Raw genomic sequence first — 57,671 nt, forward strand, 5'->3', positions numbered from 1 at the left:
TTCGGCTGGCCCCGTCGCTGTCTGGTCAGGTGCCGGGTTCTTCGCTCGACTCTGGACATTGCTACACTGTGGAGATTACGGTCTGGATTGGACGACTCGACCAACTCAGGCTGGAGGGCCGGTGCGCCAACCCACGGTTCGGTACCACAATGCGATCATGGACAGCGCCCGATGGGAGGGGTTCCCCTTCCGCGACGGCGACATCGTGATCTCGACACCCGCCAAGTGCGGCACGACGTGGACCCAGACGATCTGCGCTCTGTTGATCTTTCAGACGCCGGAGCTGCCCCGCCCGCTGGACGACATCACCGTCTGGCCCGACATGAAGACGCGCAGCCAGGCCGACGTGTTCGCGTTCTACGAGGCACAGCAGCACCGGCGCGTCATCAAGACCCACACCCCGTTCGACGGTCTGCCGATCCACGACGGGGTCACCTACATCGCGGTCGGCCGGGACCCGCGTGACGTCGCCCTGTCCTGGGACGCCCACTTCCAGAACACCGACTACGACGTGGTCCTGAAGCTGCGCGACGAAGCGGTCGGCAACGACGACCTGACCGGTGAGCTCACCGACGACGCGCCACCGCAGCTGGAATCCGCCTACGACCGGTTCTGGGCCTGGATGGAACACCCCGACGTGCAGATCGGCCTGCCGTCGATGCTGCACCACATGTCGGGTTTCTGGGCGGAGCGTGACCGGTCCAACGTCCTGCTGCTGCACTACGACGAGCTGAAGGCCGACCTGGCGGGCCAGATGCGGGCGCTCGCCAAACAGCTCGACATCGAGGTGCCCGAACAGCGCTGGCCGGAGCTGGTGCAGGCGGCCACCTTCGATTCCATGCGCAACCGCGCCAAGGAGTTTGCCCCCGTCCTGGCGATGTGGCGGGACCCGAAGCAGTTCTTCAACCGGGGTGCCACCGGCCAGTGGCGCGACCTGCTCGACGACGACGACCTGCGGCGGTACGAGGAGCAGGTCGCCAAGCTCGCCGTACCGGAGCTGGTCGACTGGCTGCACCGCGGCCCGATCACCACCGCGACGACGGTGGGCCGCTGAGCGGCCCGGCACCTGGTGCCTCGGCCGGGCAGCTGGTCACGACGTCGCGTCGGCGGCGGCGAGGGCTGCCCGGCCGAGCGCGGTGAGCTGCGCGTCGGTCGGGGTGACGGTGCCGGCGATCGCCACGTCGACCGCCCAGCCGTGCGGGCCGGCCATGATGACGCCCTGGTAGACGTTGCGGTGCGCCTCGACACCGAGCCCGGGGAACTCGCCTGCGCCGTACTCGTCGAGCAGGTCGTTGTCGACGGCGTCGCGAAAGTCCGGCGTGGTCCCGAAGCGGATCGTGACGCTGCGGGTGCCGCTGTCGTTCTCCCAGGTGCAGGAGACGTTCACCGCGCTACCGAACGGCGGGTTGAACGCGCGGACCGCCACCGGGCCACCCAGCACGTCGACCACCGGAGCCTCGTCGACCGCGCCGCACAGGGTCTGCTCGTCCGGCAACTCTCCCGAGGAGGCGGCGCCAGCGGGCGGGGGCGGGCCGGAACCGGATGGCGTCGCCGCGTCACCGGCGGCCGGTGGGGTGGCCGCATCACCGGCAGCCGGTGGGGTGGCCGCGTCGCCGCTGTCGTCGGAGCCGCAACCGGCCAGCATCAGCAGCAGCGTCCCCACCACCACGCCGGCCCGGCGCCTCCCCATCAGCACGCCGGACCGCAATGTCCCTGACACCTGACTGCCTCCTGACCTGTCGACCCCGTTCACCGGGGCACCGCCACCGCGTCGGTGATGCCCAACGCGGCCACCGCGTCGATCGCCGGACCGAGCGGAGAGCGACCTCGCCTGGGCCCGTCGACATCGGCCGGCGGGTCGCACAGCCGGATCCGGTCCGCCTGTTCACCGGGGCCGAGCACGCCGGCGAGGTCGAACACGGTCGGGCCGTCGCCGGAGCCGGCCCACCGCCACCGGTCGGTGCCGGCGGCGGCCACCCACACCTGGTATCGGGCGTCGCCCGCGCCGATCTGCACCACACCGAGATCCGGCCCCGGGCCGTCGACCAGCGGCGTCGCAGACAGCCGCAGTTGCATCGGGAACTCGCACTCCGTGTCGCCTTCGCCGAGCTGCACGTTGCGGACGTCGCGCGGGCCGAGCGCGTCCGCCGGATCCTTGCCGACCACGCCGGCTTCGACAGCGGCTGCCCGGTCGATCCCGTCCGCCCAGCCACGCACCGGGTAGCGGCGGTCCCCGACCTCCAGCAGGTGGTCGTCGTCGGTACGCCCGACGATCCGTTGCGCCCCGGCCGCGCCGGCGGTGAACGCCGGCTCGCCGGTGGCGGCGACGTCCAGCACGCAGCCGGCGAGCAGCGCCGGATCGGCGACGCCGAGGTGGCGGCAGAGCGCCGTCGCCGCTGCCCGCTGGCGGGCCGGTAGCCCCGCGAGCGTCGTCGGTGCAGCGGGAAAGTCCCGGTCGGTGAAGTCGTCGGTGCCGGTCCCGTCCGGGTACGGCAGCACCGACGTCGCGTCGGTGAGCCGCCAACTGTCGGCGTACCCGCCGTAGATGTCGCCTGCGGACGGTGCCGCCGGGTCGACGACCTGCCCGACGGCGGTCCGCAGGTCGTTGCCGCGGTCGCCGTCGGCGTCGCCGAGCAGGCCCGTCACCGGCCGCCCGGCCGGCACCACGGTGACGTCGAGCAGCGCTGGGCGTACCACCACGAACACCCGGCCGCCGCCGGGCAGCCCGACCTGCACGGTGCGGCCGGAGCGGATCACCTGCTGGTCGCCGACGGTCCGACGGCCGGCCGGGTCGAGCAGGTCGCCGGCCGACGACGTTCCGGCCGGCGGCCCGGCGGCGACCGTGACGGTGACCGAGCCCGCGCCGCTCCCGGGGTGCTCGACCCGGACGACTCCGCCCGGTAGCTGGATCCCGACCGCGCCGGTCGTCGACAGCCGGTCGGAGTCCCGGTACGGCCGGTACCGCACCTGCACCTCGGCGTCGTCGTCGGCGAACCGGGCCAGAACGAACTCGCCGACGGCCTGGAAGTCGTAGTCAAGGCCGTCGAAGGTACGCAGGTGCGGATCGCCCCACGACTGGCCGACGCCGTCCTGCCCGTCGTAGCAGGCACCGGTCTGCGCGTCGCGCAGCTCGCACCCGCCGGCGGCTGCGTCGTCGCCGTCGCCGTCGGGTGTCGCCGGGTCGTCGCCGCCGAGCAGCAGGATCTCGATCCGGGCCAGGTCGAGCAGGTCGTCGGTGGATCGGGACAGCAGGCGTCCGGCGGCGCCGGCGTCAACCCCGGCACCGGTCTGGTCGCCGACCCAGGCAAGCACCTCCGGCAGCCAGGACGGCATCGAGTCGGAGAGCAGGTCGTTGAGCACAGCGCCAGCGACCACGGCGCCGCCGTACCGCTCCAAATCCTGGGCGAGCTGGGCTGCGTCGGCGATGTCGTCGGCGGTCGGCGGCTGACCGGCTCCGGTCACGGCCGCCGCCGCCTCCTCGGCGGTGACCACCACGTCGACCGCGTCACTACCGGGCTGGGCGTAGCCGACCGGCACGACCGCCGGCACAGGCGACGGCCCGACCGCCGGCCGGACCGCAGCGGCCGGTCCACCGGTGCAGTCGAGGACCAGCCGTACGGGTGGGTCCCAGCCGGCCGGGCCGGCACCGGTGCAGTCGGCCGTGCCGTCGATCAACGCGGCCTGGTACGCCTCGCCGGCCGCGTTGAGCGCCACCAGCCGACCGGGCGGGTCCACGGTGATCACGTCCAGCACGTCGACGGTGTCGTCGCCGTCGATGTCGAGCACGCTGCCGTAGCGCCCCGGCGACGCGACCAGCGCGCCGATCCGCCGCCCGGCCCGGTCGGTGAGCACCTTCGCGGTGCCGGCGTCGGCGTGGCTGTCGCCGTCGAGCTTGAGTACGTGCACCGCCGGCTGCGGCAGCGGCATACTGCCGGCGGAGCTCACCTGGTACGCGGTGGGCCGGGTCGCCGGCCCGGGAAGGGCCAGCCGCAGGGTGCCCGGCCAGGCGACTCCGTCGCCCCACGGGCCGGAGAAACTGTCCCAGGCGCGTACCCGGTAACCGCTGGCCGGTCCGGTCGGCGCGTCGGCCGGGGCGGGCTCGACCGTCGGAGCGGCGGGCTCGTTGGTCGGGCCGGGCTGGACGGTCACCCCGGCGGGCAGGAAGTCGCTCACCGGTCGGCTGCTGTAGCCGGCCACCTGCCCGGCGGCCGGATCGCCGGCCCGGTCGAGCTCGTCGTTCCGGTCGAACCAACCGCAGCCGGCGACGAGCAGGACGCCGACCAGCGCCGGGACGCCACTGACCGGAGCTGCCCATCGGCCGGCTCCCGGCCTGCGCCGACAGGGTGAGGTGACCGGTTCTGACACCCGCTCAGCGTCGTTGGGCCGATCATGGCCGGGCAATACGGCGTTTGACGTACCGTCGTACGGTCTACTGGTGACCACCGCCGCGACTCCGCCGGTGCCGGACGCGGAGATCCTGCTGGACCTGGTCGACCGGATGATCGGTGCCGCCGACCTGGACAGCTACGCGCGGATCGCCTGCGCCGGCATCCGCGAGCTGGTCCCGGCCCTGAGCGTGTCGTACAACGAACTCAATCCGCTCGCCGGCCGGGCGTTCGCGTTGATCGATCCGGATCCCGGTCCGGGCTGGTTCCGCCGCTACCAGCCGCCGTTCGAGCAGCACATGATGGACAACCCGTTGATCCGGCACGCGCTTGCCACCGGTGACACCCGGGTGCTCGGGTGGGGCGACGACGGTCTCGGCACCGTCCACGGCACCACCCTGGACCGAGAGTTCTACCTGCCGAACGGAATCCGCAGCCAGTTGGCCGTGGTGCTGCCGGCCCCACCGGGGGTGCTGGTCGCCATCGGCGTCAACCGCGGCGGCGAGGGCTTCGGCCCGACCGACCGTCGGGTGTTCGCGTTGCTGCGGCCGCATCTGGTCCACGCGTACCGGGCGGTGCAGTTGCGGGCCGATCAGGCAATGCTCGGCTCGACGTTGGGCGCGCACGGCTGGGCGGTGGTGCTGGTCGACGACGATGGGCGGGTCATCGCCAGTTCGCCGGGTACGGTGCAGGCCGCCGCCCGGTACGGACTGGACGTCGCCGACGGGACGCTGCTGCCGGCGGGACCGCTGGCCGGGGTCCGGGCGGTGCTCGCCGACTACGATCCGGCGACACCGGCGACCAGGTCCGCGCCGCATCCGGTCGCCGGGCCGGCCGGCACCCTGGAGGCGGTGGTGGTGCCGAGCGCGGTCGGCCCGCACGTGGTCCTGCTGCGGCCCTGCCCGGGTGGCCCGCAGCGATTGGCCGCGCTCGGTCTGACTCCCCGGCAGTGCCAGGTGGCCGCCGAGTTGGCCGCTGGAGCCACCGGCGAACAGATCGCCCGCCAGCTCGGCATCGCCCCGGCGACGGTGCGCAAGCACCTGGAAGCGGTGTTCGCCCGGCTGGGCGTCACGCACCGGGCGGCGGCCGTCGCCCGGATTCGGTCCCTCCTCGACGGCGGGCCGACCGGCTGAGTCGTCGGCGTTTCGCGGGACGCCGGGCCGCCGCATGTTACGGCTTGACGAACGACATGTTATCGCTCACAGTCTATATCCAAGGACGACGACGCCTGCGGCTCACCGGGCGAGCCCGCCTCGTCGGACCGTGAATCAGGCGTACCGCCAGGGCAAGCGGTGGCCCTGTTAACGCTGACATCTTCCGGCGGACGCCGGTGGATGCGACCCGGTGCGCCGCTTTCAGCTGAACCCAGTCAGCTCTGGCCCCTGAAGGAGGATCATGTTTGCTCTTGGCAGATCAGCATCGACCGCGTCGCCGGCCCGGCGGCGCGGTTGGCTGCCGCGCGTCGCCATGGCCAGCGCGACCGCGCTGGTGGTCGGCGGCGCCGCCGTCGCGGTGGCGCAGCCACCCGCAGCCGCGGCGACGGTCGACACCAGCGCGTGGTACGTGCTGCTCAACCGCAACAGCGGCAAAGCCCTCGACGTGTACAACCTCGCCACCAACGACGGCGCCCGGATCACCCAGTGGTCCCGCAACAACGGCAACCAGCAGCAGTGGCAGTTCGTCGACTCCGGCGGCGGCTACTACCGGCTGAAGTCCCGCCTGTCCGGCAAGGTCCTCGACGTCTACGAGTGGTCCACCGCCAACGGCGCGGCCATCGTCCAATGGAGCGACCACAACGGCAACAACCAGCAGTGGCGCCTCGCCGACTCCGACGGCGGTCACGTCCGGCTGATCAGCCGACACAGCAACAAGGCCCTCGAAGTCCAGGGCGCCTCGACCGCCGACGGCGGCAACATCGTCCAGTACGACGACTGGGGCGGCGCCAACCAGCAGTGGCAACTCGTCCGCGTCGACGGCGGCGGCAACCCGACCCCCAACCCCACGACACCGCCGCCGGGTGGCACCTGCAATCTGCCGTCGACGTACCGCTGGACCTCCACCGGCGCACTCGCCCAACCCCGCTCCGGCTGGGTGTCGTTGAAGGACTTCACCCACGCCCCCTACAACGGCCAACACCTCGTCTACGCCACCAACCACGACTACGGCACCAGCTGGGGCTCCATGAACTTCGGCCTCTTCTCCAACTGGAACCAGATGGGCTCCGCCAGCCAGAACGCCATGCCCTTCTCCGCCGTCGCACCCAGCCTGTTCTACTTCGCCCCCCGCAACATCTGGGTCCTCGCCTACCAGTGGGGCGGCCCCGCCTTCTCCTACCGCACCTCCACCAACCCCACCAACGTCAACAGCTGGTCCGCCCACCAAACCCTCTTCACCGGCAGCATCAGCAACTCCGGCACCGGACCCATCGACCAAGCACTCATCGGCGACGACCAGAACATGTACCTCTTCTTCGCCGGCGACAACGGCCGCATCTACCGCGCCAGCATGCCCATCGGCAACTTCCCCGGCAGCTTCGGCTCCAACTACACCACCATCATGACCGACACCACCAACAACCTCTTCGAAGGCGTCCAGGTCTACAAACTCCAAGGCCAACAGCGCTACCTCATGATCGTCGAAGCCATCGGCTCCCAGGGCCGCTACTTCCGCTCCTTCACCGCCACCAACCTCGGCGGCACCTGGACCCCGAACGCCACCAGCGAAAACAACCCCTTCGCAGGAAAAGCCAACAGCGGCGCCACCTGGACCAACGACATCAGCCACGGCGAACTCATCCGCACCAACGCCGACCAGACCATGACCATCGACCCCTGCAACCTCCAATTCCTCTACCAAGGCCGCTCCCCCAACTCCGGCGGCGACTACGGCCTCCTCCCCTACCGGCCGGGCGTCCTCACCCTGCAACGCTGACCGAACCCCACACCACACCATGACAAGGCGGGCCCGGCATTCACGCCGGGCCCGCCCGTCATGCCGCACGGTGAGGCGTGATCGGATGCGGCCCAGCTGACTCAGTATCGGCGTGTCGAGTCGATAGGGCGTAGTGGATCAACCCCGGACGACAGCCGTCCCCGGAATCAGCCGCCAGGGCAGCTACGGCCACCGCTGGTCGGGATGCACTGCGTGACTTGCGGCGCTGGCTCGTTGTCGGTCGGCGTCCAACCGATCAGCGGCGTCGTGGCCGCCTGCCCGGCTATCGCGACAGCACAGTAGATCAGCGCCGCCCCCACCAGAGCCCCGACGAAGTGGCGAATCCAGTACCGGTCGCGGATGAGCCAGGCGAGCAACATCCCCGCCGCCGGGAGAGCCAGGTTGAGCACCAGGGCCGTGGTCAGGATGGTGTCGGTGGTCGCGCCGAACGCCTGCGCCTGTGCGCGGGTGTCGAGGTAGGGCGACGACGTACGTCGGATCAACCCGACGATGAGCAGGAACGGCACGCCGTAGAGCCAACCGAGGAGCAACATGCCGAGTCCGATGCGCTTCACCGGGCACCCTGCCAGACCGCGACGACCACCGCCACGACAGCGACGCTGCCCAGCACCGACAGGGTGCCGACGACGATCGGCGAGGGAATCAGGCGGGCCAGCAGACCGGTGACCACCAGTGTGCAGACCAGCAGGCCGAGGAGGACCGGACTGCCGACGAGCAGCAGCAGACCGATCTCCTCCTGCGGTGTCAGGCAGCTGAACATCACCGAGCAGTCGGTGCGCGGCGCAGCCGGTATCCCTGACTGCCCGACGAGAACCGCAGTGATCACCGTGGCGTACCAGCCGAGCGCGACCAGCAGGCTGCGTCCGTACGGTGCCCGGCGCGGGGCGTCAACGACATCCATGTACGGCAATCTGCCACGAGCCTCACGGCGGGTACATCCGTCGCCGTACTCATTCGGCGGGTCGGCACCTCATGCCTGACCGCCACCGCCACCGCGACAATGACCCGATGAGCCTGGATGCCCGCACCGACGACGGCTGCCGGCTGTGGGTCGAGCAGTCCGGCACCGGACCGCCGCTGGTGCTCTGTCACGGCGGTCCGGGTCTGTGGGACTACTTCGACCCGCTCGCCCGGCTCCTCGACGAGCATGCCTGCACCATCCGGTGGGACCAGCGCGGCTGCGGACGATCGCAGCGGCGCGGGCCGTACCGAATCGCCCGCTTCGTCGCCGACCTCGACGCGGTACGCGACCAGCTGGCTGGGCCGCGCATGGCTCTGCTCGGCCACTCGTGGGGTGCCCACCTGGCGTTGCGGTACGCCGTCGAACATCCCGATCGGGTCAGCCAGCTGATCTACGTGTCCGGGACCGGCATCGACGCCGGGCGTGCCTGGCATCCGCACTACGAGCGGAATCTGCGGTTACGGCTCGGGGATCGTCTGGGCCGGTGGGAGACTCTGGGCGCCCGCTCCCGTACCCCCGCCGAGGAACGTGAGTGGGCGGTCCTGCAGTGGTCGGCCGACTTCGCCGACCAGGACACCGCGCTCAGTCACGCCGAACGCATGGCCGAACCGTGGTTGGGCATCAGCTACGACTGCAGCCGGGCCATCAACGCCGAGGTCAAGCGGGAACTCGCCAGGACCGAGATAGCCGTACGCTGCCGAGCGCTCGACCTGCCAGTGTTGATCATCGACGGCACCGAGGACATCCGCCCTCGCTGGGCCGTGGACTCGCTGCACCGGGCGTTGCCTAACAGTCAGCGCGTGATCCTGGCCGGGTCCGGCCACCTACCGTGGGTCGAGAACCCTGCCGACTTCCGCCGAGCGGTGACCACCTTCCTGATCCAGCCCAGCCGGTAGGCCCTGGATCATCACCACATCCGGCAGCGTCACGACTCCTTTCCCGCCAGCCTGGTGTTGATGCGGGTGGTGATCTGCTCCCGGGTGAGGTGGTGGCCGGCGCGGACCACGGCCGTCACGTCCGACAGGTTGGCGACGTCACGCAGCGGGTCCGCGCCCAGGAGCAGAAAGTCGGCGTCCATGCCGACCGCCACCCGACCGGCCCGCGACGTGCGGCCGAGGAACTCGGCGGGTGCCGTGGTGGCCGCCCGGAGGATGTCCAGCGCGGACAGGCCGGCGGCCGCCATCTCCTGGAACTCCAGCCGCATGGACTGCCCCGGGGTGGCGCCGGACGAGTCGGTGCCGGTCAAAATCCGTACGCCCGCGTCGTGGCAGATCTTCGTCAGCCGCAGGGTCGTCGCATAGGCGAGGCGGTAGGTCTCCTTCATCTGCGCCGGCAGCGCCGTGAACGTGCCGAGCACCTCGTGCCAGTCCTCGGACTCCTGCGGTGTCATGAGCCGGTGCGCGGGATCCTGCCGGTACTGCGGGTCGTCGGCCAGGAACTGGGTCCGCAGGCGCACCAGCGTGGGCACCTGCCAGGTGCTGCTGCCGACCCAGGTACCGGCGAGTTCGGTGGCCCGGTTCTCGTCGAACGTGTCGAGTGCCCGACGCAGCAGCGCGACCGTTTCGGGGTCGTCGAAAGCGGCGGGGTTAACGAGCCGTTTGCGCATCTGGCCCATGACGATCTTCTCAACGAACGGCAGGCCGAGGACCCAGTTTGGGACCGGCAGGCGGGTGTCGTCCCGGCCCAGTAGGGCGTCGCGATCGGTGGAGCAGGAGATCCAGACGGGCGTACCCGTACCGAAATGTTCCAGGCAGCTGAAGCCGGCGGCGGCGGCTTCCTCGGGGGTGACCTGCGCCGGCAGGTGACCGGCGGTGGGGAGCCCGACCGCGTGGGCCTCGTCAACCGCGGCCAGGAACACCTCCCGGTCGAACAGCACGGTCTTGATGAAGTCGGCGCCCTGGTCGCGCTGGCGCCGTACCTCCTCGCGGGCCTGCTCGGCCGATCCCGCCCGGAACGGCAGGAGCAGGTCGCCCGGCACGGCGAGCAGCGCGGGAGCGTACTCGGTGAGCGGCAGCCTGCCCTGCGCGCGGTAGCGCAGCAGCTGCGCGCTGCCCGCCATCTGCCGCATCCCGGTCACCCCTTCGGCGAGCATGGTCGCGAGATGCGCCTCGGGTCGGTCGACCTGCAGCACGTGGGTGTGCATGTTGACGTAGCCGGGGACGACGAAGCGGCCATCGCCATCCACGGTGGATGCTGCTGAATACGCCGGGAGATCGCGACCCACGGCGGTGATGCGCCCGCCCCGCACGACGACGGAGACGCCCTCCTGCCGGGAGCCGTCCAGCGGGTCGATCACCGTCACGTGGTCGATCCGCAGCGGCTCGGCGCGGGGAAGCGCGACCTTCGCCGGGTCGCCCTCGCCCCGCAGAAGCGGGATCCCCACGGCTGCGGCGACGGATCCCACGCCGACAGCCGCGCCGGCCGCCAAGACCCGGCGCCGGGGGATCTTGGGCTCACGCACCGCGCCTCCAATAGATTGATCGACCCATCATATTTGATGAAGCTATCAGATAGCGTCCCGGTAGCATCAGGGCGTGGTGGAGGTCGCGGACGGATCGGCGGGTCGCAACACGCGGCGCAGGAGCAGGACCCGCGCGGCCCTCGTCCGGGCGGCGCAGGAGATCCTGGCCGAGGGGGGCGGCGACGGCGTCAGCATCCAGGCCATCGCGGAACGCGCCGACGTCGGCTTCGGCTCCTTCTACAACCACTTCCAGAGCAAGCCGGAGCTCTTCGCGACGGCGTACGCCGAAGCGTTCCAGGCGTACGTGGCGTGGCGCGACGACCAGATCCCGGCCGGCACGGATCCGGTCGCCCGGTTCGTGATGAGCGTGCGGCTCACCGGACGGCTCGGGCTGCTGCACCCGGAACTTGCCAGGGTCCTCACCAGTCGGATCACGCAGGCTGCCCCCGGCGACCCCGGACCGGCCGGCCCTGGCCTGCGCACAGCCCTCCTCGACGCCCTCGCCGCGCTGAACCCCGGCCGCACCGACCCCGCCGATACCGAGGGCACGGTCATCGCCGCCGCCGGAGCCATCGACGCGATCCTGCGGGCGACGGCCCACCGACCGGCCCACGAGCACGCCCGCCTGGCCGACGGCCTTGCCCGCGACCTGTTACGCATGCTCGGCGCGGACGACGACCGCATCGCCGCCCTGCTCGCCGAGCCGTGCGAAGCACGTTGACACCCTCGTGTCCGCGCCGGCTGGAGCCTCAGACCGCCGTGGTGGAGATGATCTCGGCGGCGACCCAGTGGGCGACGTCGGGTGGGTAGGGAGTCGACAGGCCGAGGACGATGTGCCGGAAGCCGGCGTCGACCGCCGCGCTGATGGCGGCCCGGGTGGCGCCGGGCTGGTCGTAGGAGACCGGCAGGTGAATGGAGCGGGTGATGGCTGCCGGATCGCGGCCGATCTCGGCGCAGTAGCGGTCCAGCAGCGCGCTGCGGCTGGCCACGTCGGCGATGTCGCCACCGGGGATGTTCCACAGGTCGGCGTGTTCGGCGACCACCCGCAGCAGGGCCGCCGACCGTCCACCGATCAGGATCGGCGGGTACGGGCGTTGCACCGGCTTCGGGTTGCCGAAGGCTCCGACGAGCTGGTGATGGGTGCCGTGGAAGTCGAACGGTTCGGCCTCGGTCCACAACCGGCGGATGATGGTGCACGCCTCGGCGAGGCTGCCTACCGAGTCGGTGAAGTCGTGATAGGGCAGGCCGTGGGCGTCGTACTCGCGGCGGGCCAGCGGATGGCTGGGCCGCGAGCCGGCACCGATGCCGAAGTCGAGCCGGCCGCCGGAGACGACGTCGACGGTCGCGGCCATCTTGGCCAGCATCGCCGGTGGCCGGAAGCGGTTGCTGGTCACCAACAGGCCGAGACGCAGCCGCCGGGTCTGCGCGGCGAGCGCGGCGAGCAGCGTCCAGCCTTCGTACGTCGGCCCACCCGGGTCGCCGAAGATCGGCATGAGGTGGTCGTACAGCCAGGCGTGTTCGATCGCCGGGATCGTGTCCGCCTCGCGCCAGACCCGCAGTACGTCGTGATAGTCGACCTGGGACGGGGCGGTCATGATCCCGAAGCTGGGCCGGATCGTTTGCGGCATTGGATCCATCCAGTACGCGGGTCAGCGGCGGCGTAGCGCCGGGTCGAGCAGGGCAGGCGGAGTGTCGTGCTTCTCGTGTGGGGCGAGGTCGACGCCGGGGGCGACGATCGCGTCGACGGCGTCGAGCACGTCGGCGGTCAGTACGGTGTCCGCGGCGGCCAGCTGTGAACGCAGGTGGTCGATCGTGCGCGGGCCGATGATCGCGCTGGTCACCCCGGGGTGCGCGGTGACGAAGCCGAGCGCGAGTTGGATCATTGTCAGGCCGGCGGCGTCAGCGACGGTGGCCAGTTGCTCGACCGCGTCGAGCTTGGCCCGGTTGGTGGGGATGTCCAGGTCGTACCGCTGGGGCATCTTGCCGGACCGGCTGGTGCTGATCTCCCGGTCGGCGCGGATCGCGCCGGACAGCCAGCCGGAGGCGAGCGGGCTCCAGGCGAGCACCCCCATGCCGTACTGCTGGGTCACCGGTAGGACGTGGGCCTCGATGCCGCGTTGCAGGATCGAGTACGCGGGCTGCTCGGTCACGTACCGGCTGGTCCTGTTCTCCCGGGCGGCCCACTGGGCCTGGACGATCCGGTAGGCGGGGAAGGTTGACGAGCCGAAGTAGCGGATCTTGCCGGCCCGTTGCAGATCGGTCAGCGCGGACAGGGTCTCCTCGTCGCTGGTCGCCGGGTCCCAGCGGTGGATCTGGTAGAGGTCGACGTGGTCGACGCCGAGCCGGCGCAGGCTGTCGTCCAGGGCGGTGACCAGCCAGCGGCGGGAGCTGCCCTGGTGGTTGCGCTCGTCGCTCATCGGCATGTTGGCCTTGGTGGCGAGCACGATGTCGTCGCGGCGGCCGGCGACGGCCTTGCCGATCATCTCCTCCGACTGGCCCTGGCTGTACCAGTCGGCGGTGTCGATGAGGTTGATCCCGGCGTCGAGGGCGGCGTCGACGATGGCGGTGGCCTCGTCCTGGCTGGTGTCGCCGATCGCGCCGAAGTTCATCGCGCCGAGGGCGAGGGTGCTGGCCTGCACGCCGGTGCGGCCGAGGGTGCGGTACTGCATGGCTGTGCTTCTCCTTGAGCGGGGTCGCCTGGTCTGGCACGCTGACACCGAAGCGGAGCAGCGTTCCGCTAAGACGATACGGAACACTGTTCCGGTTAGCAAGTGAGCAACGGAGGGAACCGCAGATGCTCGACACCGGCGGCGACAGCAGCAGGTCGGAGGGACCGGAGGGAACGAAGGCGGGACCGGCCCGGCCGCGCCGGCAGCGGGCCGACGCCCGGCGCAACGAGCAGGCCCTGCTGGACGCGGCGGCGGCGGCGTTCGTCGCATCCGGCGTCGACGTCCCGGTACGCGACATCGCCACCCGGGCCGGCGTCGGTGTCGGCACGATCTACCGCCACTTCCCCACCCGGTCCGATCTGATCGTCGCGGTCTTCCGGCACCAGGTCGAAGCCTGCGCCGATGCCGGCCCGACCCTGCTGGCAGAGAGCGCCACCGCGCACGCCGCCCTGACCCGGTGGGTCGACCTGTTCGTCGACTTCCTGGTCACCAAGCACGGTCTCGCCGGGGCGCTACAGTCCGACGCCACCGCCTTCCAGACGCTGCACGACTACTTCCTCGGCCGACTGGTGCCGGTCTGCACCGAACTGCTCGACGCCGCCGTCGCCGCTGGCGAGATCCGTTCGGAAATCGACGCCTACCAACTAATGCGCGGCGTCGGAAACCTCTGCGTCGGCGCCGACACCGACCCCCGCTACGACGCCCGCCGCCTGGTCGGTCTGCTCGTCGCCGGCCTGCGCCGCAGCGACACCTGACGCCGTCAGCGCAGGCGTCAGGTCCAGCCGTCAACGCAGGCGGAAGACCGGTCCGCGCGGGGTGAAGGGTAGCCGGGCAGCGTCCGGGACGAGAAAGGCATGCTCCCGGCGGATACGCACCACGTCGCAGTACCCGTCGGTGATGACCAGGATCGGCGCGTCGGTGGGAAAGTCGGTGGCGGACTCCAGCAGCCGGATACCGGGCTGCAGTACCGTGCCGCCCCGGCCCCGCACCCGTACCCGGCCGGCGATCTGCTCCACCGGCAGATACCCGGCGTCGTACGGGTGGGCGTCGCAGAACACCACCCGGGCGGCCGGCACGTCTCGTGCGGTGGCGTACGAGGCGATGGCGCCGAGCGCCTTGCCGAGCAGTTCGTGATTCATCGAGCCGGAGGTGTCCAGCACCACACCGAATGTGCACCGGGACACCGACTCGTCCGGCCACCGCCAGCCCGGTCGTGGAATGCCCGGGGTGCTGGCCTGTCGCCGCGACGGGCGGGCGTAGGAGCGAACCCGTCGCGGCGACGGGACGTACTCGTCGAACCAGTGGGCCAGCCGGGCGTCCCACGGCAGCGGCGGCTGCTGCAGGACCTGGATCTCGGCGACCAGCCCGGCCGGCAGATGACCCCGGCCCTCCCGCTGGTGGTAGGCGTAGCCGTCGAGCAGCGCCCGCCGGTAGAAGTCGTCCAGGTCGACGCCCTGGCCAGGGCGGCCCGCATACGGCAACGGTTCGCCGAGTACGTCACCGAGCCCGGTGCCGCGCAGGGTGGCCAGCTTGCGCAGCCGGCGCAGGTCCTTGGCGATCTGGTCGTAGACCGCCTCGGCGGACAGGCCGGCCAACTGCGGGTCGTGCAGCAGTCCGTCCGGCGGCTCGCCCACGCCCATCTCGATCAACCAGCCGTTGATGACGTAGTCGGCGGCCACGTTCCACAGGTACGGGTCACGCCCGCCGACCCGGTCACCGTGCCGCAGCGCCGCGTGCAGCATCTCGTGGGCCAACACGAACCGCCATTGCGTGCTCGACAACTTCCGCAGCGGGTTGAGGTAGATCTCCCCGGCGGACGGCGACACCGCTGCGATCGTGATGTGCCAGCTGCGGGCCAGGTCGGCGTCGGCGACCAGGGTGAACCGCGACGCCAGCGCACCGAGCAGCGGGTACGACGAGAGAAACCAGCTCATCGCCAGTTGCCACGGCTGCCGGCGGACGGCCGGGTCGGTCAGTGAACGGCGTGCCCCGCCGGCCACGTCGACCGCGGCCATCGCGGCCGCGGACAGGCCGACCGCGAACTGGGCCGGCCAGTCCCAGCCGACCGCCATCATCCCGACCGGCGACGCGGCCAGGTCCGAAGCGTTGCCGCCGGTGCCACAGCCGACATACTCGGCCGGTACGCCGGCCTGCCGCCACTGCCGCAGCAGCACCTGCTCGTCGGTGTTGGGCAACTCGGCCGGCAGCAGCAGCGGCTCGGTGCCGAGCTTGACCGCCCGCTGGAACCGGGTGACCGCCAGACAGGCCACATTGGCGTACGCCGGATCAATGGCGTAGCGGTCGGCGCTGAGGTGGCCAAGGCCCAGGTGCAGCAGGCAGTGCGCCAACACCCACAACCACTGTTCCTCGTCGAGCCGGTGCGCCATGCTGGCCCGGATCTGGCCGCGCGCGTCGACCACGGCGATCGCCTTGGCCGCCGTCAGCTGGCCGTCGTCGACCAGCGCCGCCTGCGCGCCGGCGGTCTGCCACGGCCCGACCGGGAAGCTGCGCATGGGGGCGAACATCGGGTGGCTGGCCAGCCGCCGCCAAGCTGCCGCGAACGCGGCGGCGTTCGGGTCGACCTGCTCCTTCTTCTTCCTAGCCATCGTCGGTGTCAGGTGCGGGCGGCGACCAGCCGGGGCAGGTCCCGGCTCACCTCGACCAGGAACCAGGCGGGCAGCACCGGTGCGCCGTCGTCGGTGGCGATGACCAGCTGGGCGCATTCGAGGGAGATCTCCGCCAGCTCGACCAGCAGCGCCTTGGCCCGGTGGGCGAACTGGCGCATCGCTGGCGAAGCGTGTTCCTTGCTGGCCGGCAGCTCCTTGACCAGCCTGGCCCGGAACGCCTCCGCCAGGAAGTACAGCAGGTCGCGGTCGGCGGCGGCAGCCGGCCAGCCAACGTCGCCACGAACGACGGCGTCGAGCCCGTACCGGTGCCGCACGATTTTCACGTACCCGCAGAACCCGGCGGCGTGGGCCGGGCTCAGCGTGCCGGTGGCCAGCAGCCGCAGCGTCTGGTCGGCGATCTCGTCGCCGTAGGAGCGCAGCGCGTCGGAAAGCATGTGCCAACTGCGCGGAGTCGAAAACGTCTCCTCCACTTTGGGCGGATTCACCCACAGCTGGTCGGGGCGCTCCGACAGGTAGTCGACTACCCACTGGTGGATGCCGGCTCCCTGCGCCCAGGCCAGCCAGTCGTCGACGCTGGCCCGCAGGTGGACATGGACCAGCCGGTTGACCAGTGCGGAGGCCATCGGCCGAGCGAGCGCGTTGTCGGTGGCCCGGTTGCCCGCGCCGATCACGATCGACCCGGCCGGCAGCTCGTACGCACCGATGCGGCGGTCCAGGATCAGCGAGTAGAACGCCTTCTGCACCTCCGGGGTGGAGGCGTTCAGCTCGTCGAGGAACAGGCAGTACGGCTCGTCGCGGGCGATCGACTCGGGCGGGGCGAACCGGCTGCGGCCATCGCGCAGCTCCGGCACCCCGATCAGGTCCTCGGCGGCGAGCTGGGTGCCGACCAGGGTCACGCAGTCCAGGCCGAGCGAAGCGGCGAACTGGCGCACCAGCGAGCTCTTGCCGATGCCCGGGGCACCCCAGACGAACACCGGCCGGACCACCGCCACGTGCAGCAGCAGGTCCGGCAGTTCGGCTGGGGTCACGGTGGACGCGGAATGCACGCCGTCCATCCTGCCGGGCGGCGGTGCCGCTGTTCATCCCGATTTCGGGTCAGCCGGGCGAGTGGCTCAGCGACATGCGTTTCATCCTGGCTGGTTGGTCCGGAGACTACGGTCCAGCGCCGCCTGGCTACGAGGACGCGATACTCGTCGTCACGCGGAGGCCGCGTCGTCAGGACGGCGTGGACTCCCGACGGTACGCGCTCGGGGTGTAGCCGAGCACCGTCCGGAACTCGTTGGCCAGGTGGGCCTGGTCGGCGTACCCGAGTTGGACCGCCAGACCCGCCAGGTCGGTGGCCGGATCGGCCCGCAGCAGCTGCGCCGCCTCCTGCAACCGCCGTCGGCGGATCATCATCGAGGGCGGCAGGCCGACGTGGCGGCGGGCCAGCCGCTGCACCGTACGGGCCGACACGTGCAGCCGGGCGGCGACGTCCTCGACCCGCAGCACCGTGTGGTCGGTGTCGACGAGCTCCGCAAGAGTGTTGGCCAGCAGCGCCTCCGGACCGGGCGGCCCGACCGTGGCGCTCAGCCAGTCGGCGAACGCCGCCACCGCACCGGCGTGCCGCTGCGGCGCGTCAACGGCACCAGTCATCGCGTCGACCACCGGCGACCGCAGATCGGGCAGGTCCAGCCGGCGGGAGGCGTCCCGCAGCACCGCCGGCTCCGGGGTGAAGTGCGGCACCGCCGCCGGGCGCAGTAGCGCCCCGACCGCCCAGCCGGTGCCGGTCAGGTCCCGGTACGAGACCCGGGTCGTCGGACCGGCCAGCTCCACGCCGTCCGGGCCGACCACCAGGTTGCAGGCCGGGAACGACAGGATCTGCTGCCGGGAGGTACGGCCCGGCGCGATCCGCCACTCGGGGATCCAGAACCAGCGGACCAGCGACGCGACCTGCTCCGGCGGCGGCAGCCGGGCGAAGGTCGGCAGCCGGGACGGGTACAGGATGCCGCGCTGCGCCGGGTCCACGGCAGCCAGGCTACGGCCTGCGGCACCGACGGCCGGCGGCTGTCGCGAATCTTCAAGTCAGCACACCGGTACGCTGCCTAGGGTCGGGACATGTCCGACACTTTCCCGGCCGCCGACGGCCGATACACCACCAACGGTACGCCGCACGGCGTCACCAGCCTCACCCCGTTCCTGGCCATTCCGGATGCGCGCGGCGCCATCGCCTTCTACCGGGACGTGTTCGGCGCCCGGGTGGTGGACGTGACCGAGATGGGCGGCGCCGTCGTGCACGCGGTGCTCGACTTCGGCAACGGCCAACTGCAGCTCGGCGAGCCGTCCCCGGCGTACGGCCTGGTTGCCCCGCCGGCTGGCGACGAGGACTGCTACTCGATCGGCCTGTACTGCCCGGACGTCGACGCCACGCTCACCCGCGCGGTCGCGGCCGGCGCAACGGTGCGGGAGCCGGCGACGACCTTCGTCTCCGGTGACCGGTTCGCCAGCATCCGCGACCCGTACGGGGTGCGCTGGTCGATCATGACCCGGGTCGAGGACCTCTCCGAGTCCGAAAGCGCCCGCCGGGTCGCCGAATGGGCGGCCCAGCAGGGCTGACATCTGCCTGCGGAAGAGCTGAGGAGTGCCCCCCTCGCACCGACGGTCGCCGCCGCCCAGGGGTATTCGGGGGTAATGGGGCCTCGCGGCACCCAGTGCCATCCGGCGGGCGGGCGGGCGGCGGCGGCGGCGGCGGCGGCCAACTATCGCAGGTTGACACCCCACCAGGGCATAGTCGACACACCATAACGAGCGGGACCAGATCGCCTCAACCCGCACGAACAGCGATGACGTGACACCCCTTCAAAGAAGTCCTTCTATACCAAAAGCGCCCATCGATAGCTCCCCGCATTTTTCCTCCGCCGTCCGGACCATCGCCCTTTGTCCGTGTCGCGTCGATCATGACTTATGTATTGCTGAGATCAGATTGGTTCGTAAACCCGCAGGTAATGGCACCCTCGCTTACCTTCGACCCATAGTTTCGAAAGTTTGATCTTGAGCTTATGATCTTGCGAAAGTGGGCTAGAGCTCGCGCAATGTCGATCGAACGAGCCTGCGCAGCCACAACAGCATCGCCCCGGCCTGAGTGAGCTTGTGGCTCGTAGCACATTGCCAGCCGTAGATAAAGGGTTGCCATGCGTAAGGATTCTCAGGTACGTTGCTTCCTGTTCGAGGGAACCGTCTTGATCAGCGCACCGATGCCGTGATCGCACGCCGCGTCGCCGGCCAAGATGGTCGCTTAACCATTGATCGAGCCGACTCGCCTGCCGTCCTGCATGGCCGATGTCGCGAATCGCAATGAGGGGATATTTGTGACTCTCAAATCAGTGCTCGACACCACGCTTCGGGATGGCGAACAGGCACCAGGCAATGAGATGACCATCGAAGACAAGACGCGTCTCCTCGAGCTGATCGACGCCGCCGGCCCAGACTACATCGAGGTGGGATTTCCAGCCTCGTCGCCTGCGACCTTCGAATTCGTGCGCGAGATTTCGCGCAAATCGCGCAATGCAGCACTCACTGTGTTCGCTCGTGCGACACCTAAGGACATCGACACCGCACTCGACGCCGTCCGGGACGCCGATCGCTTCCAGCTCCAGCTGCTCATCACCGGGTCAGAAATCCACGCCGAGCATAAGCGCGGACAGACCTGGGAGCAAGCCCGGACAGAATTGGTAGAGGCATGTAACTACAGCCTGAAGGCAGGAGTGCGCGACCTTTCCATCGGGTTGGAGGATTCACTTCGGGCGTCGCCCGAGTACCTGCGTCCCATGATGCAGGCCGGACTGGATTCCGGCGCGAACCTGTTTGTCCTGGCCGACACCGTGGGATCCTGTGTGCCACAGGAAGTCGAGGCCAAGGTACGCGCGGCCCTGCACTGGGTCAACGGGGCGGCCGATGTGACGCTGCACTGCCACAACGACCTGGGACTGAGTCTCGCGAACGCCGTGGCCGGCATGCAGGCCGGTGCCGCCGGTGTGCAGGGCACGCTGGCCGGTATCGGCGAACGAACCGGCAACACTCCGCTGGAGGAACTTGCCGTCCTCACCCATTACCGCGGTGAGTCGCTAGGATTCCGAACGGCACTTAACCCCCGCAAGTGCGTCGAGGCGGCCAATGCCGTCCTCGAAGCAATCGGTGAACGACCCTGGAAGCACAAGCCGCTGCTCGGCGACCTGGCCTTCTCGACGGCTGCCGGCATACACGCCGCAGGGATGATGAACAATCCGATCTGCTATGAGTTTGTCGAGCCCGAACTGGTCGGTAGGGAACGTCGCATTCTCCTGGGCGGGGCCTCCGGTCGTGCCAACATCCGGCATTTCGCGGCGACCCTCGGTATGTCGATCCCAGAAGACGTGCTCGATCAGATGTACCAGCGATTTGTGTTGGACCCCAGCCCGGCCCGGTACAACTCGCTGGAGGCTTTTGAGGGACTCTACCGGGACGCGCTGGATGGGACCGCGCAGTGATCGATGACACGGCCGACTTAACGATCGGCCTGCACCTGCCGTTATTCGACTTCGGATTTGGCCATCCGACGCTCACGGGACAGGATCTGCACAACCTGCTGGAGGTCGCCGAGCGGCTGAATATTCAGGAGGTGGCGGCAAGCGACCACGTCGCCTTCCCCGTTCCCTGGCTGGACGGTCTAGCGGCACTCGCGTTCGTGGCCGCCCGCCTTCCGGGTCGGCGGCTGGTGACGGCAGCATGTCTCCCGACAGTCCGCGGTCCGGCGGTAACCGCCAAGGCATTGGCTGGGATCAGCCGTTTGGCGGGGGCCCCGGTGCGGGCCGGGGTGGCAGCGGGCTCCTCGCTGCGAGACCTCGATCTCGCAGGCGTGCCCGCAAGTGAGCGCTGGGCACGTTTCGATGACGCGTTAGGACTCCTGAGAGCGAGCCTGTGCGGTGATGAACCTACGGCCTATCACGGAAAACACTATCGGCTGGATGACCCGCTGACACCCGGCCCGGTGCCCGGAACGAAACTGTGGATTGCATCGTGGGGTTCCCCGGCCGGTGTCCGGCGCGCGGCGGAGCGTGGCGACGGACTTCTCTTCTCGGCGTACATGGCCGACTCGGATGCGATGGGTCGTGCGGTGCGGCTGGCCCGGCAGCTTCGAGCGGAACTTACCGACCCCGCACCGAACACCGACTTCGAATTTGCCGCATCGACGTGCTTCGTGCACGTCACCGAGGACGCTCCCGTCGCTGAGCTGTTGACGGGTACCATCCTCGCGGATTTCCTCAAGGTGTCGCCCGACGACCTGCGCCGACGCACACTGGTGGGCTCGCCCGCGCACTGCGCTGAGCGGCTCGCAGCGTTCGCTCGGGCCGGCGTGCAGCGACTGTACGTGCTCCCGGTCGGTGATCCGGATGAGCAGCTCACCCGCCTTCAGGAATCGGTCTTCCCGCTGGCTGCCGCGTACGGCTCGAAGGTGCGATGGTGAGCGGCACGTCGTGCGGAGCCCTGGCGGGACTTTTTGTTCTTGACCTGTCCGCAATCCTCGCCGGCCCCACCGTGGGCCGCATCTTCGCCGATCTGGGCGCCCGGGTGGTGAAGGTCGAGCGGCCCGGGCCTGGCGATCCGGTGCGATCCATGGGTCGGTCCGTCGGTGGCGGCGAAGGGGCCTGGTGGGCTTTTGTCGGGCGGAACAAGGAGACGGTCAGCCTGGATCTCGAAGATTCGGCCGAACGCGCGCACCTCATGCGGATGGTCTGCCGCGCCGACGTACTGGTCGAGAGCTTCCGGCCGGGGACGATGGCGCGGTGGGGCCTGGATTACGAAGCCCTCGCCGCGGTCAATCCCCGCCTGGTAGTCCTGCGCATCTCCGGCTTCGGTGCGGGCGGTCCGCGCGAGAATTGGTTGGGATTCGGCACGCTGGCAGAGGCGTTCAGCGGTTTCGCCGCGTTGAACGGCGACGCCGACGGGCCGCGCCTGCCGCCCACGGGGCTGGCCGACTCGATCGCCGGCCTGCAGGGCACCGTGGCGGTACTGGCGGCCCTGCACGAGCGGCAGCGCAGCGGGCGAGGACAGCTGGTCGAGGTCAACCTGTACGAGCCGCTACTCAGCGTCCTTGGTGGACATGTCGTGCGCGACGCCGCCCACGAGGAGGACCCGGGCGTGTCCGCCAGCAGCCATATCCGCGGGCTCTTCGCCACCGCGGACGGTGACTGGATCGCCTTGTCCGCCCACAGCGCCGCGACCGGCAGCGCGATTGCCGGACTGCTGGGGGTGGCAGGCTCCGAGGGACTCGATCGCGGCGCAGTTCACGATCCGGATGACGTGCATCGCCGACTGGTGGCGTGGATCGGCGGAAAATCGCGAGACGACGCGCTCACACATCTGCTGGCGGCCGGCATTCCAGCGGTCCCCGTACTGACTCCCGGGCAGCTCAGCCACGATCCACACGTCATCGCACGCGAGTCTTTACCAGCCGTCACACAGGGAAATGATGCCGTACGCATGCCCGGCATCGCCATGGACTTCTCCCGCAGCGAGCACACGATTCGTCATATCGGCAAACCGCAAGACGACGATCGGGAGCATGTCATGGCCGAGTTCGCCCCAGATCACAGTTCGGAGGTGCCGGGATGACATCGACGACGTATACGGACGCCCTCCTGGAATCGGCGGAACTTCACCGGGACGGATCGCGGATCCTCTTGGCGGTCGACCTCCACGTACTGCACGAAGTCTCCTCGCCCCAGGCATTCACCATGCTTGCCAACCGGGGACTGCAGGTGCGGGACCCGTCCCGTACGGTCGGCATCCCCGACCACGTCGTCTCCACCGCGCCCGGACGCATCGGCAGCGATGATCCGCGGGCCCAGCACATGCTCGACGTCTTCTCCGCGAACCTGGACACCGCAGGCATCGAGCAGGTGGCGCTGGACAGCAGTGATCACGGCATCGTGCACGTGTCGGTCAGTGAGTCGGGCCGCGTGTTGCCAGGGCAGGTCGTCGTCTGTGGCGACAGCCATACCACCACCCTCGGCGCGCTGGGCGCGCTCGCCTGGGGAATCGGTACGTCAGAGGTGGCACACGTGCTGGCCACCCAGGCCGCCTGGACGTCGGTGCAACCGGTCGTCGGTCTGCGGGTGACGGGCGTGCCAGGACCGGGCGCAGGAGCGAAGGACGTGGTACTGCGGGTGTGTGGCGAGCTGTCGCCGCGCTGGGGGGTTGGCCGACGGATCGAGTGGAGCGGGCCGTACATCGACGCGACCACGATGGCCGAGCGGTTCACCTTGTGCAACATGTCGGCCGAGTTGGGCGCCCGTTCGGCACTGATCCCGCCTGACGAGGTCACCTGGAGCTACCTGGCCGAACGGCTGTCGCCGCAACGCCTGGCTGCGGCGCGCCGCCGCAGTGCTGACCTCCTGCACCGTGCCGCGGAAGCGCCCCGCGAAGCTACTGTGGACATTGACAGCATCGCCCCGCAGGTGACCTGGGGCACGAACTTGTCACACGTGGCGGCCGTGGACGGACGAGTTCCGACCAGCGTTCAGGACAACCAGCGGTCTGCCTTCGAGGCGGCACTGGCGTACGCGAATCTCGTGCCGGGGCAGGAGCTACGGACGGTGCAGGTGCAGCATGCGTTCCTCGGATCCTGCACCAACGGCAGGATCGAGGATCTGCGGGCCGCCGCGATGGTCGTGGCCGGACACCGCGTGGCCCCAGGGGTACGGGCGGTGGTGGTGCCAGGTTCGCGGCGGGTCGCCGAGTTGGCAGAGCGCGAGGGCGTCCGGGCGGCACTGACCGACGCGGGCTTCCTGTGGCGTGAACCCGGCTGCTCCTCCTGCGTTGCCATCAACGGTGACACAGTTCCCCGCGGTGAGCGGTGCGTCTCCAGCTCCAACCGCAACTTCGAAGGCCGGCAGGGTGCGGGCGCGATCACCCACGTAGCCAGCCCCGCCACCGTGGCGGCCTCGGCCGTCACGGGACGACTGACGCATCCTGTCGAGGTGACCGGATGAACAACCTCCAAGGGCGCGCTCTTCCGCTGGGACGCGACTCCGTCGACACCGACGTGATCGCGCCACAGTCCGAACTGCTCGTCGTGGACAACGCCGGCCTGGCCGATGCCGCATTCCTGACCTGGCGCCGGCATCCGGACGGCACGCTCACGGATTCTGTGCTCAACGACACGCGGTACCAGGGTGCCCGGATTCTGCTCACCGGCGACTCCTTCGGGTGCGGCTCAAGCCGGGAGCATGCGGTCTGGGCGTTGCAGGGACTCGGGTACGAGGCCGTGCTGGCGGTGGGGTTCGGCGAGATCTTCGAGCGGAACGCGGCGCGTAACGGCCTCGCCCCGATCGTCGTGTCGAGAGAGTCGCTCGACCAACTCCTCGACGTGGTACGGAGCAGGCCCGACGAAGTGCTCACCATCGACTTCGCCGAGGAGACCGTGTCGGCGGCCGGGGTCCTCCACAAGGGCACGTTGTCCAAGGACGCACGCCGTTTCATCGTGGACGGCCACGATGAGATCTACGAAACCCTGGGCATCCTGGCTGCTTCGACGGGCGGGCCGTCGGCGGCCGACGACGGCGAGCCACCAGCGCCGGCCGGCCGGGCGGGTGCCGGGACGGCGCTCGCTGGCGACTGGCAGGCAACACCGTCGAAGGGCCTGGCCTCGTGGCACGAGCGGGCCGGGGTCCGGTCGACCGAGCGGCGACTGCTTGGTGAGCTCGACCGAGGGTTGACGCTGTTTCCGCGCAAGCTCATGCCCTACCTTGATCACCCGCTGGTCACTGGGCTCGGCCCCGAGCAGCAGAGGGTGCTGATCGCTCGCCGCCTCTACGACTACCTGTCCTTCGTGGTGCACCTCGAGGCAAAGGTCGTCAACCGGGGCACCCGCATCGTCGCCCTCGACGAGCTCGGGCTCGGCCTGCCATCGCATCTGCGCACCGACGGCTGGAAAATCTACTGCGACGAGGCATACCACGCCCTGTCTGGCATGGACCTGCTCCAGCAGGTGGAGCGCGCGAGTGGTATCACTGCCTTGCCGTATGACTTCACGCCGGTCATGGAAACGTTACGGGACGCCGGCCGTGAGGTCGGTGCGGTCATGCCAGGGCTCGACCATCTGCTCGAGGTCATCGTCTTCGAGACCGTGGTCACCGAGCTGCTGAAGGATATTCCGAATGACGAAACAGTGGTCCCGGTTATCCGACAGGTCGTCGCCGACCACGCCGCGGACGAGCGCGTGCACCACGCCTTCTACACGGTCTTCTATACCGAATTATGGGGCAAGTTGGACCGTATGCAGCGCGAGCTTGTCGCACGCAGCCTGCCGAATATCGTCACGGCCTGCCTGAGCCCGGACATCAGCGCTGTACGGCGCAGCTTGTCAGCCGCAGGACTGACCGACTCCGACGCGACGCAGGTCATTCAACAGACCTACCCGCAGGAGCGAGTTCGGGAGGACATCCGCCGGTCGGCCCGCAAGACCATTCGGATGTTCCAGGCACACGAGGTCTTCGATTTTCCAGGTGCCGCAGAGGCGTTCGAATCCGCCGGGCTGCTACTGCCCGACGACCGCTGAAAACACATATTTTTTGCAGCCGGCCCTTGCCACCCACCAGGGGTGGTTCATACAGGATTACAGAATGGAGAGCCATCGATGTGCGGCATCGCCGGAATGGTCGACTTCCGACAGCAGCGGCCCGATATCGAGGATGTTCTTGACCGGATGTGCTCCGCCCTGCATCGCCGCGGACCCGACGAACAGGGCAGCTGGGTCGGTTCCGGCGTCGGCATGGGTGTTCGCCGGCTGTCCGTCATCGACCTCGCCGGTGGTCGGCAGCCGATGGTGCACACGGCTGCCGACGGGAGCGCCGTCGCCCTGGCCTATACCGGCGAGGTCTTCAACTACGCCGCACTCAGGAACGAACTGACCGGGCACGGACACACGTTCGAAACCTCCAGCGACACCGAGGTTGTACTGCGTTCGTACCTGCAATGGGGAGCTGCCTGCGCTGAGCGGCTGGTGGGGATGTTCGCCTTTGCAGTATGGGACGGACGCACTGAGGAACTCGTCCTCATTCGGGATCGATTCGGGATCTACCCGCTCTATTACGCGGAGGTCGACGGCGGCGTTGTCTTCGGCTCGGAGCTCAAGGCGATCCTGGAGCACCCCGGAGTCGTGCCGGAAGTCGACATGGAGGGCTTCCGTGCGGTCATCACGTTCGTCAAGCGTCCCGAAAACGGCATCTTCAGGGGCGTCCACGAGATGGTGCCGGGCACGGTGCGCCGAATCGGCCGGAGAGGCTCCCGGCAGAGCACGTACTGGACTCTGACTGCGCGGGAGCACACCGACGACCTCGACACCACGGTGGCGACGGTGCGCGAGCTACTCGAGCAGAGTGTGCGAAGCCAGCTCGTATCGGATGTGCCGCTGGGCGTGTTCCTTTCGGGCGGTCTGGACTCCAGCGCGATCGCCGCCTTGTCGGCGAAGGTCATGCGTGAAAAGGACGCCGGTTCGTTGCGGACGTTCTCGGTGGACTACGCCGGTCACTCGGAGAACTTCACGCCCGACGAAGTCCGCGCCACTCCGGACCACCCGTTCGTGGCACGTATGGTGGAGCACCTGGGTGCCGACCACACGCGCGTGGTGGTGGGGACGGATGAGTTGATGGACCCGGCCACCCGCTCCGAGGTGCTCATCGCACGGGACTACCCGACGTCCCTCGGTGACCTCGACACCTCACTGCTCTTGCTGTGCCGGGAATTCCGGCGTTCCTGCAAGGTGTCGTTGACCGGTGACGCGGCAGATGAGCTGTTCGGCGGGTACGCCTGGTTCCTGGACCGGCACTACTACGACGCGGGAACGTTGCCGTGGCTGGAGTTCGCCCGCCGTATGGTCGGGCGTAACCAGCTGCGCAACACCGCGCTGTTGCGCGAGGACCTGGTCAAGGACCTGGACAGTGAGACGTTCGAGCGGGATCTGTATTCCGACATGGTCGCCCAGGTACCTGTCCTCGCGGGAGAGAGCGAGCAGGACCGCGCCGCCAGGGTGATGACCCACCTCAACTTGACAGGCTATCTACGGATCATCCTTGACCGCAAGGATCGCGTCGGAATGGCGGCCGCGCTGGAGGGGCGCGTGCCGTTCCTCGACCATCGTCTGGTGGACTACGTTTTCAATGTCCCTTGGGCGATGAAGTCCTTCGACGGCCGGGAGAAGAGTCTGCTTCGTGCGGCGGTACGTGACCTTCTGCCGCCGTCGGTGCTCTTCCGCCAGAAGGCCGGATACCCGCCTACCACCGATCCGCGGTACAACGACGTCCTGCGTCAGCGCGTATCCGAGATGCTCAGCGATAGCTCGGCACCCGTGCGCGAACTGCTCGATCTCGATGTCGTCCGGGCCTACCTCCAGGATCCGGACGGTCCGGCCGCAGCGGTCGTCAACCGTTTCAGCATGGAGATGGCCCTATACCTCAATGACTGGTTGGGGCGGTACCACATTCGACTCGCTTTCTGAGCGGCGTCTTCGCAAAGAGCAGCATTGACGGGAGTTTAGCATTGAGCAGCAACGCGGACTATGACGATGCACCAGTGGACGTGCTCGGCATCGGGTTCGGGCCGTCGAACCTCGCACTAGCCATCGCGCTTCAGGAGCAGGGCTTGCTTGGCTCCGCAGCCGGCGGAGGCGGCCGGCTGCGGTTTATGGAGCGGCAGAACCAGTTCGGCTGGCACCAGGGAATGCTGCTCGACGGGGCGCGGATGCAGATCTCGTTCCTCAAGGATCTCGCCACCATGCGAAGCCCGAGCAGCCCTTACACTTTCCTCCATTATTTGCAGGATCGAGGGCGACTCGTCGACTTCATCAACGGAAAGACGTTCTTCCCCAGCCGGATCGAGTTCCACGATTATCTCGAATGGGCGGCGGCGCGATTCTCGAGGGTTGTTGAATACGGCTCCGAGGTCATTGGCATCGAGCCGGTGTACACGGGGGACGTCGTCCAGGAGGTTGACGTCGTGGTGCAGCGGGCGGACGGCATCCGCCGGCACCGTGCCCGCAACATCGTTTTCGCCGCCGGCCTGCAGCCGTGGATACCGGAGGGCATTACGTTGTCGGACCGGATCTGGCACAGCTCCGAACTTCTGCACCGGCTCCGCGAGATCAATGTGGCAGGGATTCGTAAGGCCCTCGTCATCGGGGCCGGGCAGAGTGCCGCCGAGGTGACCAGCCATTTGCACCAGGTGTGCCCCAACGCGCAGGTCCACTCGGTCTTCGCCCGATTCGGTTACTCGGTCGCCGACGACAGCCCTTTTGCCAACCGGATCTTTGATCCCGAGGCGGTGGACGTGCATTTTCGTGCGGCGCCCGATATCCGCCAGATGTTGCGGCGGTACCACGACGGCACGAACTACTCCGTGGTTGATCTCGACCTCATTTCTGATTTGTTCGAGCGCAGTTACCAGGAGAAGGTAGTCCACGACCAGCGGTTGCACTTTCACAACCTATCGCGCGTCACGCGCTGCGTGCAGACACCGGCGGGCGCCGACGTCACTGTGCACGACCTGGTCGAAGGCCATGTCGAGTCGATGACTTGCGATCTCGTGGTCTTCGCCACCGGGTACCGGCCGGTGGACCCGCGTTGCTTCCTCGGCCCCCTGCTCGAGCACTGCCAGCTTGATGCCGGCGGTCGCGTCGCACTGGCCAGGGACTACCGGGTGCTCACTTCGCCACGGATACGTTCCAGGATCTTCGTGCAGGGTGCCACCGAGGACAGCCATGGGCTGTCCTCGGGGCTGCTGTCCAACGTGGCAGTTCGGGCGGGAGAGATCGCCGAGTCTCTCGCAGAGGCGCTGCGCGAGCAGGGCGAGCCCCTGACTGCCGCAGCGAGATGATCGACGACCGACACACTCCGCCACCTGTCCGCTCCGGACTGCCACCGGGAGTTCGTCGAGATCGTGACCGCGATCCCGCGCCGCACCCGTCGAATCACTTGGAGACCCGAATGTTCGTACCTGGCGTCTACCAGAACCACGACCCTGCGCAGCTGCGTGACGAGATGCGCCGCAATCCGCTGGCGGTTCTCGCCAGCAATGGCGAGCCCGCGCCGATGCTGACCCATCTGCCGGTCATCCCGCACCCCGACGAGGGTGGCGCCGCCGACGCGCCGCTGCCCGGCTCGGTACTGCTCGGACACATGAACCGGGCCAACCCGCACTGGGCCGGGCTGACCGCCGGGTCGCCCGCGACGCTGGTCTTCCTCGGCCCGCACGGCTATGTCACACCGGTCCTCTATAACGCCACCCCGGCCGCGCCGACCTGGAACTTCGTCACCATCCACGTACACGGCACGGTGCACCCCATCCCCGCCGGGGACGAAACGCTCGACGTGGTGCGCTGGACCGTGGAGGCATTCGAACGCTCGTTCGGCTCCGGCTGGGACCCACAACCGTCGCTGGGCTACTTCAGATCCATCGTCGGCGGCGTCGGCGCCTTCCGGTTCGAGATCACCGGCGTCGATGCCATGTACAAGCTGAGCCAGGAACAGAGTGCCGAGCGGCAGGACCGGGTCGCCGCGAGCTTTGCCGCCTCCGAGGGGGGCTGCACGCGTGAACTCGCCGAGCTGATGAGGGTGGTGCGCCACAATGCCGATCCGGCGGGCCTGACCCGATGAAGCGCAACATGCTCAGCGTCCCCGGCGCGGTCAGCCTGCTCGAGGAGATATGCGCCGGGCGGCTGCCCTGGCAGGCGATCCATCCGTTCCCCCGGCAGCGCGGCGACGACCGGGCCGTCGGCGACCGGGCCGTTGAGGACATCCAGCAGATCCTCGAACGCACCGTCGACCCGGAGGCCGTGGACACCAACCGGCAGCTGCCGCCGGACCTGCCCGCGGCGATGCACGCCGAGAACTGTCTGCACCTGTTGGCCGGCGCCGAACAGGGCGGCCGTGCTCTGTCGCCGTTCAACGCGTTCCGGGTGGTTGAGGCCGCTGCCCGCTGGTCCGTTCCTGCCGGCATGCTGCTCGGCATCCACAACGGCATCGGCGCCGCGGCGTACCTGCCGGTGCTGCCCGACGGCCCGCTACGCGAACACATTTCCCGCCGGATGGCGGCCGGCGCGGTCACCGCCATGGCCGACACCGAGCCGACCGGCGCCGCGAACCGCGCCCGGGGCACTACCGCCGTGCCGGTCCATGACGGCACCGGATATCTGCTCAACGGCGACAAGCTCTACATCGGCAACGGCCCCATCGCCGACCTCGTCGCGGTCACCGCAACCCTTCGCGGACAAGACGGTGACCGTACCCGGGTGTTTTTCGTGGACACCGACACGCCCGGCTTCTCGGTCAGCGCACGCCTGCGCTTCATGGGGTTCCGGGGCTTCCCCAACGGCGCGCTGTCACTGCGCGACGTCCACGTCCCGGCGCACCATCTGCTCGACGAACGCGAAGGCGAGTGGCTCACCGCGGAACGCGCCACGGTGCTGTCCCGCGGCCGGCTCTACATCGTGGCCGCGCCAGCGTTGGCGATCGCCCGCGCCTGCCTGGACCACTCTCGCGCGTACGCCCGCCGCCGCACCGTCGACGGGCGGGTACTCGCCGACTATCCCGAGATCCGCCGGATGACCGCAGAGTCACAGGCGGATACGTATGCGCTGGAGACCGTGGCGCGGTGGACGATGCTCGACGGGCGCGGCGACGGCCCGACCGTCAACCTCATGCCGGATCAGGTCGCCGCGAAGGACATCACGTCGTTGCTCTGCTGGCGGGTCGCGGAACGCACGATGACGCTGCTCGCCGGTGAGGGCTTCGAGACGGCCCGGGGCAAGGGCGACCGGGGTGCCCCCGCGATCCCACTGGAGCGGCTCTTCCGCGACGCCCGGGGCACCCGCATCGCCGGTGGAACCGAGGTGCTGTTGCAGATGCGTCTTGCCAGCAACCTCGTCTTCTCCTACTTCTACCCACCCCCGGACAACGCCGACGAGCTGACCGGCCCCGCGACCGTGCCGGCGGACCTGCCGGCGGGCGCACTGTCGGACCGCAACCGCGACCACCGCCGCGCCCTCGCGGCGGGTATCCACGAGTACGCACGGACCTGCCTGGCCACGGCCCGCCGGTTTCCCGACCGGGCCGAGCTGCTGACCCGTAGCCGTGCGCTGGTGCTGTTCGGCCAGCTCGCCGAGGAACTGGTCACGGTGTCGCTGGTGCTCGCCCGGGCCGCGACCGACGGCATGGATCCCGGCGAGCAGGACCTGGCCGACATCTATTGCACCGGCGCGCTCGGCCGCATCGCGGTCTGGCGGCAGGAACTGGCGGACGCTCTCGCCGACGACATGCCGGCGTACGGGCGGGCCGCCGGGCGACTGCTGGACGACATCGAGCCCAGCCACACCGGCACCGACGTGCTCGCCGGGGCGTCATGACCGGGCCGTCGCACCGTGCCCCGCTCTCCGCCGGGCAGAGCCGGTTGTTCTTCAGTGAGCTGCTGCGACCGGACAGCGGCGGATACGTCATCCAGCGGGCCGTCCGGCTCATCGGCGACCTCGACGTACCCGCCCTGCAGACCTCGATGCAGCTGCTCGTCGGCCGGCACGAGATCCTGCGCACCATCTACAGCGACGACGGGCCGTACCCCGAACAGATCGTCGGGCCCGCGTCACTCGGCAATGAGTTCGCTCTGGAGCTCACGGACCTGGGCGACCGGGCAGACGACAGCGCCGAGGCGGTGAACAGCTGGATCGCCGCCGCCCGGGGGCGCTCCTTCGACCTGCGGGCCGAGCCGCCGCTGCGGACCGGTCTCGCGCGCCTCGGCGCCGACGACCACGTCCTGCTGATCACCGTGCACCACATCGCGATGGACGGCTGGTCGATGTCCGTGCTGCTCGGTGAGCTGGCCACCGCCTATGCCGCGCTGATCCGCGGCGAGGAACCGGCCCTGCCGCCCGCGCGGGCGTACCGGGACTACGTGCACGCTGAGCAGGCCCGTGCCGACGAGATGGCCGAGCACGAGCGGTTCTGGCGCACCCAACTTGCCGGAGCCGGCGTGCCCGGCCCCGGTCTGCTCGAATACCCGGCCGAATGGCGGCGCACCGATGAGGCTCTCTGCGCAGCGTTCAACCTACCCGCCGAGCTGCCCGCACGAATCGCCGAGCTGAGCCGGCGGCAGCGCTGTACGCCGTTCATGACCGTGCTGGCGGTCTGGAGCGGACTGCTGACCACGGACAGCGGAGCCGCCGAGATCACCGTCGCGACCGCCTCGTCCGGGCGGTGGCGACCAGAGGACCACGGGCTGGTCGGATTCCTGGTCAACGTGGTCCCGATCCGCATCGCCTGCACCTCGGAACTGTCGCTGACACAGCTGCTGGCCAGGGTGCGTGACGCCTGTCTGACCGCGTCGGAGCACAACGAACTGCCGTACGAGCGGATCGTTGCCGCCAGTCGGGCACCCCGCCTGCCGAACCGGCCCGCGCTCGCGCAGGTCCTGTTCGACCTGCACCCCAGAGCTGCGGTGCCGACGCTGCCGGGGTTGCGTTGCAGCGAGTGGCCCATTATGCCCCGCACCCTGCGGTTCGAGTTGGAGCTGCATGTCACGTACGACCGGAGCGCCGCCGACGGGATCCTGCTGGCCGCAGCGGACCTGTTCGAGCCGGACACCGTCCAGCGCCACCGGGACGCCTTCGTCGACCTGCTCAACCGGTGGACCGCCGAGCCCGAGCGGGCGCTGGCTGACCTGATCCCGATCCGCTCTGTTTCGGAAGGAACGTAATGACAAGCGACGGCACCCTCACCGCCCGGCTGACCCGGATCTGGGAGTCGGCCCTGGGGCTCGACGACATCGAGCCCGCGGAGAACTTCCTCGACCTCGGCGGCGACTCGATGACCGCCACGACGGTGATCGCGGGGATCCGCGGTGAGTTCGGCGTCGCGCTGCCACTGCGTGCCCTGTTCGACCATCCAACCGTCGCTGAACTGGCCGAGGTGGTGGCGGCCGCCCGCCACTCCGCCGTGGCCGCCGGGTCTGCGCTGAAGGAGGTCCGATGAAGAACGGCAGTGCAATCGTCGGCTACCCCTATCTCTCGATGTGGGGCGGCGAGGCCGATCCGCCGTGTCTGCTCGACTCTCTCCATCGCTCGGTCGAGCGATACCCGGACCGCGCCGCAGTCATCGACGGCGACCGGCGCTTCTCGTACGCCGAGCTGGCGGCGTGGACCTGGGAGGTACAGGAACTGCTGCGGGCCAGAGGCGTGGTGCCCGGGGACCGGGTGGCGGTAGCCTGCCCCCGCAGCGCCGAGGCGGTCGTTGCGCTGCTCGCCGTCGCCGGGTGCGGAGCTGCCTACGTACCCCTTGACATCGAGTACCCCCACGCCCGGTTGGAGCACATGCTCCGGGACAGCGAGCCCGCAGTGCTGCTGCATCTCGGCGACCGGCCGGAGCTAGGGCCCGCGGAGATCGCCCAGCGCATCCCGCAGCCCGGTGCCTCCCCCGCCGGCGCCACCCCACCGGCCCGCAGCGTGGCGCACGACCCCGACCGGGACGTCTACCTCATCTACACCTCGGGCTCCACCGGCTGGCCGAAGGGTGTCGCGATTCCGCACAGCTGTCTGGACAACATGGTCGCCTGGCAGTCCGCCCACTCGCCAGCCCCCGACCTGCGCACGGCGCAGTTCGCGCCGCTCAACTTCGACGTGTCGTTCCAGGAGATCCTCGGCACCCTCTGTGGTGGCGGCACCCTGCACATCGTGCCGGAAAGCCTGCGCCGGGAGCCGGGGCAGCTGCTGGCCTGGCTGGCCGAACACCGGGTGCAACGGCTCTTCATGCCCTACGTCGCCCTGCAGATGCTCGCCGTGGCCGCCGACGCGGACGCCGACGCGGCGGCCCGGCTGGAGCTGGTGGAGGTCAACACAGCGGGAGAGCAGGTGGTGTGTACCGACGAGATCCGGCGCATGTTCGCCCGTCTGCCCGGCGCCCGCCTGGTCAACCATTACGGCCAGAGCGAGTCGGCGATGGTCACCTCGCACATACTGACCGGCCCGAGCGCCGACTGGCCCGGCCTGCCGCCGATCGGGGTCCCGTTGCCGAACTGCGAGGTGCTGATCGATCCGGTTTCCGTGGACCAGCCCGAGGTGGGCGAGCTCCTGGTGGCCGGCCTGCCGATGTCTCGTGGATACCGCAACCAGCCCGAACTGACAGCCGAACGCTACATCGACATCCCGCTGTCGCCACACGGGCACACCCGTGCCTTTCGGACCGGTGATCTGGTGGAGCTGGTCAACGGCGAGCTGCGCTTCCTCACCCGGGTGGACGACGAGGTCAAACTTCGCGGCGTACGGGTGAATCTGCTCGAAGTCGACGCGCAACTGCTCGCCCATCCGATGGTCCAGGCCGCCGCCACCGTCGTCGTGCGTACCCGCTCGGGGAACCGCAGTCTGCGATCCGCCGTCGTGTTGGCCGGTACCGCCGGCCCCACGACGGCCGACGACTTGATCAGCGCGCTGCGCCGGGTGCTGCCCGCAGTCTTTGTGCCGGTCTCCGTCCTGGTTGTGCCGGCCCTGCCCCGGACGCCGAGCGGCAAGATCGACCGGGATGCGGTCGCCACCCTCATCTCCGAGGAGCTGGCCGGCGGCCGCCGGGCCCGCGGAACGAGCCCGTCGCGGGCCACGGCGCCATGAGCGTCACGACGTCGGCACCGCCGGTGGCGAGCCTGCCGGTCTCGCAGGCCCAGCTTGCGCTCTGGGCCGAGGAGCAGGTCGATGCGAACCTGAGCAGCACCGGGTACTTCGCGGTGACGCTCACCACGCACGGCGCGGGTGCCGGGCTCACCGGCCGGCGACTGCGCGCGGCCGCCCAGGCGGTCCTGCACCGGCACCCGCCGTTGCGCTCGGTGCTGCGGCACGACGACGGCGCGCTGCGACAGGTCGTCCATGTCGCCGCCGACGCCCTGCGCTTCACCACCACCGATGTCGCGTGCGAGCCCGGGGCGGAACGCGCCGCCGCGCGGGAGTGGGCCGCCCGCCACGAAAGCCGGCGCAGGTGGGACCTGTCGGTGGAACCTCCGATCCGGTTCCACGAGCTACGGCACGGGCCCGGCCGCAGGACGATCGTCTTCGCCGTGCACCACGCCGGCTTCGACGGGCGCAGCAAGTTCCTCGTCGCCCGGGATTTCACCGAGTACCTGACCGGACTCGTCACCGGCGTTCCGGTCGACGTCGAGCCCTTGCCCCACGTCATGATCCCGGAGGCGGAGCCGGCGCTGACCGACGAGGCGGTCCGCTACTGGGCCGGGGAACTGAGCGATGATCGGGAGCCGATGCCGCTGCCGTCGGGGCGTACCCCGGGTGTGCGCGGGATCCGGACCACCCGCACCGTGGAGCTGGACATCGCCCACGTGACGGCGCTGCGCGATCTCGCCAACCGCCACGAGGTCAGCACGTTCACCTGCCTGGTCGCCACGTTTGCCCAGCAGCTCGCCTGGTACGGCGAGCCAGCGCCGATTCTCGCCGTCGCCGCTGACATCAGCGATGAGCGGACCCGGGCGGTCGCGGGTGTCCAGGTCAACGTCGTACCGATGCTGGTGCGCGCCGGGGATTCCGCTACGCCGGCCGCCGCGGTGCGCGAGGCGCGGGCCGCGCTGGGCCGGATGCGCCGGTACCGCCGGGTGCCGTTCCGGAGCCTGCTGCGTGGTCTGCCGGACGACAGCGCCTCCCGGCTGATGACCCAGTGCGGGATGTCCTTCCCACGGCCCCCGGCCGGGCTGGCGCTGGACGTGCCGGGAATGACCGCCCGGTGGGACTTCTTCACGCCCAACACGTCCTCGACCTTCGAGCGGACCCTGCACATCCGCGCCGACTGGCCGGTCTGCCGGATCCGGCTGGATTACCGGGCGGAGAACCTGGACGGGGCGGGCGCCGACGCGATGCTCCAGGACTTCACTGCGGCCGTGGCGTCGCTAGCCACCGCTGACGCGACCCGGTTCCGTCCGGCGGCCGCCGTGGCCGTGCCGCCGGACCGTACCGATGCACGGCTGGGGCAGGACCCGGACAGCGAGTTGGCGGTGGCCGCCGCCGTTGTCGCCGGCCGGTCGCACGCCGGCCCGGACAACGACGTGGTGGTGCTCGGTCCTGTAGCGGATGAGATCCTCGCAGTCGAGACCAGCGCCGCGCGGATGCGTGCCGCGAAGCTCCTGTTCGCCGCCGACCCCGGCGAGATACCCGATACGGCCCGCCGCCTGGTGGGGCCGGCCGACGTCGTACGGGCGACGGCTCGGCTCCGACGTGGTCGGGCACTGGACCTCGTCGTGCCGGGTGACCAGTTGCCTGCTCTGGCGCACCTGGCGCAGGACGCCGGCTCGGCGTTCACGATCAGCGCCTACCACCAGTGGGGCGGTCGGGTGGCCGGGATCCTGACGCCGGCTCCGGATCCGCTGGAACCGCCGGAACTGGAGTTGTTCGGGTCGTACCCCGCGTCGGTGTGCGACGACGCAGGGGCCGCCCTGCCCGCGAACGTGCCCGGCACGCTGGTGGTCACCACACCCGACGGCCGGTCGGAGTCCACGTGCGACTGCGCGATGGTGAGCGCCACGGGCGTGCTGCGCTACCTTGGCCCGCGCCGGGAACGGTTGCTGCGCCACCGCGGATTCATCGACGTGGCCCTCGTCGACCGGGTTCTGCACACGTGCCCGCAAGTGCTCGACGCGGCGGTGGTGCGACGTCGGACCCGCCGTGGGTTCACAGTCGTGGCGGTCGTCACCGGGCACCCTGGCGAGCGCGCGCCCGGCGTGGCCGAGGTGCGGGCCTTCCTGCACGACCGGCTCGCGGGACTCGACCTGCCCGGACGGATCGAGGTCCGGGCCACCATGCCCCGCGACCGGTACGGCTCGATCGACAGACCGGCGATGGACTCCCGTTGACAATCCTCCCCGCCCTAAAGGACTGGGATTCCCTGGGTCGCCCCAGGGGGTTCCTGCTTCACCGACGACCGCCCCGTCCGAGAGGAGGACTCCCGGTGAGGTCTTACACCGCCTCCACAGGCAATCACGGAGAGCCCCTCCGCGAGAATGTTGCGGGCCGCGTTGACATCCCGGTCATGGGCCTGCCCGCACCGGCAGGTCCACGACCGCACCTGCAACGGCAGGTGTTCAGCCAGTACGCCACAGCCCGAGCACAGTCGGGTCGACGGGAACCAGCGGTCCACGACCACCAGATCGCGGCCGTACCAGTCCGTTTTGTACCCCAGCATGGTGCGGAACCGCCGCCAGCCCGCGTCCGAGATGGCGCGGGCCAGACTGTGGTTGGCCATCATGGTGCGGACGGTCAGGTCCTCGATCACGATCGTTTGGGTTTCACGAACGAGCCGAGTGGTCAACTTGTGCAGGTGGTCACGGCGGCGGTCGGCGATCCGGGCATGAACCCGGGCCACCGCCAACCGGGCCTTCGCCCGGTTCGCCGAACCTCTGGCCTTGCGTGCGAGGTTCCGCTGGGCGCGGGCCAGCCGATCGCGGTCGCGGCGTTCATGTCTCGGGTTGGGGATCTTCTCCCCGGTGGACAGGGTGAACAGGCTGTCGAGGCCGGCGTCGACCCCCACCACGGCACCCGACGCCGGGGCCGGCTCGATCCGGTCGTCGCAGAGCAGGGACACGAACCAGCGGCCCGCCGGATCCTGCGACACCGTCACCGTCGACGGCGCCGCACCCTCCGGCAACGGCCGGGACCACACGATGTCCAACGGATCAGACATCTTCGCCAGGGTCAGCCGGCCGTCACGCCACCGGAACGCGCTGGCGGTGTACTCCGCCGACCGCCGCGACCGCTTCCTCGACTTGAACGACGGATACCGGGCCCGTTTCGCCCAGAAGTTGGCGAACGCGGCCTGCAGGTGCCGCAACGCCTGCTGCAGAGGGACGCAGGAGACGTCGTTGAGGAACGCCAGGTCGTCGGTCTTCTTCCACCCGGTCAGCATCGCCGACGTCGCGTTGTAGGTGACCCGCTCCCGACGCAGGGTCCACGCCTCGCTGCGGGCGGCCAGGGCCATGTTGTAGACCAGCCGGACACAACCGAACGTCCGGGCGAGCTCGGCCGCCTGCTCCGGGGTGGGGTAGAAGCGGTACTTGAACGCCCGCTTCACGGTCCTGGACACAGTCCACAGTCTAACGATTCGGCCGTGAGCCGTGGGGTCGCGTGTGGGGTGGACGCCGATCCGCCCGGGCGGCGGATCGGCTTTCCCTGCCCTGCTCAGCAGGAGTTCCGTTTCCTCCCCGGCCTGAAGGCCGGAGTATCCACGGAAGGAATCCGATGACGACCGAATGGCGTGCCCCGGTGCGGCCGCGGGCCTGCTGCCGGGCCGGGGGGTCAGCCCAGCCGGCCGAAGACAGCGTGCGGGCTGATCTTGACGCGGAGGTCCGTACCGGTGTTCCACTCGGCGCGCCGGATTTCCCTCATCGCCGCCTTGCGGCGCTCGCTGTCCATCCGGTCGATGAACAGTACGCCGTCGAGGTGGTCGGTCTCGTGCTGCAGGCAGCGGGCCAGATAGCCGGAGCCGACGATCTGCAGCGGGTCGCCGTGCTGGTTGAAGCCCTTGGCCACGACGTTCTGCCGGCGTTTGGTGTCGAAGTACAACCCTGGCATCGACAAGCAGCCCTCTGGGCCGTCCTGCTCCTCCTCGTCGGGGAAGCTCAGCACCGGATTGACCAGGTGTCCGTGCAAATCTTCGACGTGAAACGCGAAGACGCGCAGGCTGATGCCGAGTTGCGGGGCGGCGAGCCCGGCGCCGCGTTCATCAGTCAGCGTGTCGTCCAGATCCCTGACGAGCCGGCGCAGCTCCGCGTCGAACGCGGTCACCTCATGCGCCGGCGTGGTGAGCACTGGGTCTCCGAAGAGCCGGACGGGCAGTACGGACATAACTGGTTCCTCTCCAAGTCGGACGGCGCACGCCGACGCCGGTGGCTGCCTCCCGGCAGGGTCCGTCGCGTTCACCGGTGCCCGGGTGTGTGGTGTGGCGTACCTGCGATACCGCCATCGTTTTCGGACGGTGGCGACGAGCGAATGGTCGGGCGAGCCCGGCTTGACATCCACTTTGCAGAGAAGAATACTTTGCAAAGTGACGGATGGACAAGCCCACGACAAACCCGACCCATCCGATCGGGTGGCCGACGACGACGGCCCTGGGGCGATGGCGAATCAGCTTCACGAGAGCTCGCCGACAGAAGGCGACGTCGCGGCCGGCGGATCCAACCCGGCTCACCCGATCCGCGACGGCGTGGTGGTCACCGTGCTGCAGCACCCGGTCCGGGCCGCTCTCATGGAGCTGCTGCGCACCCGGGAGACGCTCACTGCCACGGAGGCCGCCCGGGAACTGGGTGGCAACACGGGGACCTATTCGTTCCACCTGCGTCAACTGGCGCGGTACCGGCTGATCGAACCGGTGCCCACGACGCGGGGACGGATCCGGCCCTGGCGGCTGATCCGTCCGGGCGTGGCGCAGGTGGCCGACGAGCCGATGAGCTGCCTCGCCCGTGGGCTCGAGGACGAAAGCTACCGACGTTGGCTGGCGCTACGCGAGCAGGCACCGCCGCGCTGGCGCAACGACCAGGCATTCAGCGAGGTCATCTACCTCACGCCGAAGGAACTCACCGCTCTCGGCGCGAAGATCCGCGATCTCCTGGCCGAGTATCGCCACCGCGAGACCCGGCCCGAGACCCGTCCACAGGGGTCCGCGCCGGTCGCGGCGATCGCCCGCCTGTTCCCACTGCTCGACCCGGATCACTGATCCGGTCCACGCCCGATCCACCTTCGGTACCTCGCCGCCCTCCGCGTCGACGTACCGCCATGTTCCGTGCCCGAGAACGAACCTCTAGAGGACACCAATGACTGCCTCCGCGCCTGGGCGGCCTAAACACGGCCTGCTATCCACCATCGCCGTCTTCGCCGCCGCCTTCCTGGCGATGCTGGACCTGTCGATCAGCGCCGTCGCGATGCCGGCCATCCGCGAGGACCTGAACGCGTCGCTCGCCGGGCTGCAATGGATCTTCGACGCCTACGCGATCTCCTTCGCCAGCCTGCTGCTGGTCGGCGGGCTCATCAGCGACCGGCTCGGGCACCGTACCGGGCTGATCATCAGCCTCGGCCTGTTCGTCGCCGGATCGGCGTTGTGTGCCTTCGCCCCCAGCGTCGGCGCGCTGATCGCCGGCCGCGCGCTGCAGGGCGCGGCCGCGGCGATGCTGGTGCCGGGCAGCTTGGCGATGATCGCGCAGATCTCCAGGGACGCGGCCCACCGGGCCCGCCTGGTGGGCATCTGGAGCGGCCTGACGGGCGCGGCGATCGCGCTCGGACCGGTCGTCGGTGGCTGGCTTGTGGAGACCCTTGGCTGGCGCAGCATCTTCGGAATCAACCTGCCGGTCGGGGTCGCCGTCATAGTGCTGCTCGTCACGGTGGTGCCGGCGGCGGCCCGCAACCGGCAGGGCCGGATCGACGTGCCGGGCCTGGTGCTGGGCGCGCTGTGGTCGGCCGCCCTCGCCTACGCCGTGATCGAGGGGAACGTCCAGGGCTGGACCTCGCCGGTGATCGTGGGTGCCTTCGTGGTCGCGGCGGTGGCACTGGTCGCGTTCCTGGTCGTGGAGTTGCGGCAGACGCACCCGATGATGCCGGTACGGCTGCTCGGGCAACGCGCGTTCGCCGCAGCGAGCGTCATCTCGTTCGTCATGGGTTTCGCACTCTCCTCGTCGTTCTACTTCCTCTCACTTCTCCTGCAGGAGGTGCTCGGGTACGGCCCGCTCGGCGCCGGCCTCGGTTTCCTTCCCGCGGCCATCGCGCTCACCGTGATGGCGCCCCTCGCCGGGTGGCTGTTCGCCCGGCTCGGTGCCGCCCTGCTCGTCACCGGCGGGCTGCTGCTGGGCGCTGTCGGTCTGTTCGGCCTCACCCTCGGCGGCGTGGACACCCCCTACCTGCATCTTTCCTGGGCAGTGGCGCTGATCGGGGTCGGCTGGGGGCTGGCGCTGCCGCCCACCAACGCGGTGGCCCTGGGATCCGTGCCGCCACAGCAGGCCGGTGCCGCGTCCGGCACGGTGGAGACCGCGCTGCAGTTCGGCACGGTCGTCGGCATCGCTGTGCTCGGCACCGTGCAGGCGATCGGGCTGACCTCCGATCTGCGGGGCCGGCTCGCCGACGCTGGGCTCCCCGAGCAACTGAGCGGCGACGCCGCCGACCAGATCGCCGCCGGCCAGTCACCGGACCTGTCCAACTTCACCGGCGACCTGGAACGCGTCACCGCCGAGGCGTTCGCCCATGGGCTGCACCTGGCCTTCGTGATCGGCGCGGTCGTCGTCGGCCTGTCCGCCCTGGTCGCCCTGGTGGGTCTGCCCCGGCGCACCCGGCCCGCTCCCGACGGCGGCGAATCCTCGCCCGCGGAGCTTTCGACAGTTTCCACCACACCGTGAACACAGGACTGACGCCCTGACCCTCGACCGGAGGCCGCTGTGAGCGATCACGACCCGCCGTCACCCTTGGCCCATCACCTCTTCGAGAAGCAGGCAGCCGCCGTCGCTGAGCGTCCGGCGATCCGCGACGGCGGCCGTACCCTGTCCTACGGCACGCTCAACGAGTACGGTGACCGGCTCGCGGCGCTGTTGCGGGCGTACGGCGCGAAGCCGGAGGCCCTGGTCGGCATCTGCCTGCCACGCGGTATCGACCAGGTGGTCGCGGCCGTCGCGGCGCTGAAGTCCGGCGCCGGCTATCTTCCGGTCGATCCACAGCAGCCGGCGCTGCGGATCCGTCAGACCCTCTCGATGGCCGGTCCGGTAGCGGTCGTCACCAGCAAGCACCACGCCGGTGACCTGGACTGCCCCGAGCTGGCGGGCGTCCCGATCGTCGAACTCGACGGCGGGGTCGGCACCGACGAGCTGACGCCGACGCCGGTGCCGGCCGTCGACGCCGGCCCGGAGAACCTCGCGTACGTCGTCTTCACCTCCGGCTCCACCGGCACCCCTAAAGGCGTGCAGATCGAACACGGCTCGCTCGCGAGTTTCATCCGATGCGACATCGAAGAGTTCGAACTTACCGCGTCCGACACGGTGGCGCTGGTGGCGTCACCCGGCTTCGACGCCTCGGTGTGGGACATCTGGCCCACCCTGGCGGTCGGTGCCTGCCTGCAGACCGTGGAACCGGCGACCGTGCTGTCGCCGGAGACGTTGCGTGACTTCATCGTGGACACCGGCATCACCGTCGGATTCTTCACCACGGCGATCGCAGAGCGACTGCTCCGGCTCTCCTGGCCGGCGTCGTGCCGGCTTCGGCTACTACTCACCGGTGGCGAACAGTTGCACGTCCGGCCCGCGCCCGGCCTGCCGTTCCGTCTGGTCAACAACTACGGTCCGACCGAGACCACGGTGATCGTCACCTCCGGTCCGGTCCGCCCGGCCGGAGAAGGCGTTCCCCGGTTACCGTCCATCGGCCGTCCGTTGCCGGACGCTCACGTGTACCTGCTCGCCGAGGGTCTGCGGCCGGTCGCCGAAGACGAGGCGGGTGAGATCTTCATCGGTGGTCCCGGCGTCGCACGTGGGTATCTGAACCGCCCCGACCTGACCGAGGAGCGGTTCCTGCCCGACCCCTTCGCGGACCTGTCCGGTGCTCGGATGTACCGGACCGGTGACCTCGCCCGCCGCCGCGCCGACGGCAGTCTCGACTTCCTCGGCCGAGCCGACGACCAGGTCAAGATCCGCGGGAACCGGGTGGAGCCCGGCGAGGTGGCAGCGGTCCTGCAGGAACATCCAGCGCTGGGATCCGCGCACGTGATCGCGCAGTCGGGGGACGCGGCCGGCGACGCGTTCCTGATCGCTTACGTGACGGCCGCCGACCCGGCCGATCCCCCGCGAACAAGAGAACTGCACCGGTACCTCGCCGAGCGGCTGCCGGCGGCCCTCGTACCCCGGCATTTCGTGGCGCTCGACTCGCTGCCGATCACCGCGAACGGCAAGGTTGACCGGGCGGCCCTGCCGCCGGTCACCGCCACACGGACGGACCTGCCGAATCCGCAGGCGGCACCCAGTACCGCACTGCAGCGTCGGCTGGCGGAGATCTGGCGGGAAGTCCTCGGGGTCGCGGAGGTCGGCACCACGGACAGTTTCTTCGATCTGGGCGGGCACTCGCTGCAACTGGCCGACGTGCACCGCCGGATCACCCGCGAGCTGGCGCACGAGCTGCCCCTGATGGCCCTGTTCGAGCATCACACGATCCAGGCCCTCGCGGATCATCTCACCCGTTCCAGCGAGCAGCCGGCGGCGGCGAAACTGCGCGAGGAAACCCGGCGCGTCCGCAATTCCCCGCGCCAGAGAGCGCTGCGGCGTACGGCGGCGCAAGCGATGGAGACGCCGGCCCGGCCGTCCGCGCCGGTCGACGGGACCGGGGACGGAGACGGAGGCCGTGATGGACGCTGACATCGATGCCCTGGTAGCTGTCGTCGGCTTGGCGGGACGCTTTCCCGGGGCGCCCGACGTCGACTGGTTCTGGCGCAACGTCTGCGACGGCGTCGAGTCGGTACAGATCCACACCGCGACAACGGCCGACGGGACCGGCGAGCACTACTCCGGGTACGGCGTGCTCGACGACGGCGAGATGTTCGACGCCGCGTTCTTCGGGTATCCGCCAGGGGAAGCCCTGGTCATCGATCCCCAGCAGCGGGTCTTCCTGGAATGCGCCTATCACGCCCTGGAAGACGCGGCCTGCGACCCGGCCACCTATGACGGGCTCATCGGCGTGTACGCCGGCGGTAGCACCACCGGATACGCCGCAGCCCTGCATGCGGCCCGGAGCCGGCTGCCGTTCCTCGACGACTGGCAGATCCGCATCGCCACCGGCCCGGACTTCCTGGCCACCCGGACCGCTCACAAACTCGGCCTGCGCGGTCCCGCGATGACGGTGCAGACGGCCTGCTCGACCTCGCTGGTGGCCATCCACCTCGCGGCTCAGGCGCTCCTGGCGGGCGAGTGCGACATCGCGCTCGCTGGCGGCGCCACGGTGCACGTGCCCCGGCCGTCGAGCGGTTACACCGAGGGCGGCATCCTGGCAGCCGACGGGCACTGCCGAGCCTTCGACGCCAAGGCCACGGGTGCCGTCGGCGGCAGCGCCGTGGGCCTGGTGGTGCTGCGCCCGCTCGGCGACGCGCTTCGCGCCGGCAATCACATCCACGCGGTTCTGCGCGGCACCGCCGTCAACAACGACGGGGGTGGGAAGGTCGGCTTCACCGCGCCGAGCATCGACGGGCAAGCCCAGGTGATCCGCACCGCCCAGCTGGTCGCCGGGGTGAACGCGCGCGACGTCACCTACGTCGAGACGCACGGCACCGGGACGCCGCTGGGTGATCCGATCGAGGTCGCCGCGCTGACCCGGGCGTTCCGGGCCGATACCGACGACAGTGGCTTCTGCCGTATCGGCTCCGTCAAGACCAACGTCGGGCACACCGACGCGGCGGCCGGCGTCACCAGCTTCATCAAGGCGGTCTTCGCCGTCGAGCACGGGCTCATCCCGCCCAGCCTGCACTTCGAGGAAGCCAATCCGGAGATCGACTTCGCGACCAGCCCGTTCTCCGTCGCCACTGCCCTCGTTCCGTGGCAGCCTGACGGGCGTCCCCGACTGGCCGGAGTCAACGCCCTCGGCATCGGTGGCACCAACGCCCACGTCATCCTGGAGCAGCCGCCGGTTCCCGCACCTACGGCCGGCCGGACCGGCACACCGCAGCTCGTCGTCCTCTCCGCCCGCACTCCTGCGGCGCTGGACACCCTGAGCCGGACCCTCGCCGCACGGTTACGCGAGGACCCGGCGCTCGACCTGGCCGATGTGGCGAGGACGTTGCAGGTGGGCCGGCCCGCGCAGCCGTTCCGCCGGTTCGCGGTGTGCGACGGCGCTGCCGACGCCGCAGGAGTGTTCGCCGGCGAGGATCCCGAACGCCTGATCACCAACGACGGAAGGCCAGCCGCCCGGCCCGTCGTGTTCATGTACCCCGGGCAGGGCGGCCAGCACGTCGGCATGACCCGGGAGCTCTACGAACGCGAACCCGTGTACCGGGAGGCGATCGATGCCGCCTGCGACTACGCTGCGCCGCTTCTCGGCACTGACCTGCGCACGATCCTGTTCCCCGAGGCCGGTGACGTCGAGAAGGCCACCGAGCAGATGGCGACGATTGGTGTCGGGCAGCCGGCGGTCTTCGTCGTCGAGTACGCCTTGACCCGGCTCTGGCAGTCCTGGGGTGTCACCCCCTCGGCGGTCGTCGGCCACAGCCTCGGGGCGTACGCGGCGGCGTGCGCGGCCGCGATCCTGCCGTTGGCCGAGGCGATCAGTCTGGTCGTCACCCGGGGCCGGCTGTTGCAGGGACTGCCGGCCGGCCGGATGGCCGCAGTGCCGCTCCACGAAGAGGAGCTGATGGCGCTGCTTCCGGACGACCTCTCCGTGGGATCGGTCAACGGACCCGGTCAGTGCACGGTCACCGGCCCCGCCGCCTCGGTAGAGGCATTCACCGCCGAGCTGCGTGACCGCGGCGTCGACGCGCGCCTCCTGCGGATCTCGACCGCAGGCCATTCCGCGCTGGTGGAGCCGATAATGGCCGAGTTCGAGGCTGCGGTCAGCGCCGTTAAACCACAACCGCCGCAGGTGCGTTTCCTTTCCGACACTCTCGGCCGATGGGCGACCGGTGACGAGGCCGCCGCTGCGGCGTACTGGTCGTCACACCTGCGCCGCCCGGTGCGCTTCGATGCCGCGCTGCAGCATCTGCTCGACGATCCCAGCCAGATACTCGTCGAGGTCGGACCCGGCCGGGTGCTGAGCAGCCTCGCGCGTCAGCATCCGGCCGCCAACGGGGCCCACACGATTCTCAGCTCGCTGCCGCACCCCGCCGACCGGACTGCCGACACCCATAGCCTGCTGCACGCCGCAGGCCGGCTCTGGGCAGCCGGGGTCACCCTGGACTGGCCGAGCCTGCATCAGGATCGGACGCCTCGACTGGTCCGACTGCCGCTCTATCCGTTCGACCGCCGGCCGTACCTGGTGGAGCCGCCTGCCGCGGCCCAGCAGGCCGACGCGGGGCAGGTCATCGTCACCCCAGACGAGCCGGCTACCGAAACGTCTGCCGGCGACCCCCTGTCCGAGGAGAGCGTGGCCGGGCGAGTGAGCCAGGCAATCGGCGACGTCCTGGGCATCAACGACGTGGGCGAGCACGAGAGTTTCTTCGATCTGGGCGGAGATTCCCTGATCGCGACACGTCTGGCGGCCTGGACCAGGACGGCGTTCGGCGTGGAGTTCTCCGCCAAGGAGGTCCTGACGAACCCCACCGCCGCCCGGATCGCAGATTTGGTGGAGGAACGGATGAGCGCGATCGGAGAGGTGAGCTCTCGATGACCGGCACGACATCACCGTGGGCGCTGCTCCGGGCCCGACGCCCGGATGCCCCGACACGCCTGTACTGCTTCCCACACAGCGGAGGATCGCCTGGCGAGTACATCCGCTGGGCACAGCGGTTGCCGAGCACGGAGGTTCTGGGCATCCAGTTGCCCGGCCGCGGTTCCCGGCTGACCGAGAAGCTCTTCACCGCCGTGCCCGACCTGGTCAGTGCGCTGGTCAGCGAATTCACCTTCGCTGAGCCCTTCGTGTTCTTCGGGCACAGCCTCGGCGCGCTGGTAGCGTTCGACACCGCCCGGGAGCTGCGGGCCCGTGGCCTTCCCGGCCCGCGCCGGCTGGTGCTGTCGGCGTGCACCCCGCCGCACCACGGCCTGCAACGTGCCCCACTGCACGTGCTGCCGGACGAGGAGTTCATCGACGCGTTGAGCGAGCAGTTCGGTGGGTTGCCCCCGGCTATCCGGTCCGAACCGGAGCTGCTCGGGCTGGTGCTGCCCGCGTACCGCGCCGATCTGGAAATGTTCGAGCGTTACGAGTATGTGCCGGGCGAGCCGTTGCCGTGCCCGATAACGGTGGTCGGCGGCGCCGACGACTACATCCCGTCTGCCCTGCTGGCCGATTGGCAGCAGTACACCACCGGCGGCTTCGACCTGTACACCCTTCCCGGCGGACACTTCTACCTGCGGGATGAGCCGGCGCAGGAACAGTTGCTGCGGGTCTTGGCCCGTCACCTGGAAAAGGCGAGGTGAGAACGCGGCCGGGCGAACGGCCACCCATCACCCGAGCAGGTCCGCTAGGTTCCACAGGCATGAGCCACGATGGTCAGGTGGGCAGGGTTCGGCAGCTGTCGCGCTACCCGGTCAAGTCGATGCTGGGAGAGGATCTGGACCAGGCGTACGTGGACGAGGCTGGCATCGCCGGCGACCGGGCCTTCGCCGTGCTCGACTGTCTCACCGGCAAGGTGGCCAGCGCGAAGAACCCGCGCCTGTGGCGGGACATGCTGACGGTACGGTCCACGCTGACGCCCCCCGGCTCCACCGGCGCCCCGGCGGTCCGGTTGACCATGGCGGACGGTACGACCGAGACCGTGACGGTGACCGGCCACCGCGATCCGGCGCTGTCCAAGCTGCTGGGCCGGGATGTGCGCCTGCTCGACCGGGCCGCGCCGGGCGCGTGCATCGAGCGGATGGACCCGACCCAGGTGCGCACCGAGGACGATCTGCGCAGCGCGGAGACCGGCAGCTCTGGTCTGGCTGCCGGCGCTCCACCGGGCACGTTCTTCGACTTCGCACCCCTGCACCTGATAACGACCGCGACGCTGGCCGGCCTCGCGGCCCACTCGGGTCGGCCCGTTCACGGCCAGCGCTTCCGACCCAACATCGTCGTCGAGGTGCCCGACCCGAACGCCGGCTTCGTCGAGAACCTCTGGCCGGGCCGTCGGCTGCGGATCGGCCCCGACGTGGTCGCGGAGGTCGTCATCCCGACCCCACGGTGCGTGGTTCCGGCGCTGCGGCACGGTGAAGACGAGCCGGACATCGCGCTGCTGCAGGTGCTGAGCCGGCACAACCGCCTGCAGGCCGTCGGATCCCTGCCGTGCGCCGGGGTGTACGCGCGCCCGCTGGAGTTCGGCGTCATCAGCGCCGGCGACCCGGTCGAATTCTGCTGACCTTACACGTACGGTGGTGGAGCTGAGGGGATTCGAACCCCTGACCCCCTCGATGCGAACGAGGTGCGCTACCGGACTGCGCCACAGCCCCAGAATCGGGTGACCCGCTGCCAGACCAGCAGTGGACCGGCGACAAGGCTAACAGGTCGGGCACCCGACGCGCGAATCGATCCCGCCCGGCCGCGCTGGCCGGCCCGGCACGCATCCCGGCTCCCACCACGCCTCGACGCCGGTCAGGACCGGCCGTCGTAGCTGCGGCCGGCCTCGTAGGCGCGGCCGCGCAGGCCGCCCGTGCGGCGGTAGGAGACCGACCCGCCGACCCCACCGCTGGCCGCCGCCGGCAGGTCACGCGGCCGGTCCAGGCCCATCGCGGCGCGACGCATCACCTCCCGCTGGGCGGCGAGCCGGCGCTGCTGCTCCCGGCGGGCAGCGGCCCGTCGGGCCTGCTCACGGCGCACCTCGGCCTGCCGGGCGGCCAGCCAGGCCGCTTCCCGGGCGCGGTGCCGGCGGCGACGGCGGTCGGCGATCGCCCGGTTGCGCAGATGCACCAGGTACACGGCGAGCAGCACCGCAGTGACCGCGAAGCTGATCCAGAAGCCAGGGCCGACCACCAGCACCCCGATCAGCTCGACCAGGTTGAGCAGCAGCAAGGCGGCGAAGACCCGCCGGCGGCGAACCACCGCCGGGGTGTGCCGACGGGCTGGGGCACGGCGCGGTCGGACGCCGGCAGTCGGGACGAGCCGCAGCCGGCCGCCCCGTCGACCGGCGCCTGGTCGACCGCCGGCCGGCAGCGGAGCGGACGGATCGTTGAACGACCCGGCGTCGGACGCCGTACCACCTTCCGGACCGGCCGCGCGGCGCACGGTAAGCCGGCGGGGCGGGTTGACCGGCCGTTTCCCGGGCACGGTGCGACGACGGCGGCGGCGTTGCAGCACCCGCGCCGTCGACTGCGCCCGCTCCGCCACCAGGCGCTCGGTAGCGTCGTACCGGCGGACCAGCGCCGGTGCGAGGGCGAGCAGCCCGGCGGCGGCGAGGACGGCGAGGAGCACCGAGGTCGGCACCCTCACCCCTCCCGTCACCCCGAGGCAACCCGCCACCCATGCACGGACATGAAAGGCTTGATAGGTTGCCGTACCTTCTCGTTACTTGAGGTTACGGGCGTCCGACCAGGAATTTTGTACGCCGCGCCGACCATGGCCGGCGGTTGTGTTCAGTGGGCACTGGCCTGCAGCCGCCGCCAACGGGCCAGCAGTCCCCCTTCGACCAGCACATCCTCGCTGGTCAGGGCGTATCCGATGTGGTCACGCCAGGCACCGTCGATGTGCATGTAACGATGGTGGTAGGACTCCTCACGGAAACCCAGCTTTTCAACTACACGCCGTGACGGAATGTTCTCCGGTCGGACGTTGACCTCGATCCGGTGCAGTCCGCCAGCGGCGAAGGCATGGTCCACCGCCAGGGCCAACGCGGTCGGGATCACCCCCCGCCCGGCGACCGCCGCGTCCACCCAGTAGCCGGCGTAGCCGGAGCAGAACGCCCGCCGCACGATGTTGCCGATGTTCAGGTGACCCACCAGCCGTTCGGCACCCGCCTCGACCAGACAGACCGCGAACGGCATACTCTCACCGCGCCGCGACTGTCGACGCTGGTCACGGTAGAGGTAGCGGAACGCGTCCGGCGAGTTCAGCTCGTGCCACGGCCCCGGCGGCGCCGGCTCCCACGGGGCCAGCCAGGGCTGGTTACGCCGCCGGACCGCCGACCAGTCAGCGGCGTCACTGCGACGGTACGGGCGCAGCAGCACCGGACCGTCGGTGAGCACCACCGGCCAGCCCGGAGCCTCGTCCCCGATCACCGCTGCCGGTCCAGCAGCAACACGTCGACGGTGGACCCGGCGGCGGCGGTGGTCACCCGCTCACCGAGCACCAGCAGGCCGTTCGCCTCGGCCAGCCCGGACAGGGTGAACGGCCCGCCGGGCAGCGGCTGCACGGTGTAGCCGCCGCCGCGCCGCTCCGCGACGTTGGCCGGACGGAACTCCCGCAGGCCGACCGGCGACGACACGGTCTCCAGCAGATGGGCACGCACACTCGGCCGGAACACCGGCTCGGCACCGGCCAGCAACTGGATCACCGGCCGGGCCAGCACCTCGAACCCGACCAGTGCGGAGCCGGGCTCCCCGGGCAGGCAGACCACGGGCACCTCCTCGGCTCCGACCGTACCGAATCCGAGGGCTGTTCCGGGATAGAGCGCGACCTCGGTGAAGGTGACCGGCCCCGCGCGGCCCCCTTCCCGTCGGGAAAAGATCCGCCGGACCATGTCGCCGGGCCCGGTGCCGGTGCCGCCGGTGGTGATGATCAGATCGGCCCGCATCGCCTGATCCTCGAGCAGCCCCCGCAGCCCCTCCGGATCGTCGTCGCAGATACCCACCCGGTACGCCAGCGCGCCCACCTCGGCGACAGCGGCGGTGAGCGCGTGCGAGTTGGCATCCACCACCTGCCCTGGCTGGCTGCTGCGGCCCACGTCGACCAACTCGTCGCCGGTTGCCACGATCACCACCCGTGGGCTGGGCCGGACCACCACGTGCCCGATCCCGGTGGCGGCGAAGACCGCCACCATCGCCGGCGTCACGTAGGAGCCGGCGCGGGCCAGGACCGCCCCGGCCGGCAGTTCGTCGCCGGCCCGCCGCAGCCCTGACCCGCGCCGGGGCACCTGGAAGATCTCCACCGCGGCCATGCCCTGATCGGTCCAGTCGATCGGCACCACCACGTCGGCGGCGATCGGCAACGGCGCCCCGGCCGCCACCGAGAAGCAGGTGCCCGGGGTCAGCCGGACCGGCCGCCAGCTCGCCGCGCCCAGGTCGCCCACCACGTTGAGGCGCACCGAGCGGGGTACGCCCGGGGTCGCCGACCGGCTGGCCGGGATCACCTTGCTCCCCCGGCCGGCCGAGGCGATGTCCTCCCAGCGTGCCGCGTAGCCGTCGATGACGGCCTGGTCGAACGCGGGAAAGGCATGCGGTGCCACGACATCCTCAGCGAGGAGGTTGCCGTGCGCCTGGGTCAGGTCGAGGTCGAGCGGCGGCAGCGGCCGAATCCTGCGCAGCACACTGCCCAGGTATTCGGCGAGCGGCGTCAGCTCGTTGAAGGCCGCCTCGGCACCGGCCGTCGCGGTCATGTAGAGGGCACCCCTGGCGTGTCGGCCACGAACTCCTTCAGCCACGCCCGGAACTCGTCACCAAGCCCTTCCCGCTGACAGGCGATCTGCACCACGGCCTGCAGGTAGCCCAGCGGTGCCCCGGTGTCGTAGCGGGTGCCCCGGTAGACGATGCCGTGCACCGGTGTCCCCTCGGCCAGCAGCATCGCCATCGCGTCGGTCAGCTGAATCTCGCCGCCGCTGCCCGGCTTGGTCCGCTTGATCGCCTCGAAGATGCTCGGTGGCAGCACGTAGCGGCCCAGCACCGCGAGGTTGCTCGGCGCATCCTCGGCCGACGGCTTCTCCACCAGCCCGGTCACCCGGACGATGTCGGCACCGTTCTGCACCGACTCGGCGGCCGGTTCGACCGACGCGATGCCGTACCGCTTGGTTTCGGCCGGCGGCACCTCCATGAAGGCCAGCACGATCCCGCCGGCTCGGGCCTGCAGGTCGATCATGGCCGGCAGCAGCGGGTCGTTCTCGTCGACGAACTCGTCGCCGAGCAGCACCGCGAACGGTTCGTTGCCGACGTGGCTCTGCGCGCAGCCCACCGCGTGGCCCAGTCCGAGCGGCTCGTGCTGGCGGCAGGTGTAGATCTCGGCCAGCTCGCTCGGCCGCCGGATCGCGGCCAGCCGCTCCTGGTCGCCCTTGTCGGCGAGCCGGCCTTCCAGGTAGGGCTGCCGGTCGAAGTGGTCGACCATGGAGGTCTTGCCCCGGCCGGTGATCAGCAGTACGTCGTTGATCCCGGCGGCGGTGGCCTCCTCGACGATGTACTGCAGGACCGGCCGGTCGACCAGTGGGAGAAGTTCCTTCGGCACGGCCTTGGTGGCCGGCAGGAACCGGGTGGCGAGCCCGGCGGCGGGGATGACCGCCTTCACCGCCCGCTGATCCGCGTTGGCGGTGGGGGTCGTTGCTGGGGTGGCTGCATGCTCCGACATGCCGCGAGACTATCGGCCACGGGTCTGTCGCGGCGGGTGTGGCCCGAAAGACGCGCCGCCACCGCGCGGCGGTCCGCCCTCTTGGGTGGCCGCGCCGCCGCCCGCCGGTACCCGGGTCGACCGGGCCGGCGCCCGGTCAGCGACGTGGAAAGTGTCCCGGCCAGCCGCTTTCGCGGCATACAGCGCGTCGTCGGCGGCGTCGAGGACCTCCTCGCCGTCGCCGGCGTGGTCCGGGTAGACGGCAATGCCGATCGATACCGTTACCGACACGGTGGCGTGTGCCCGCCGGCCGGCCCCAGCGTACGGCTCGACCCGGATCGGGCGGTCGCGGATCGCGGCACAGAGCCGCTCCGCGACGGTGGCCGCGCCACGGACGTCGGTCTCCGGCAACAGCACCACGAACTCCTCGCCGCCCTGCCGGAAGGCCAGGTCCACCTCACGGATCTCGGCGCGGATCCGGCGGGCGAACTCGACCAGGACGCTGTCCCCGGCCGCGTGCCCGTACGTGTCGTTGATGTCCTTGAACCGGTCCAGGTCGAGCACGAGTACGGCGAGCATCCGACCGAACCGGTTGGCCCGTTCGATCTCCCGGTGGATCGACTCTCGCAGGTGCCGGTAGTTCCACAGCCCGGTCAGCGGGTCGGTCACCGACAGCCGCTCGGCCTCCTTGTGCATCCGTACGTTGTTGACCGCCACCGCCGCATGCCCGGCGAAGGTCCGCAGCGTCATCAGATCGGCGTCGTCGAACTCGTCGCCGCCGAGCCGGTCGTAGACGGCCAGCACCCCGAACGCGGCGGGCGCGCCCGGACCATGCCGGCCGGGGGCGCGCTGCCCACCCGCCCCGGGCACCCCCACGCCGAGCTCATCGGTCCAGTTCGGCACCGAGAAGGGCACCGCGACATAGGTCCGGCAGGCCGGCTCGTACGCCGACAGGGCAGGACCGTCGCGTTCGATCCGTCCCCGTTTCGGCTGACCACTGACGGCCACCGTGCCGAGCAGTCCACTGCCGAGCGGTACGTGCAGCGTCCCGTCCGGGCTCACCTGGCTGGCGGCCGCGGCCGGTCCCGCCAGCTGGTCGGCCGCCGGGCCGGTGCCGGCCGTGGTCGCCGCCGGGCCGGTGCCGGACGACGTGGCCGCCGGGCCGGTGCCGGACGGGGTCGTCCGGTTGGACGACTGGCCGACCAGTACCCCGGCCGCCGGGTCTAGCACCAGTACGGCACCGTCCCGCGCCCCGGTCGCGGCCAGCGCGGTCTGCAGAATCACCCGCAGGATGCGCTGCAGATCGTGGGTGCTCGACAGGGTGTCGCCCAGGATCGTCAGCTGGCCGCGCAGCTGGTCCCGGCTCGCGGTCAGGGCCTGCACGTACGCCTGCGCCTCGCGGGTCATCCGGTTGAAGATGGTGGCGAGCTCGCTCACCTCGTCCGAGCCGCGTACCGGGACCCGGGCGGCCAGGTCACCGTCGACCACCCGGCTCGCGGCGTCGGCGAGCTCGGCCAGTGGCTGCGTGGTGGACCGGGCCAGCCACCAGGCGGCGACCACCGCGAGCAGTCCTGCCAGGACGACCGTCGCCACCAGCACCGCGTACAGACCGGACAGCTGGTCCCGGGGGGTGGACAGCACCATCGGCAACAGCTGGCCGTCGTCCGGGCCGAGCCGGCGCACCTGCCGGCCGCCGTCGGTCCAGCTGGTCCCGCCGTCGGCGAGCCGGCCGGCGGTGGCCACCACGTTGCCCCGCACCTCGGACGGCTCGGTGCTGTGCACCACCGTGGCCCGGTCGGTGTCGGCGAGCAGGGTGATGCCCACGCCGGTCGACGCGGCGAGCCGGGCGACGAGGTCGGCGTCCAGCAGCTTGACCGCTGACACCTGACCGACCAGGGCACCGTTCTCGTCCCGGACCTCGGCGAACGCCGCGAGGGTCGGCATCGCCCCGCTGCCACCGGTGCCGTCCGGCGCGGGTACCGTCGCCGACCCGGTGCCGTCCGGCGACCCGGTGCCGGTGTCCGCCGATGGCGCCTGCCCCGACTGTCCACTACCGGTGCTGCCACTTCCACCGTTGTCGTCCCGCCCGCTCGCACAGTCGACCCAGGGCGCCGACGGCGGGTCGGCGGTGGCCACGATCGACGCACCGTCCGGGCCGATCACCTGGACCGCGGAGGCGAGGCCACGGGCCACCGCCTGGTCTGCGGCAACGGCCAGTCGGGCCGGATCGGGCAGCAGCAGAGCCACCGCGCCCGCAGCAGCCTCCAGCTGGCTGCACAGCGCGTTGACCGAAGTGCCGACGCTGGCGGTGGCCAGGTCGAGGCGTTCGGTGGAACGGCTCTGCCCGACCGCCGCGACGGTCGCGCCGACGAAGAACGCCCCGAGCAGGACCGGCCCGAGCACGACCGTGAGGAAAGCGGTGGTCAACCGTCCGCGCAGGGTCACGCTTCCCCCAGAGGATTCTGCACCTGATGGTGCGATGCTGACACAAGCCAGATATTCCGCAGCGGTTGCCACCAGGAGTGTTGAGTGTCGGATTTTCCCGATGGAGCGAACGCCTGTCCATCGATCAAGGACAGACTCCGTTCTGACATTCTCGCCCAGCGGCGCAAGCTGACGTCCGATCAGCTCACCCTGGCCGGTAGCCGGGTCAGGGCCACCGTACGTCAGCTGATCGATCTGGTCAGGCCGGCGCAGGTCGCCGGGTACCTGCCGATCGGCAGCGAACCCGGTGGTCCGGGGCTCGCCGGCCTGCTCGCCGAGGCGGTCGGCGGACCAGACCGGGTGCTGCTGCCGGTCCTGCTGCCCGACCGGGACCTCGACTGGGCCCGGTTCGACGGGCCGGATCCGACCGGTACGTCGGGCCAGGACGGCACCTCCGGCCAGGCCGGCGCGTCCGGCCGGACAGGCACCTCCGACCGGACAGGCACCGTTGGACTGCGGCAACCGGCCGGTCCCCGGCTGGGCCGCGCGGCGGTGGCCGACGTCGAGCTCGTCGTGGTGCCGGCCCTCGCCGTCGACCACCACGGCGTACGGCTGGGTCGTGGTGGCGGCTCCTACGACCGGGCGCTCGCCCGGGTGCCCGGTGGCGTACCGGTGGTCGCCCTGCTGCACGACGGCGAGCTGCTGCCGCAGGTCCCGGCCGAGCCGCACGACCGACCGGTGTCAGCGGTGATCACACCGTCGGAGGTGCGCTGGTTCACTCCCGCACGGTGAGCTCTGCCGCTTCCCGCTGGACGTAGTGGGGTCCGATGGCGGATCATTGGCACTCGAATGGGTTGAGTGCCAGATGGCCTAGCCAGTGTCGGAGGAGACCGTGCCTACGTACCAGTACGCCTGCACCGCGTGCGGACACCAGCTCGAGGCGGTGCAGTCGTTCACCGACGAACCACTGCGCGACTGCCCGTCGTGCACCGGGCGACTTCGCAAGGTGTTCAACTCGGTGGGCATCGTCTTCAAGGGCTCCGGCTTCTACCGGACCGACTCGCGCAGCGGCCAGGGCGGCGGCTCGACCAACGGTTCCTCGGCGCCGTCGTCGGACAAGCCCGCGGAGAAGAAGGACGCCGCGGCGTCCTCCGGCGGCAAGACCGACAGCGGCAGCAAGACCGACAGCGGTGGCAGCTCGTCGAACAGTTCCGGCGGCACCTCGACGTCCGGCGGCTCGACCAAGGCACCTGCCGCAGCGGGATCGACGAACAGCTGACCCGGACCGACGGCGGGCAGAGCGACTCGTCAGCTCCAGTGCGGTGGACGCTCGGCCAACAACCAGGCGTCGTCCGAGCTGGTGGTCCGCTCGCCCCAGCCCAGGTCGGTGTCGTCGCTGGTCTGCTCGGGCAGCAGCGGCGCGTCGTCGTCGCTCAGGTCGACGAGACGATCGTCGTCACCACGGCCGTCCGGCACGGTGAGGCCGGTCACCGCTCATCCGTTGTTCGCACCCCACCAGGTTACCGTCCCGGCCGGTGAGCCGTTGGAGCCCGGCACCGCGCTGGCCGAGCCATCGGAGCGGGCCGGTGAATTGATAGCGTCGTCTGTCGTGACCACAGATGACGGCGCGGGCGACGACGCGTACTGGCGGCGCCCGGACCCGGACGCCCCCGGCGGTGTCTCCGGGCCGCCACGGGCGAGCGGTCCGGGGATCCCAGGTGAGTCGGCCGGACCGGACGGGTCGGCCGGTGCCGGGCCGGTCGGCTACAGCGGGCCACCGGTCGGCAGTCCGCCGCCGCCCGGCTGGCGTCCGCCGGTGGTGGTCAATCCGGCTCCGCCCGGCACGCTGCCGCCGCAGGACCTGGCGGCGCTCGACGGTGCGGAGCGCAACGCCCGTACGGTCACCTACGGCGTCGGCATGATCGCTGCCGCTGTCATGATCATCCTGACTTGTCTGCTCTGCTCCCGGCTGGTGTTCTGACCGTCTGCTCCCGGCTGGTGTTCCGACCGGCGAACCTGGCACAGGCGCACCGCGCGGCAACCACCCGAACCCGCTGTGGCCACCGCCACGATGCCCATGGTTCTATCTTGTACCGCGCCCACCTGCGTGTTTCGATGGACAGATGCCGGCCGAGGAGGAGTTGCGCAGCCGGGGTCTGCGGGTCACCCGGCCACGGCTCGCCGTCCTCGACGTGCTCGCGCAAGGCGGGCATCTCGGCGTGGACGACATCGCCCGCCAGGTGCGCAGCCGCATCGACTCGGTCTCCACCCAGGCGGTCTACGACGTGCTGAACGTCTTCGCCGAAGCCGGTCTGGCCCGGCGAATCGAGCCGGCCGGTGGCGCGGCCCGCTACGAGCGACGCACTGGGGACAACCACCATCACGTGGTCTGCCGCGAGTGCGGCGTGGTCGGGGACGTCGACTGCGCGGTCGGCGCCGCGCCATGCCTGGAGCCGACCGCCGACCACGGATTCGTGATCGACGAGGCGGAAGTCACCTTCTGGGGGTTGTGTCCCGACTGTCAGGCGAGGGCGGCCCGGTGACTGCCGACGACGACCTCGGGCTGTTCGGGCCCGGATCGGTCACCTGGCGGGTGCACGACGAGCCGATTCTCGTCGTCGCCGGGCTACGCAGCCTGTACCTGCAGGCGCTGCACCCGAGGGCGATCGCCGGGGTGGTGCAGAACTCGAGCTACCGAAGCGACCCGTTCGGCCGGCTGGTGCGCACGTCCACCTACGTTGCGACCACGGTCTGGGGCACCACCGCCGAGGCGGACGCCGCCGCCGCCCGGATCCGCCGGCTGCACGCCCGGCTGCGGGCCACCGACCCGTCCACCGGCACCGAGTTCCGCGTCGACGAGCCCGATCTGCTGCGCTGGGTCCACGTCGCCGAGGTCGAGTCGTTCCTGGACACCGCCACCCGCGCCGGCCTGCGGCTGACCCCGGCCGAGGTGGACCGCTACTACGCCGAGCAACGGCGCAGCGCGGCACTGGTCGGTCTCGACCCGGACAGCGTCCCCGGCAGCGCGGCCGATGTCGACGCGTACTACCGAGCGGTCC

48 protein-coding genes, 1 tRNA gene and 1 pseudogene (1 of these 50 running past the window's edge) are annotated in these 57,671 nt (G+C 70.3%); 31 read left to right on the top strand and 19 right to left on the bottom strand.

The window, feature by feature from the left end; all coding sequences use genetic code 11:
• The first annotated feature begins 157 nt into the window (after positions 1 to 157).
• The gene (locus tag O7629_RS22255) at positions 158 to 1,054 is read left to right on the top strand and encodes a sulfotransferase domain-containing protein (RefSeq protein WP_278171500.1); all 897 of its coding nucleotides are present in this window, start codon (positions 158 to 160) and stop codon (positions 1,052 to 1,054) included.
• A gap of 36 nt (positions 1,055 to 1,090) precedes the next feature.
• On the opposite strand, the gene O7629_RS22260 is transcribed toward O7629_RS22255, so the two are convergent.
• Together O7629_RS22260 and O7629_RS22265 are read right to left on the bottom strand one after the other, a co-directional pair.
• Positions 1,091 to 1,720, bottom strand: coding sequence for a hypothetical protein (locus O7629_RS22260; RefSeq protein WP_278171501.1), 630 nt, complete (start codon positions 1,718 to 1,720; stop codon positions 1,091 to 1,093).
• A 29-nt stretch (positions 1,721 to 1,749) separates the two neighbouring features.
• Positions 1,750 to 4,365 carry a VWD domain-containing protein gene (locus O7629_RS22265; protein WP_278171502.1) on the bottom strand — a complete coding sequence of 872 codons (2,616 nt, stop codon included), beginning with the start codon at positions 4,363 to 4,365 and terminating at the stop codon, positions 1,750 to 1,752.
• A 70-nt stretch (positions 4,366 to 4,435) separates the two neighbouring features.
• Here O7629_RS22265 and O7629_RS22270 point away from each other — a divergent pair, with 70 nt between their 5' ends.
• Positions 4,436 to 5,518, top strand: a complete 1,083-nt coding sequence (locus tag O7629_RS22270; RefSeq protein ID WP_278171503.1) for a LuxR C-terminal-related transcriptional regulator — start codon at positions 4,436 to 4,438, stop codon at positions 5,516 to 5,518.
• A 262-nt stretch (positions 5,519 to 5,780) separates the two neighbouring features.
• Positions 5,781 to 7,316, top strand: a complete 1,536-nt coding sequence (locus O7629_RS22275) for a non-reducing end alpha-L-arabinofuranosidase family hydrolase (protein ID WP_278171505.1) — start codon at positions 5,781 to 5,783, stop codon at positions 7,314 to 7,316.
• Between the two features lie 167 nt (positions 7,317 to 7,483).
• Here O7629_RS22275 and O7629_RS22280 read toward each other — a convergent pair whose 3' ends face one another.
• Both O7629_RS22280 and O7629_RS22285 read right to left on the bottom strand, forming a co-directional pair.
• Complete coding sequence (locus tag O7629_RS22280) at positions 7,484 to 7,891, bottom strand: hypothetical protein (RefSeq protein ID WP_278171506.1); 408 nt, start codon at positions 7,889 to 7,891, stop codon at positions 7,484 to 7,486.
• Positions 7,888 to 8,238, bottom strand: coding sequence for a hypothetical protein (locus tag O7629_RS22285; protein ID WP_278171508.1), 351 nt, complete (start codon positions 8,236 to 8,238; stop codon positions 7,888 to 7,890). Before O7629_RS22285 ends, O7629_RS22280 begins: the two co-directional genes overlap by 4 nt.
• Positions 8,239 to 8,345: 107 nt before the next feature.
• Between O7629_RS22285 and O7629_RS22290 the strand changes: the two genes are divergently transcribed.
• On the top strand, positions 8,346 to 9,194 hold the full coding sequence (locus O7629_RS22290) for an alpha/beta hydrolase (protein WP_278171509.1): 849 nt from the start codon (positions 8,346 to 8,348) through the stop codon (positions 9,192 to 9,194).
• Between the two features lie 29 nt (positions 9,195 to 9,223).
• Here O7629_RS22290 and O7629_RS22295 read toward each other — a convergent pair whose 3' ends face one another.
• The gene (locus O7629_RS22295; RefSeq protein WP_278171510.1) at positions 9,224 to 10,759 is read right to left on the bottom strand and encodes an amidohydrolase family protein; all 1,536 of its coding nucleotides are present in this window, start codon (positions 10,757 to 10,759) and stop codon (positions 9,224 to 9,226) included.
• 73 nt (positions 10,760 to 10,832) lie between these two features.
• Between O7629_RS22295 and O7629_RS22300 the strand changes: the two genes are divergently transcribed.
• Entirely contained in the window at positions 10,833 to 11,480 is a 648-nt protein-coding gene (locus O7629_RS22300; protein WP_278171512.1) for a helix-turn-helix domain-containing protein, read from the top strand.
• A 28-nt stretch (positions 11,481 to 11,508) separates the two neighbouring features.
• Here the strand turns inward: O7629_RS22300 and O7629_RS22305 are convergent, their stop codons facing one another.
• Positions 11,509 to 12,354 carry an LLM class flavin-dependent oxidoreductase gene (locus O7629_RS22305; RefSeq protein WP_278171514.1) on the bottom strand — a complete coding sequence of 282 codons (846 nt, stop codon included), beginning with the start codon at positions 12,352 to 12,354 and terminating at the stop codon, positions 11,509 to 11,511.
• A 54-nt stretch (positions 12,355 to 12,408) separates the two neighbouring features.
• Positions 12,409 to 13,428: an aldo/keto reductase gene (locus O7629_RS22310; RefSeq protein ID WP_278171516.1), complete on the bottom strand. Its 1,020-nt coding sequence runs from the start codon at positions 13,426 to 13,428 to the stop codon at positions 12,409 to 12,411.
• Between the two features lie 125 nt (positions 13,429 to 13,553).
• Here O7629_RS22310 and O7629_RS22315 point away from each other — a divergent pair, with 125 nt between their 5' ends.
• A complete protein-coding gene (locus O7629_RS22315) occupies positions 13,554 to 14,183 on the top strand; it encodes a TetR/AcrR family transcriptional regulator (protein WP_278171518.1) in 630 nt (209 codons plus the stop codon).
• Between the two features lie 30 nt (positions 14,184 to 14,213).
• Here O7629_RS22315 and O7629_RS22320 read toward each other — a convergent pair whose 3' ends face one another.
• The 3 genes from O7629_RS22320 to O7629_RS22330 all read right to left on the bottom strand — a co-directional run bounded on the left by O7629_RS22320 (position 14,214) and on the right by O7629_RS22330 (position 18,005).
• Complete coding sequence (locus O7629_RS22320; RefSeq protein ID WP_278171519.1) at positions 14,214 to 16,034, bottom strand: hypothetical protein; 1,821 nt, start codon at positions 16,032 to 16,034, stop codon at positions 14,214 to 14,216.
• 8 nt (positions 16,035 to 16,042) lie between these two features.
• On the bottom strand, positions 16,043 to 17,083 hold the full coding sequence (locus O7629_RS22325) for a MoxR family ATPase (RefSeq protein WP_347403735.1): 1,041 nt from the start codon (positions 17,081 to 17,083) through the stop codon (positions 16,043 to 16,045).
• A 187-nt stretch (positions 17,084 to 17,270) separates the two neighbouring features.
• Complete coding sequence (locus tag O7629_RS22330; protein WP_278174635.1) at positions 17,271 to 18,005, bottom strand: helix-turn-helix domain-containing protein; 735 nt, start codon at positions 18,003 to 18,005, stop codon at positions 17,271 to 17,273.
• A 147-nt stretch (positions 18,006 to 18,152) separates the two neighbouring features.
• Here O7629_RS22330 and O7629_RS22335 point away from each other — a divergent pair, with 147 nt between their 5' ends.
• From O7629_RS22335 to O7629_RS22400, 14 genes are all read left to right on the top strand, one after another.
• Entirely contained in the window at positions 18,153 to 18,650 is a 498-nt protein-coding gene (locus O7629_RS22335) for a VOC family protein (protein ID WP_278171522.1), read from the top strand.
• A gap of 767 nt (positions 18,651 to 19,417) precedes the next feature.
• Positions 19,418 to 20,560, top strand: coding sequence for a LeuA family protein (locus O7629_RS22340; RefSeq protein ID WP_278171523.1), 1,143 nt, complete (start codon positions 19,418 to 19,420; stop codon positions 20,558 to 20,560).
• The gene (locus O7629_RS22345; protein WP_278171525.1) at positions 20,557 to 21,537 is read left to right on the top strand and encodes an LLM class flavin-dependent oxidoreductase; all 981 of its coding nucleotides are present in this window, start codon (positions 20,557 to 20,559) and stop codon (positions 21,535 to 21,537) included. Before O7629_RS22340 ends, O7629_RS22345 begins: the two co-directional genes overlap by 4 nt.
• Positions 21,534 to 22,685 (top strand): CoA transferase, encoded by a 1,152-nt coding sequence (locus O7629_RS22350; protein WP_278171526.1) that lies wholly within the window; start codon positions 21,534 to 21,536, stop codon positions 22,683 to 22,685. The genes O7629_RS22345 and O7629_RS22350 overlap by 4 nt, the downstream gene beginning before the upstream one ends.
• The gene (locus tag O7629_RS22355) at positions 22,682 to 24,064 is read left to right on the top strand and encodes an aconitase family protein (RefSeq protein ID WP_278171527.1); all 1,383 of its coding nucleotides are present in this window, start codon (positions 22,682 to 22,684) and stop codon (positions 24,062 to 24,064) included. Before O7629_RS22350 ends, O7629_RS22355 begins: the two co-directional genes overlap by 4 nt.
• On the top strand, positions 24,061 to 25,632 hold the full coding sequence (gene leuD / locus O7629_RS22360) for a 3-isopropylmalate dehydratase small subunit (RefSeq protein WP_278171529.1): 1,572 nt from the start codon (positions 24,061 to 24,063) through the stop codon (positions 25,630 to 25,632). The genes O7629_RS22355 and leuD overlap by 4 nt, the downstream gene beginning before the upstream one ends.
• A gap of 78 nt (positions 25,633 to 25,710) precedes the next feature.
• Positions 25,711 to 27,570, top strand: a complete 1,860-nt coding sequence (asnB, locus tag O7629_RS22365) for an asparagine synthase (glutamine-hydrolyzing) (protein WP_278171530.1) — start codon at positions 25,711 to 25,713, stop codon at positions 27,568 to 27,570.
• 41 nt (positions 27,571 to 27,611) lie between these two features.
• Entirely contained in the window at positions 27,612 to 28,943 is a 1,332-nt protein-coding gene (locus O7629_RS22370) for a SidA/IucD/PvdA family monooxygenase (RefSeq protein WP_278171532.1), read from the top strand.
• 110 nt (positions 28,944 to 29,053) lie between these two features.
• On the top strand, positions 29,054 to 29,722 hold the full coding sequence (locus tag O7629_RS22375; RefSeq protein WP_278171534.1) for an FMN-binding negative transcriptional regulator: 669 nt from the start codon (positions 29,054 to 29,056) through the stop codon (positions 29,720 to 29,722).
• Entirely contained in the window at positions 29,719 to 31,470 is a 1,752-nt protein-coding gene (locus O7629_RS22380; protein ID WP_278171536.1) for an acyl-CoA dehydrogenase family protein, read from the top strand. Before O7629_RS22375 ends, O7629_RS22380 begins: the two co-directional genes overlap by 4 nt.
• Positions 31,467 to 32,813 carry a condensation domain-containing protein gene (locus O7629_RS22385; RefSeq protein ID WP_278171538.1) on the top strand — a complete coding sequence of 449 codons (1,347 nt, stop codon included), beginning with the start codon at positions 31,467 to 31,469 and terminating at the stop codon, positions 32,811 to 32,813. The genes O7629_RS22380 and O7629_RS22385 overlap by 4 nt, the downstream gene beginning before the upstream one ends.
• Entirely contained in the window at positions 32,813 to 33,088 is a 276-nt protein-coding gene (locus O7629_RS22390; protein WP_278171540.1) for an acyl carrier protein, read from the top strand. Before O7629_RS22385 ends, O7629_RS22390 begins: the two co-directional genes overlap by 1 nt.
• A complete protein-coding gene (locus O7629_RS22395; protein ID WP_278171542.1) occupies positions 33,085 to 34,716 on the top strand; it encodes an amino acid adenylation domain-containing protein in 1,632 nt (543 codons plus the stop codon). The genes O7629_RS22390 and O7629_RS22395 overlap by 4 nt, the downstream gene beginning before the upstream one ends.
• Positions 34,713 to 36,953, top strand: coding sequence for a condensation domain-containing protein (locus O7629_RS22400; RefSeq protein ID WP_278171543.1), 2,241 nt, complete (start codon positions 34,713 to 34,715; stop codon positions 36,951 to 36,953). The genes O7629_RS22395 and O7629_RS22400 overlap by 4 nt, the downstream gene beginning before the upstream one ends.
• A gap of 14 nt (positions 36,954 to 36,967) precedes the next feature.
• Here O7629_RS22400 and O7629_RS22405 read toward each other — a convergent pair whose 3' ends face one another.
• Entirely contained in the window at positions 36,968 to 38,179 is a 1,212-nt protein-coding gene (locus O7629_RS22405) for a transposase (protein WP_278171545.1), read from the bottom strand.
• A 212-nt stretch (positions 38,180 to 38,391) separates the two neighbouring features.
• Complete coding sequence (gene def / locus O7629_RS22410) at positions 38,392 to 38,940, bottom strand: peptide deformylase (RefSeq protein WP_278171546.1); 549 nt, start codon at positions 38,938 to 38,940, stop codon at positions 38,392 to 38,394.
• A 130-nt stretch (positions 38,941 to 39,070) separates the two neighbouring features.
• Between def and O7629_RS22415 the strand changes: the two genes are divergently transcribed.
• From O7629_RS22415 to O7629_RS22440, 6 genes are all read left to right on the top strand, one after another.
• Positions 39,071 to 39,808 (top strand): helix-turn-helix domain-containing protein, encoded by a 738-nt coding sequence (locus O7629_RS22415; protein ID WP_278171547.1) that lies wholly within the window; start codon positions 39,071 to 39,073, stop codon positions 39,806 to 39,808.
• Between the two features lie 97 nt (positions 39,809 to 39,905).
• A complete protein-coding gene (locus O7629_RS22420; RefSeq protein WP_278171549.1) occupies positions 39,906 to 41,474 on the top strand; it encodes an MFS transporter in 1,569 nt (522 codons plus the stop codon).
• A gap of 39 nt (positions 41,475 to 41,513) precedes the next feature.
• A complete protein-coding gene (locus O7629_RS22425) occupies positions 41,514 to 43,469 on the top strand; it encodes a non-ribosomal peptide synthetase (RefSeq protein ID WP_278171550.1) in 1,956 nt (651 codons plus the stop codon).
• The gene (locus O7629_RS22430) at positions 43,459 to 46,422 is read left to right on the top strand and encodes a type I polyketide synthase (protein WP_278171551.1); all 2,964 of its coding nucleotides are present in this window, start codon (positions 43,459 to 43,461) and stop codon (positions 46,420 to 46,422) included. The genes O7629_RS22425 and O7629_RS22430 overlap by 11 nt, the downstream gene beginning before the upstream one ends.
• Positions 46,419 to 47,168, top strand: coding sequence for an alpha/beta fold hydrolase (locus O7629_RS22435; protein WP_278171552.1), 750 nt, complete (start codon positions 46,419 to 46,421; stop codon positions 47,166 to 47,168). Before O7629_RS22430 ends, O7629_RS22435 begins: the two co-directional genes overlap by 4 nt.
• A gap of 77 nt (positions 47,169 to 47,245) precedes the next feature.
• The gene (locus O7629_RS22440) at positions 47,246 to 48,085 is read left to right on the top strand and encodes an MOSC domain-containing protein (RefSeq protein WP_278171554.1); all 840 of its coding nucleotides are present in this window, start codon (positions 47,246 to 47,248) and stop codon (positions 48,083 to 48,085) included.
• A gap of 14 nt (positions 48,086 to 48,099) precedes the next feature.
• Here O7629_RS22440 and O7629_RS22445 read toward each other — a convergent pair.
• From O7629_RS22445 to O7629_RS22470, 6 genes are all read right to left on the bottom strand, one after another.
• Positions 48,100 to 48,176, bottom strand: a tRNA-Ala gene (locus tag O7629_RS22445).
• 142 nt (positions 48,177 to 48,318) lie between these two features.
• Entirely contained in the window at positions 48,319 to 49,146 is an 828-nt protein-coding gene (locus O7629_RS22450) for a hypothetical protein (protein WP_278171556.1), read from the bottom strand.
• A gap of 149 nt (positions 49,147 to 49,295) precedes the next feature.
• On the bottom strand, positions 49,296 to 49,937 hold the full coding sequence (locus tag O7629_RS22455; protein ID WP_123605699.1) for a GNAT family protein: 642 nt from the start codon (positions 49,935 to 49,937) through the stop codon (positions 49,296 to 49,298).
• On the bottom strand, positions 49,934 to 51,253 hold the full coding sequence (gene glp / locus O7629_RS22460; protein WP_278171558.1) for a gephyrin-like molybdotransferase Glp: 1,320 nt from the start codon (positions 51,251 to 51,253) through the stop codon (positions 49,934 to 49,936). The genes O7629_RS22455 and glp overlap by 4 nt, the downstream gene beginning before the upstream one ends.
• Complete coding sequence (locus O7629_RS22465; protein ID WP_278171559.1) at positions 51,250 to 52,209, bottom strand: UTP--glucose-1-phosphate uridylyltransferase; 960 nt, start codon at positions 52,207 to 52,209, stop codon at positions 51,250 to 51,252. The genes glp and O7629_RS22465 overlap by 4 nt, the downstream gene beginning before the upstream one ends.
• 9 nt (positions 52,210 to 52,218) lie before the next feature.
• Positions 52,219 to 54,633 carry a diguanylate cyclase gene (locus tag O7629_RS22470; protein WP_278171561.1) on the bottom strand — a complete coding sequence of 805 codons (2,415 nt, stop codon included), beginning with the start codon at positions 54,631 to 54,633 and terminating at the stop codon, positions 52,219 to 52,221.
• A gap of 84 nt (positions 54,634 to 54,717) precedes the next feature.
• Between O7629_RS22470 and O7629_RS22475 the strand changes: the two genes are divergently transcribed.
• A complete protein-coding gene (locus O7629_RS22475) occupies positions 54,718 to 55,404 on the top strand; it encodes a 5-formyltetrahydrofolate cyclo-ligase (RefSeq protein ID WP_278171563.1) in 687 nt (228 codons plus the stop codon).
• A 100-nt stretch (positions 55,405 to 55,504) separates the two neighbouring features.
• Complete coding sequence (locus tag O7629_RS22480; RefSeq protein ID WP_278171564.1) at positions 55,505 to 55,891, top strand: FmdB family zinc ribbon protein; 387 nt, start codon at positions 55,505 to 55,507, stop codon at positions 55,889 to 55,891.
• Between the two features lie 29 nt (positions 55,892 to 55,920).
• On the opposite strand, the gene O7629_RS22485 is transcribed toward O7629_RS22480, so the two are convergent.
• Complete coding sequence (locus O7629_RS22485) at positions 55,921 to 56,103, bottom strand: hypothetical protein (protein WP_278171565.1); 183 nt, start codon at positions 56,101 to 56,103, stop codon at positions 55,921 to 55,923.
• A 118-nt stretch (positions 56,104 to 56,221) separates the two neighbouring features.
• Between O7629_RS22485 and O7629_RS22490 the strand changes: the two genes are divergently transcribed.
• The 3 genes and pseudogenes from O7629_RS22490 to O7629_RS22500 all read left to right on the top strand — a co-directional run.
• On the top strand, positions 56,222 to 56,593 hold the full coding sequence (locus O7629_RS22490; protein WP_278171566.1) for a translation initiation factor 2: 372 nt from the start codon (positions 56,222 to 56,224) through the stop codon (positions 56,591 to 56,593).
• A 142-nt stretch (positions 56,594 to 56,735) separates the two neighbouring features.
• Positions 56,736 to 57,155, top strand: coding sequence for a Fur family transcriptional regulator (locus O7629_RS22495; protein ID WP_278171567.1), 420 nt, complete (start codon positions 56,736 to 56,738; stop codon positions 57,153 to 57,155).
• Positions 57,152 to 57,671, top strand: a pseudogene (locus O7629_RS22500) (oxygenase MpaB family protein) (its annotated part continues 320 nt past the right edge of the window); the annotation flags it as partial. The gene O7629_RS22495 and the pseudogene O7629_RS22500, both read left to right, overlap by 4 nt.

The organism is Solwaraspora sp. WMMD792, assembly GCF_029626105.1.
Taxonomy (GTDB): domain Bacteria; phylum Actinomycetota; class Actinomycetes; order Mycobacteriales; family Micromonosporaceae; genus Micromonospora_E.

Excerpts from the sequence above, each read along its gene's own strand:
- O7629_RS22290 (WP_278171509.1), top strand. The coding sequence starts at position 8,346 with ATGAGCCTGGATGCCCGCACCGACGACGGCTGCCGGCTGTGGGTCGAG.
- O7629_RS22400 (WP_278171543.1), top strand. The coding sequence starts at position 34,713 with ATGAGCGTCACGACGTCGGCACCGCCGGTGGCGAGCCTGCCGGTCTCG.
- O7629_RS22355 (WP_278171527.1), top strand. The coding sequence starts at position 22,682 with ATGACATCGACGACGTATACGGACGCCCTCCTGGAATCGGCGGAACTT.
- O7629_RS22315 (WP_278171518.1), top strand. The coding sequence starts at position 13,554 with ATGCTCGACACCGGCGGCGACAGCAGCAGGTCGGAGGGACCGGAGGGA.
- O7629_RS22390 (WP_278171540.1), top strand. The coding sequence starts at position 32,813 with ATGACAAGCGACGGCACCCTCACCGCCCGGCTGACCCGGATCTGGGAG.
- O7629_RS22335 (WP_278171522.1), top strand. The coding sequence starts at position 18,153 with ATGTCCGACACTTTCCCGGCCGCCGACGGCCGATACACCACCAACGGT.
- O7629_RS22435 (WP_278171552.1), top strand. The coding sequence starts at position 46,419 with ATGACCGGCACGACATCACCGTGGGCGCTGCTCCGGGCCCGACGCCCG.
- asnB (WP_278171530.1), top strand. The coding sequence starts at position 25,711 with ATGTGCGGCATCGCCGGAATGGTCGACTTCCGACAGCAGCGGCCCGAT.
- O7629_RS22420 (WP_278171549.1), top strand. The coding sequence starts at position 39,906 with ATGACTGCCTCCGCGCCTGGGCGGCCTAAACACGGCCTGCTATCCACC.
- O7629_RS22320 (WP_278171519.1), bottom strand. The coding sequence starts at position 16,034 with ATGGCTAGGAAGAAGAAGGAGCAGGTCGACCCGAACGCCGCCGCGTTC.
- glp (WP_278171558.1), bottom strand. The coding sequence starts at position 51,253 with ATGACCGCGACGGCCGGTGCCGAGGCGGCCTTCAACGAGCTGACGCCG.
- O7629_RS22275 (WP_278171505.1), top strand. The coding sequence starts at position 5,781 with ATGTTTGCTCTTGGCAGATCAGCATCGACCGCGTCGCCGGCCCGGCGG.
- O7629_RS22380 (WP_278171536.1), top strand. The coding sequence starts at position 29,719 with ATGAAGCGCAACATGCTCAGCGTCCCCGGCGCGGTCAGCCTGCTCGAG.
- O7629_RS22255 (WP_278171500.1), top strand. The coding sequence starts at position 158 with ATGGACAGCGCCCGATGGGAGGGGTTCCCCTTCCGCGACGGCGACATC.
- O7629_RS22385 (WP_278171538.1), top strand. The coding sequence starts at position 31,467 with ATGACCGGGCCGTCGCACCGTGCCCCGCTCTCCGCCGGGCAGAGCCGG.
- O7629_RS22305 (WP_278171514.1), bottom strand. The coding sequence starts at position 12,354 with ATGACCGCCCCGTCCCAGGTCGACTATCACGACGTACTGCGGGTCTGG.
- O7629_RS22395 (WP_278171542.1), top strand. The coding sequence starts at position 33,085 with ATGAAGAACGGCAGTGCAATCGTCGGCTACCCCTATCTCTCGATGTGG.
- O7629_RS22285 (WP_278171508.1), bottom strand. The coding sequence starts at position 8,238 with ATGGATGTCGTTGACGCCCCGCGCCGGGCACCGTACGGACGCAGCCTG.
- O7629_RS22495 (WP_278171567.1), top strand. The coding sequence starts at position 56,736 with ATGCCGGCCGAGGAGGAGTTGCGCAGCCGGGGTCTGCGGGTCACCCGG.
- def (WP_278171546.1), bottom strand. The coding sequence starts at position 38,940 with ATGTCCGTACTGCCCGTCCGGCTCTTCGGAGACCCAGTGCTCACCACG.
- O7629_RS22465 (WP_278171559.1), bottom strand. The coding sequence starts at position 52,209 with ATGTCGGAGCATGCAGCCACCCCAGCAACGACCCCCACCGCCAACGCG.
- O7629_RS22310 (WP_278171516.1), bottom strand. The coding sequence starts at position 13,428 with ATGCAGTACCGCACCCTCGGCCGCACCGGCGTGCAGGCCAGCACCCTC.
- leuD (WP_278171529.1), top strand. The coding sequence starts at position 24,061 with ATGAACAACCTCCAAGGGCGCGCTCTTCCGCTGGGACGCGACTCCGTC.
- O7629_RS22430 (WP_278171551.1), top strand. The coding sequence starts at position 43,459 with ATGGACGCTGACATCGATGCCCTGGTAGCTGTCGTCGGCTTGGCGGGA.
- O7629_RS22375 (WP_278171534.1), top strand. The coding sequence starts at position 29,054 with ATGTTCGTACCTGGCGTCTACCAGAACCACGACCCTGCGCAGCTGCGT.